This window comes from Microbacterium sp. Z6_144 (genome assembly GCF_057197625.1).
This window is the reverse complement of sequence record NZ_JBXVPT010000001.1, coordinates 1514072-1570512: the sequence shown is the minus strand read 5'-3', so window position 1 is coordinate 1570512 and position 56441 is coordinate 1514072. Positions and strand designations below refer to the sequence as shown.

The window sequence follows — 56441 nt, the reverse complement described above, 5'->3', positions numbered from 1 at the left end:
GCCACGCGCTGCACGGGCTGTTCGCCCGGGTCACGTATCCGCACTTCGGAGGAACCGCCGTATTCCGGGATTTCGTCGAGTTCCCCAGTCAGGTGAACGAGATGTGGATCTTCGAGCCGGAGATCCTCGCCAACTACGCCCGGCATGCGGACTCGGGCGAGCCGCTGCCCGCCGACGTGGTGGAACGCCTGCACGCGTCGGAGGCGTTCAATCAGGGCTTCGCGACGAGCGAGTACCTCGCCGCGTCCTGGATCGACCAGGCGTGGCACGCACTGTCGGCGCGAGATGCGTCCGCAGACGTCGATGTGAGCACCTTCGAGCAGGCGGCGTTGGCCGACATCGGCCTGGACAACCCGGTCGTTCCACCGCGGTACGCCTCCTCGTATTTCCAGCACGTGTTCTCCGGCGGATACAGCGCCGGGTACTACTCGTACATCTGGAGCGAGGTGCTCGACGCCGACACCGTCGAGTGGTTCCGGGAGAACGGCGGTCTCCGCCGCGAGAACGGCGATCGCTTCCGCGCGCGGTTGCTCGGCGTCGGTGGCTCCAAGGACCCACTCGAGGCGTACCGCGATTTCCGCGGGCGGGATGCGGAGATCGAGCCGCTCCTGGAACGACGCGGGCTGACCGACTGACGCGGGTGGCGCCTACCGTAGCGTGCGGGCAGGCGCCTCCGGAGAGTCGTGTTCACACGGTAGGAGCAGCCGCCGACATCGCGGCGCGAAGGTCAGGCGGTCTTGCGCTTCTGGTGCAGCACGAGCGTGGGGGTCGCGCCTTCCTCGACGGAGGCCTGCGTGATGATCACCTTCGCCACGTCGTCGGCGGAGGGGATGTCGAACATGATCGGCCCGAGCACGTCTTCGAGGATCGCGCGGAGCCCGCGGGCTCCGGTCTTGCGCCCGACGGCGAGGTCGGCGATGGCGCGGAGCGCATCCTGCTCGAATTCGAGCTGCACGCCGTCGATCTCGAACATCCGCTGGTACTGCTTGACCAGCGCGTTCTTGGGACCGGTGAGGATCTCCATGAGCGCGTCCTGGTCGAGGGGGTGTACCGACGCCACGACGGGAAGGCGCCCGATGAACTCGGGGATGAGGCCGAACTTGTGCAGGTCTTCCGGCAGCACCTCTCCGAAGAGGTTCTGGTCGCCGTCCTTGTCGTAGAGCGGCGCACCGAAACCGACGCCGTGCTTGCCGACCCGCGAGGAGATGATGTCCTCCAGGCCCGCGAAAGCGCCGGCCACGATGAACAGCACGTTCGTCGTGTCGATCTGGATGAACTCCTGATGAGGATGCTTGCGGCCACCCTGGGGCGGCACCGAGGCGACCGTGCCCTCGAGGATCTTCAGCAGCGCCTGCTGCACGCCCTCGCCCGAGACATCGCGGGTGATGGAGGGGTTCTCCGCCTTGCGGGCGATCTTGTCGACCTCGTCGATGTAGATGATGCCCGTCTCGGCACGCTTGGTGTCGAAATCCGCGGCCTGGAGGAGCTTGAGGAGGATGTTCTCGACGTCCTCGCCGACGTAGCCTGCCTCGGTGAGCGCCGTCGCGTCGGCGACCGCGAAGGGGACGTTCAGGCGCTTGGCCAGCGTCTGGGCCAGGTAGGTCTTGCCGCACCCTGTCGGGCCGAGCAGGAGGATGTTGCTCTTGGCGATGTCGACGTCCTCGGCGCGCTGTTCCGCGGACTGCAGGGTGCCGTGCGCACGGATGCGCTTGTAGTGGTTGTAGACCGCGACTGACAGGGCGCGCTTGGCGGCATCCTGCCCGACCACGTACTCCTCCAGGAAGGAGAAGATCTCGCGAGGCTTGGGAAGGTCGAACTCCGAGACGACACCGGCGGAGGACTCCGCCATCCGCTCCTCGATGATCTCGTTGCACAGCTCGACGCACTCGTCGCAGATGTAGACGCCGGGTCCGGCGATCAACTGCTGGACCTGCTTCTGGCTCTTTCCGCAGAAGGAGCACTTGAACAGGTCGGCGCTCTCACCGATGCGTGCCATCCGGCTCTCCTCTACAGGGCGGTCGTTCAGGGTGGTTCGAGCCTAACCGCTGCAGCGGACATCGGAGCGTATTGGGACGGCCCGTATCAGCGCACCGTGCGCGGGAACGCCGAAGCCCCCGTCGACGTACGACGGGGGCTTCGGATCGGGTCAGCGGGTGAGGGCTGCCGGGGTGCGCTTGCGGGTCGTGAGGACCTGGTCGACCAGTCCGTACGTGACGGCCTCCTCCGAGGAGAGGATCTTGTCACGGTCGATGTCCTTGTTGACCTCTTCCTGCGTGCGGTTGGAGTGCTTCGCGAGCGTCTCCTCCAGCCAGGTGCGCATGCGCATGATCTCCTGCGCCTGGATCTCGATGTCCGAGGCCTGGCCGTGGCCGGCCTCGCCCATCGCAGGCTGGTGGATCAGGATGCGGGCGTTCGGAAGCGCCAGGCGCTTGCCCGGCGCGCCGGCAGCCAGCAGCACCGCGGCCGCGGAAGCGGCCTGGCCGAGCACGACGGTCTGGATCTGCGGCGAGACGTACTGCATCGTGTCGTAGATCGCGGTCATCGCGGTGAAGGATCCGCCCGGCGAGTTGATGTACATGATGATGTCGCGGTCGGGGTCCTGGCTCTCCAGAACCAGGAGCTGCGCCATCACGTCGTCCGCGGATGCATCGTCGACCTGGACACCCAGGAAGATGACGCGGTCCTCGAACAGCTTGTTGTACGGGTCCTGACGCTTGTAGCCGTAGGCCGTACGCTCCTCGAACTGCGGGAGGACGTACCGGCTGCCGGGCGACTGCAGCGCCTGCGGGTTCACGCCGCCGAAAGTGGGGGTCTGCATATCGGGAATGTCCTTACTCTCTCGACGCGGGTCTCAGGCAGCCGGTCCGCTGTCGGCGGTACCGCCGCCACCGATGACGTCGGTCGCGGATTCGCGGATGTGGTCGACGAAGCCGTACTCCAGCGCCTGCTGGGCGCTGAACCAGCGGTCACGGTCGCCGTCGGCGTTGATCTGCTCGACCGGCTTGCCGGTCTGAGCTGCGGTGATCTCGGCGAGCCGCCTCTTCATGTCGAGGATGAGCTGCGCCTGGGTCTGGATGTCGCTGGCGGTGCCGCCGAAGCCGCCGTGCGGCTGGTGGAGCAGGACGCGGGCGTTCGGCGTGATGTACCGCTTGCCCTTGGTGCCGCTGGTCAGCAGCAGCTGCCCCATCGAGGCGGCCATGCCGATGCCGACGGTCACGATGTCGTTCGGGACGAACTGCATCGTGTCGTAGATGGCCATGCCGGCGGTGATGGAGCCGCCCGGCGAGTTGATGTAGAGGTAGATGTCCTTCTCGGAGTCTTCGGCAGCCAGCAGAAGGATCTTGGCGCAGATCTCGTTCGCGTTGTCGTCGCGCACTTCTGAGCCGAGCCAGATGATGCGGTCTCTCAGCAGCCGGTCGAAGACGCTTGTTGCGACCAGGGGTTCGGGCATGTGTGCTCCTGTTTCCGTTCGATCTGGCTTCGAATCTACCGGCGCCATTTGACCCCGGTACGCGTGTTCGCCGTGGGCAGATCAGCCGTGCCCCCAGCGCCGTGAATGGCGGATGCCCCGGCCCCGCGTGTGCGCGGAGACCGGGGCATCCGGAAAGGGGTCTTACTCGGCGGCGTCGGCCTTCTTCTTCGCCGGGGCGCGCTTCTTCTTGGCCGGCTTCTCCTCGGCCTCGATCACCTCGTCGGCCTCGGCGGCCGCATCCGCGATCTCCTGGGCCTCCTCGACGACCTCGTCCTCGGGGTCCGACTCGGTCTCCTCGACGGCCACGAAGCCGCTGAGGTCCACCGGGTTGCCGTTGGTGTCGACGACGTTCACCCGGCCGAGCGCCACGGCGAGGGCCTTGTTGCGCGCGACCTCGCCCATGATCGCGGGCAGCTGGTTGCCCTGCTGCAGCGCGTCGACGAACTCCTGCGGCGCCATGCCGTACTGCGCGGCCGACTGGATGAGGTACTGGGTCATCTCGTCCTGGGAGACCTGCACGTTCGCCTCTTCGGCGACCTTGTCCAGCAGCATCTGCGTGCGGAACTGCTTCTCGCTGGCCTCGGCCACCTCGGCGCGGTGCACGTCGTCTTCGAGCCGGTTCTCGTTCTCGAGGTGGGTGCGCACCTCGTCTTCGATCAGCTGCGGCGGCACGGGGATCTCCACCTGCGCGAGGAGCTCGTCCACGAGCTTGTCGCGCGCGGCCGAACCCTGCGTGAAGGTGGACTGCTGGCCGACGCGGTCCTTGAGGCTCTCGCGGAGTTCCGCGATCGTGTCGAACTCGCTCGCGACCTGCGCGAAGTCGTCGTCGGCCTCGGGGAGCTCGCGCTCCTTCACGGCGGTGACGACGAGGGCGACCTCGGCCTCTTCGCCGGCGTGGTCGCCACCGACGAGCTTCGAACGGAACGTGGTCTCCTCGCCGGCGGTCAGCGACTCGATGGCCTCGTCGATGCCCTCGAGCAGCTCGCCGGAGCCGACTTCGTACGACACGCCTTCGGCGCGGTCGATCTCGGCGCCGTCGATCGTGGCGACGAGGTTCAGTTCGACGAAGTCACCCGTAGCGGCGGGGCGGTCGACGGTCACCAGCGTGCCGAAGCGGCCGCGCAGGCGGTCGAGCTCCTCGTCGATCGCGGCCTCGTCCACCTCCACCGCATCCACAGTGACCGTGATGCCCTCGTAGGCGGGCAGGTCGAACTCGGGGCGCACGTCCACCTCGACGTCGACGATGAGGTCGCCGGAGTAGTCCTTCAGCTCCGGCAGCTCGACGATCTCGGCGTTGGGACGGCCGATCACCCGCAGGTTCTGGGCCTCGACGGCCTCGCGGTAGAACTTGTCCAGTCCCTCGTTGACGGCGTGCTCCATGACCGCGCCGCGACCGATGCGCTGGTCGATGATCGGAGCCGGCACCTTTCCCTTGCGGAAGCCGGGGATCTGCACGTCCTGCGCGATGTGCTCGTACGCGTGCGCGATGCTGGGCTTGAGCTCGTCGGGTGAGACCGTGATGTGCAGCTTCACCCGCGTCGGGCTGAGCTTCTCGACGGTGCTGTTGACCATGCCTTTTCGTTCTCCTCGTGCTGGTCCGCGCGCAGAAGCGGCGGTCATAGGTCTGGGTCGTGGGGTATCTCGTCGGGGCGACAGGATTTGAACCTGCGGCCTCCCGCTCCCAAAGCGGGCGCTCTACCAAGCTGAGCTACGCCCCGGGCGGTGCGCACGTGCGCGCACGACGAACATCCCCCCGAAGTCTAGTCGATCCGGCCGTGGCGGGTCTGTGCACCCCGGGCTTGACAGCGCCCTCCGGCTGCCGCACCACCCCGGCATCCGATTCATCCGTGCGCGGCAGGCGCCGCGGGTCGGAGGGTGGTCTCGCGTTCCGTTAGACTCGGGATGCTGCGGCGTGAGCCGTTGCGGGGATGTAGCTCAATGGTAGAGCCTCAGTCTTCCAAACTGATGGTGCGGGTTCGATTCCCGTCATCCCCTCCACATCTCGCGTGCGCCGCCACACGGCGCGCCGCATCCCCCTACGGTGGCGGTCGGTATCGTCCCATCGGATGATGTGCCGCCGAGCGCCCGCGCCCTAGCGTCAGAGCATGGACGTCTTCGCGCTGTTCCACCCCTCCGCGCACGATGCGCGGCTGGACTGGCAGAGCCGGCAGCAGCTCCCGGCACCCGTCCCCTCGCCGGGCGAGGGTGAGCGGCCCGGCGAGATCCGGGACGGACGCATCGTCATCGAGGTCCCCCTCGCAGCTGACGCCGATCGGCCAGTCCGCCACGGCGGATGACGTCGGAGGATCGCACCAAGGTCGGAGGATTTCCGGCTGATGCTCCGACGACGGTCAGAACCTCCGGCCTCTGTCAGGCCCGGTCGAGTACTCCTACACGGCGGCTGAGGCGAGCCCCGCTTAGCGCTGCCCCGGCGCGTCCCGCTCCCGCCGGAGGATCGGACGAAGGTCGGAGGATCTCCGGCTGATGCTCCGACGAAGGTCAGAACCTCCGACCTCCGTCAATCCCGCTCGAGCACGGCGACGAAGCTCTCCGGCAGGACGACGTTCTCCGGTGCGCCGGCGAAGAAGCCCGCGACCTGATCGGGCGTGTAGCCGGCGATGCCGCATCCGACCTCCGTCACGAGGAACCGCAACTCCGGATGCTGCCGGGCGACGTCGAGGAACCTCGCGGCCTGCTCCTCGAAGACCCGCAGGCCCGACATCGTGTCGATGCCGTACGACTGACCCTGCAGCCCTTCGGACTGGCCCCAGATCGCACCGAAGCGGTCGTACGCGAAGCGTGCCGCTCCCCCGCCGTGGGCGCCGGGCGCGTTCGAACCGAAGACGAAGACCTCGCCGGGCTGCAGCGAATCGATGCGCATGGCGCGAGGTTACGGCGCGCTCGATGCGGCGTCCACCGCGGCGGCATGGGTGCGCACGTGGCCGCGGTAGATGTCGGCGTTCGCCCGGAGGCGCGCCCGCTCCTGCGCCGTCAGCTCACGCCGTACTTTGGCGGGCACACCGGCCACGAGGGAGCCGTCGGGGATGACCGCGCCCTCGAGCACGACCGCTCCGCCGGCGATGAGGCAGCCGGCCCCGATGACGGCGCCGGAGAGGATGACGCTTCCCATGCCGATGAGCGAACCGTCCCCGATCGTGCAGCCGTGCACCACGGCGTTGTGTCCCACGGAGACGTTCTCGCCGATTCGCACCGGGTAGTCCGCATCCACGTGTACCGACACGTTGTCCTGCAGGTTGCTCCCGGCGCCGACGGTGATCGGCGCGCTGTCGGCCCGCAGCACGGCGTTGTACCAGACGCTCGCCTCACCGGCGAGCGTCACGTCGCCGATCACGCGCGCGCCGGGGGCGACGAAGGCGGAAGCATCCACCGCGGGGGCGGCGCCGGGGAGGGCGAGAACGGTGGCGTCGGCGGCGATCGTCATGGTGCGAGCCTAGCGAGGCGACGCGAGCGCGCCCGCGACGGCCCCCGTGATCCAGGGAGCCAGGGTGTCGGCGAACGTCACGGTCAGGTGGTCCTGATCCCGGTACACGTTCGCGCCGCCCACGACCGGTGAGCACGAGTCGTCGGTGCAGTAGACATCGGTGAAGTCCAGCAGCGTGACCCCGTCGGCCCCCTCCGCCGCCGCACGGAGCGGGTCATCGGCCACCAGGACGTCCTCGCGCGGGGCGTCGCACGTGGCGGCGTCCCGCGTGCGCAGGCACTTGTTCGGGTCGGTCTCCCACACGGGGTTGTCCACCACCGTGATCACCGGGATGCCCCGGTCGGTCATGGTGGCCCACGCCTCGCGGTACCCGGCCACGGCCGCCTCGTACGACGAGTCGTACCCGGCAGAGGAATACGGCGTCGTGGCGAGGGCCGCGGTGAAGACGGCGTCCACGTCGGCGCGCTCCAACTCGGCTCCGACCTCGTCCCGCCACTGGGTGCAGGCCTGCCCGAACGCACCGGGCGTCGCCAGCGGCGTGGTGTTCCACGGGCAGGCACCCTTGAAGAACGTCGTCAGGCGCCACCCCTCGCGCTCGGCGATGCGCTGGAAGGTCGGCAGCAGCTGGTACGCGTGGCTGTCGCCGACGAGCGCGACGGTGGGAGCATCCGGTGCGTCCGAACCGAACTCGCACGACACGGCCTCCGCGTTGTTCAGCTGCACGAAGCACTGCTCGTCCGCGGGGCGGTCCACACCCGCGAAGCCGGTGGAGGGCAGGATCGTGTCCTCCCAGTCGGTCGCCGCGCACTGCGGCTCCAGCACCGCGGCGGCCCCGAAGCAGGCGGGCGGGTCGTCGCGCAGTTGCTCGAGCGCCTGCACGCCGTCACGGTACGCCGGCGCGTTCACCGCCCACGCCGTCCCCGCCACGGCCCCCACCAGCACCATCGCGGCCAGCGACGACCACAGCGTCACCCGCGCCGGGCGCGATGTCAGCGCACGCCACGACCGGGCCGGATCCTCCACGAACCTCTTGGTCAGCCAGGCGAGCACGAAACACAGCACGAGCAGCGCGACGCGATGATAGATCGTCAGGCCCCAGAACGGCACCGACGGGGCGATGACGATCAGCGGCCAGTGCCACAGGTACAGCGAGTACGAGATGTTGCCGACGAACTGCGCGGGCCGCAGCGACAGGATGCGCGTCGGGTACCACCAGCGCCGGGTGGCGGAGGCGGCGATGATCGCGGCGGCCCCGAGGGTGGGAAGCGCCGCGGCGTAGCCGGGGAACGGGGTCTGACCGTCGAAGCGGAACGCCACGAACAGCAGCACGAGGATGCCGCCCCAGCCGAGAACGAAGCTGATCACCGGATGCTCCACCCGCAGCAGCGGGACGAGGGCGAGCATGGCGCCCACACCGAACTGCCACATCCGACCGAAGGTGACGAAGTAGGCCGGCGCCGGGTCGGTGAGGGTGAACACGACGCAGAACACGAAGGAGGCGAGGGAGACCGCTCCGAGGACGACGAGCACCGTGCGGGCCGTGCGTCCGCGGAACCACTTCACCGCCATCCATGCGGCCAGCAGCATCAGCAGCGGCCACATCACATAGAACTGCTCCTCCAGCGACAGCGACCAGTAGTGCTGCACGGTGGTGGGTTCGCCCCCGTGGCCGAGGTAATCGGCCGAGGTGAATGCGAGGAACCAGTTCTCCACGTAGAACGTCGACGCGAGGATCTCCTGCACCTCGTTCGGGAGCGCGGACGTCGGCGTCAGGTACGGCGACAGCGCAGCGATCGCGCAGAAGAGGAGGACGAGGAGCGAGGCCGGGAGCAGGCGCCGCGCCCGGCGCGCCCAGAACTGACCGAGCCGGACCGTGCCGGTGGCGGTGAGCTCGCGCATGAGGTGGCCGGTGATGAGGAAGCCGGAGATGACGAAGAAGATGTCCACGCCCACGTACCCGCCCGGGAGGCGCCCGGGCCAGAAGTGGTAGAGCACCACGAACAGCACCGCGATGGCGCGCAGCCCCTGCACGTGCGGCAGGAAGCGGGCCGGTTCGGCGTGCTCGGGCGACCGGTCGGCGGGCAACCGGCGGCGCACCTCGGCGGGTTCGCCGAGATTCTGGGGCACGGGAACAGGATCGGCGGAGGGCACCTCTCGACGGTAGTCGACCCGGCGCACGGTGCCGGGATTTCCGCGCGTTCACGCGGGTGTAAGCCGAGCCTTGGCTTGCTTGCGGAATGTCGGGCGCTGAGTAGCGTTGACGCCAGTGGGCCCGCCCTGGGGCTCCGAGGAGGACATATGAGCAACGTAGAGACCCCGACCGCCACCACCGCCGACACCACGATGGCCGCCGCGACCGCGCAGTTCCTCTCCCCCGTCGTGCTCGGCCTCGAAGCCCTCGTCGTCAACGGCAAGCAGGCGCACTGGCACGTGCGCGGATCCAACTTCGTCGGCGTGCACGAGCTGCTGGACACGATCGTCGCGCACGCTCAGGAGTGGGCCGACCTCGCCGCCGAGCGCATCGTCGCCCTCGGCCTTCCCGTGGACTCGCGGCTGCAGACCGTCGCGGCCAAGGCTAAGGAGACCGCTGTGCCGGCGGGCTTCGCCCCGTCCGACGTCATCATCCGCGCCGTCATCTCCGACATCGACGCCGTGCTGGTCGAGCTGCAGGCGGCGATCGACGGACTGGACGAGTTCGACCTGTCGACGCAGGACGTCGCGATCGAGATCAAGCGGGGCCTCGACAAGGACCGCTGGTTCCTGTTCGCGCACCTCGCCGCGTAACGCCTTCCGTACGAAGCCCCCGGTCGCACCGGGGGCTTCGTCGTCTCACGCGCTGTGCGTGACGCGCCCGGCCAGGAGCGTCGCCCGCACCCGCATCGCCCGCATCCCCGACTCATCCACCGTCCGCGGGTCGCCCTCGCACAGGGCGAGGTCGGCGAGACCGCCCGGTTCCACGCGCGCGCCGCGGGTGGAACCGCCCGCCGTGGATGCGGCCAGCGCGGTGTCCACGTCGATCCCCTCGTACAGCTGCCACGGGTCGCGGCCCCCTCGCGTGCGGAAGACGGCCCCCGCGATCGCCGCCCACGGGTCCAGCGGCGATACCGGCGCGTCCGACCCGAATCGCAGATTGGCACCGGCGTCGGCGAGCGAGCGCAGCGGGTACGGCTGGGCCGTCTGATCCGCCCACAGCGTGTCGGTCAGATCGCGATCATCCAGGGCGTGCTCGGGCTGCACGCTCGCCGCGACCCCCAGGCGCGCGAACCGCGGGATGTCCGCACGCGCGACGAGCTGCGCGTGCTCGATCGAACCGGTCGCGCCGGTGAGTGCGAACGCGTCCAGCGCGGAGGTGTTGGCGACATCGCCGATCGCGTGGACGGCGCAGGCGAGGCCGGCGCCGGTCGCGCGGGTCATCAGTTCCCGCAGCGCCTCCGCGCCCACCGTCAGGGTGCCGTGATCGCCGTCCGGGTACGCGTGGGAGCACGCCGCTGTGCGGGTGCCGAGCGATCCGTCCGTGATCACCTTCAGGCCCCCGACGCGCACCAGCCCGGAGGTACTCCCCGGCACCGGGTCGCCGGTGCGCAGTCCCTCCGCGACGGCCGCGTCGAGGTGCTCGGGATAGATCCCGTACGAGACCCGGAGGCGGTCGAATCCCGCGGCGACCCGACGTACCCACGCCGCGTGGTTCCAGGCCATGTCCAGGTCGACGATCCCGACGACACCGCGCGCGGCGGCTTCCTGGGCGATCGCGGCGACGTGGCGGTCGGAGGTCGCAGCATCCACGGCGTTCAATCGCCGGCAGATCTCGAAGGCGTCCTCCTCGCGGAGCATGCCCGCGGCATCGGCCGGCAGACCCTCACGGCGGAGGGCGGCGGAGTTCAGCCACACGCTGTGCACGTCCGCGTTGATCAGGTAGGTCGGGACGTCGCCGGTGGGCGCATCGAGCACCTCCAGGGTCGGGGCATCCGGCCAGAACGCGTCGCGGAAGCCCGTGCCGACGCGGCGACCCCCCGTCTGCGGCGCCGCCCCCATGACCGCTGCCGCTTCGGCTGCCGAGCCGGTCTCCCTCAGCGGCACGCGCACCGCCACCATCGCGGCCTGGAGCACGTGGACGTGATGGTCCCACAGTCCGGGAACGAGCCACCCGCCCTCCCCCTCGATGACGGCACCGACCGACGGCAGAGCGCCGGTGGGCGCGATGTCGCGGATGCGACCGCCGGCGAGGAAGACATCGACCGGTTCGTCGTCCACGAGCATTTCGCGTCCGGCGCCGGCCACACGCACGCCACGGAGCGTGCCGATCTGCTCGCCGATCATGCGCCGACACGCCCGGCAACGGTGGGGTCATCCGTCATCACGGAGCTCGGGTTCTGCCGCATGCCCCCAGCCTATTTGCGCGCTCGCCGCCCCACGGTCAGCGCGCACCCGCCCCGAGAAACGACATTCCGGATGAGACACGACGCGCGGCGGTGCGTCTCATCCGGAGCGTCGTTTCTCGCCGAGGTTCAGGCCTGGCAGCTCGGGCACCAGTACAGGTTTCGGCCCGCGGCCTCCTCGACCACGATCGCGGTGCCGCAGATCCGGCAGGGCAGCCCGGCGCGGTGATAGACCCAGTGCCGGTCGTCGCGGCTCGCCATGGCGCGTCGGTACGCGTCGGGGTCGAGGTCGTCCATCGTCATCATCTGACCGGTCTCCACACCGATCGTCAGCAGCCGCACCCAGTCGCGCCAGAGTCCCCGCACGACCTCCTCCGGCACGTCGCGTCCGGGGATGTGCGGGTTCTGCCGGGCGCGGAAGAGCAGTTCAGCCCGGTACACGTTGCCGATGCCGCTGACCACCGACTGATCCATCAGCAGGAGCCCGATCGGGGTCGCCTTGCGGCGGACGGCGGAGACGAACCGCTCCTCACCTGCGGCGGCGCCGTCCACCAGCGGATCCGGGCCGAGCTTGGCGATCGACGCGGCGACCTCGTCGGGCGTCTGCAGGGCGCACGCCGTGGGGCCGCGGAGGTCGGCGCACGTCACGTCGGTGAGCAATCGCAGACGCACCTGGCCGACCACGGGAGGCGGCCACTCGGTCTCCTCCTGCATGCCGGTGGTCTGCTCGGACATGCGGATGCGGCCGCGCGCCTTGCGCGGGGCTCCGATGGAGGACAGCGAGTTCTCCCCGGCGCTGTCGAGGATCGGCGCAGCATCCGCCACGGAGGCCTCGTCGAGGTCGGTGCCGCGCTGGTTGGTCTGGCCCATCCGGCCGTTGGCCGATGCGATCGTGGGGTCGACGAGGATCTCGCCGGCGAAGTCCCACGCGCCGTACAGGCCGAGGTGCACGCGCAGCCACAGGTCGCCCTCGAACTCGAGGAACATCTGCTTTCCCACCGCACGGGCGGCGAGGGCGACGCGTCCGTCGAGCAGCGACGCGCCCTCGGCGAACCGCCCCTGGGGGCTGGATGCCGCCACCGGGCGCCCGACGAAATTGCGGTCGAACTGGCGAGCGATGCGGTGGACGGAATGCCCTTCGGGCATCAGCCTGCACCCGGTCGAACCAGCAGAGCGTCGAAGATCCTGAGGCAGGCCATCAGCCTGCACCCGGTCGAACCAGCAGAGCGTCGAAGATCCTGAGGCAGGCCATCAGCCTGCCTCAGGATCGAAGCTGTCACCATCCGCGAGCACGTCGGGGCCCCCGACGGTCGCGCGCGGGTCGGGAGCGAGCGCCCCGTCCAGCTCGAACGCGGCGATCTGTGCGATGCGCCGCATGTGCCGTTCTTCGTTGGAGAAGGGCGTGGCGATGAAGCGATCGATGAATGTGGCGGCCTCGTCGAAGGTGTGCTGACGGGCGCCGATCGCGATCACGTTCGCGTCGTTGTGCTCGCGGGCCAGTTCCGCCGTCGCGATGCTCCACACCAGGGCTGCGCGCACTCCGCGCACCTTGTTCGCGGCGATCTGCTCGCCGTTTCCCGATCCGCCGAAGACGACGCCCAGCGTTTCGATACCGTCCTCCTGATCGCGCACGACCGCCTGCGCCGCCCGGATGCAGAACGCCGGATAGTCATCGACGGCGTCGTACTCGACCGGCCCGTGGTCGATGATCTCGTGCCCCTGCGAAGCGAGGTGGTGCTGCAGGTGCGTGGAGAAATCCAGACCCGCGTGGTCGGTGGCGATGTGGATGCGCATGCCAGTCATCCTAAGGAGCGACGCCGGCGGCAGCGGGCTTGAACCCCGCCCGCACGTTCTCGCAGCATCCCGGCCGGCAGACGTCGAACCACGGCCCCAAAGAGGTCGCGTGCGGGCGGTCGGCGGCGGGCGTGCCGCGAAGCCGCTCCTGGATGAGGTCGACGAGCCCGGACACGTACGCCGGTTCCACCCCCGGCGTCGGGGTGCGGACCGCACGCAGACCGGCCTCGGCAGCGGCCTCCATCGCCTCGGTGTCGAGATCCCACAGCACTTCCATGTGGTCGCTGACGAAGCCGAGCGGCACGATCGCCACCGCGCTCACGCCCTGCTGGGGAAGCCCGGCGATGACGTCGTTGACATCGGGCTCCAGCCAGGGCTGGCTCGGCGGGCCCGAGCGTGATTGGTAGACGAGCTCCCACGAGACATCCGCGGTCGTCTCGGCGACCTCTGTCATCACCAGTTCCGCGACCGCGCGATGCTGCGCGGCGTACGCGCCGCCCTCGCCGAAGTCCACGTCCCGCGGCCCCGAACGCTGGGCGTCGGCGAGCGGGATGGAGTGCGTGGAGAACAGCACCCGTATGGCCTCGGGGGGCACTCCCTCGGCGAGGAACCCCGCCACCGCCGTGCGCACACCCTCGACGAAGGTGGCGACGAAGCCGGGGTGGTCGAAGAACTGCCGCACCTTGTCGATCGTGACCGTCTCGCCCAGGCCCGTGGATTCGAGCACTCGGGCGAAGTCCTCGCGGTACTGCCGGCAGCTGGAGAAGGAGCTGTACGCGCTGGTGGCGATGGCCAGGAGCGTCGTGTCACCGGCGGCCGAGGCATCCTGCACCGCCTCCTCGAGATACGGACCCCAGTTGCGGTTGCCCCAGTACACCGGCAGGTCGAGGCCGCGTCGGGCGATCTCGGCCTCCAGCGCGGCCTTCAGCGCACGGTTCTGCGCGTTGATGGGGCTGACACCGTCGAAGTGGCGATAGTGGTGGGCCACTTCCTCGAGCCGTTCGTCGGGGATACCGCGTCCACGGGTGACATTGCGCAAGAACGGGATGACGTCATCCTGCCCCTCCGGTCCCCCGAAGCCGGCGAGAAGGATCGCGTCATAGGACACGGGCTCCTCGACCCAGGGCAGCCCACTGCGCGCCGCAGGGCTGGCGTACGGAACCTCGGCGGGTTCAAGGGGCGGTGGGGGGGCTTCGTGGGACACCCTCCCATCCTCTCACCGTCCACCGGGCCCTCGTCGGTCGCGCACGTCGACGCTAGGCTGGGGCGGTTGCCACCGGCGTCAGCAGCGCTGTTCGCGACATCCCGCCCTGACACCCCTGGGAGCTAGCACGTGCCTGGAGAGAACCTCACCCGCCTCGAAGCGCAGGAACGCCGCGCCGTCGTCGACACGCACTCGTACGAGGTCGCCCTCGATCTGACCCGCGGCGCCGAGACGTTCGGTTCGCGAACGGTCATCCGATTCGGCGCCGCCGAGGGTGCCGACACCTTCGTCGACCTCATCGCGCGCGAGGTGCACCGGATCACCCTCAACGGCCGGACGGTGGAGACCAGTGCGTTCGCCGACTCGCGCATCGCGCTCAGCGGCCTCCAGGCGGAGAACGAGCTCGTCATCGAAGCCGAGTGCCTGTACACCAACACCGGCGAGGGCCTCCACCGCTTCGTCGACCCCGTCGACGGGGAGGTGTACCTGTACTCGCAGTTCGAGGTGCCCGATTCGCGCCGCATGTACGCGGTGTTCGAGCAGCCCGACCTCAAGGCGACGTTCCAGTTCACCGTCACGGCACCCGAGCCGTGGTCGGTCGTCTCGAACTCCCCTACCCCCGATCCCCAGCGCCACGGCGACGGCACGGCCACCTGGGTGTTCGAGCCCACCCCGCGCATCTCCTCGTACATCACGGCGCTGATCGCGGGACCATACGAATCCACGTTCTCCGAGTTGACGAGCGCCTCCGGCCGCGTCATCCCCCTCGGCGTGTACGCACGCAAGAGCCTCTGGCAGTACCTCGACGCCGACTACGTCTTCGAGAAGACGCGACAGGGGTTCGCGTACTACGAGGAGAAGTTCGACTATCCCTACCCGTTCGCCAAGTACGACCAGCTGTTCGTCCCGGAGTTCAACGCCGGGGCGATGGAGAACGCCGGCGCGGTGACCTTCACCGAGTCCTACGTCTTCCGCAGCAAGGTCACCGACGCGATCCGCGAGCGGCGCGTGGTCACGATCCTGCACGAGCTCGCGCACATGTGGTTCGGCGACCTCGTGACGATGAAGTGGTGGAACGGTCTGTGGCTGAACGAGTCGTTCGCCGAGTGGGCGTCGACCATCGCCACGGCCGAGGCCACCGAGTGGACCGAGGCGTGGACGACCTTCAACGCCATGGAGAAGACGTGGGCGTACCGGCAGGACCAGCTGCCGTCGACGCACCCCGTCGTCGCCGAGATCAACGACCTCGAGGATGTCCAGGTCAACTTCGACGGCATCACCTACGCCAAGGGCGGCTCGGTCCTCAAGCAGCTGGCCGCATGGGTGGGGATCGAGCAGTTCTTCGCCGGGGTCGCGGCCTACTTCGCTAAGCACGAGTGGTCCAACACAGAGCTCGATGATCTGCTGACCGAACTCGAGCGCACCAGCGGACGCGAGCTGGGCGGCTGGTCGAAGAAGTGGCTCGAGACCGCCGGCGTGAACACGCTGTCGCCGCTGATCGACGAAGCCTCCGACGGGACGATCTCCCGGTTCGCGATCGTGCAGACCGCGCCCGCCGATTACCCGACCATCCGCCCGCACCGCCTGGGGGTCGGGTTCTACGCCCTCACCGACGGCGCGCTCGAGCAGGTGCACTACCTCGAGCTCGATGTCGACGGCGATCGCACCGACGTGCCGGAGCTGAAGGGTCAGAAGCGCCCGGATCTGGTGCTCCTGAACGACCGCGACCTCGCGTACGCCAAGATCCGCCTCGACGACCGGTCGCTGCGCACGGCGATCGCGCACCTCAAGGACATCAGCGACCCGCTCTCCCGCTCCCTCGTGTGGGGTGCGGCATGGGACCAGACCCGCGATGCGGAAGCCTCCGCCAGCGACTACGTCGACCTGGTGCTGAGCAACATCGGGTCGGAGACCGAATCGACCACGGTTCGGACGACCCTCGCGCAGCTCCAGCTCGCCGCCAACGCCTACGTCAGCCCCGAGACACGGGATGCCACGCGCGAACGGGTCGCCGACAGCCTGTGGTCACTCGCACAGGGAGCCGAGCCGGGAAGCGACAGCCAGCTGCAGTTCGTCACGGCGTTCGCCTCCGCCGCATCCACCGCCGAGCAGTGGGGTCGCGTCCGCGCCCTCCGCGACGGCGAGACGGTGCTCGCGGGGCTCGAGGTCGACACCGACCTGTCGTGGCAGCTCCTGGTCTCCCTGGCCGCGGGCGGCCTGGTGGATGTCGGAGACATCGACGTCGCCCTGGCCGCCGACAACACCGCCAAGGGCGGGGAGTTCGCCGCGCAGGCGAAGGCCGCCCTCCCGGGAGCCGACGCCAAGCGTGCGGCGTGGGAATCCCTCGTCACCACCGACGACGCGCCCAACACGATCGTGCGCGCGGCTGCCGCCGGCTTCGTACACCCCGCGACGGTGGACGCGCTCGCGGATTTCGTGAAGCCCTACTTCGACATGCTGCTGCCGGTGTGGGAGTCGCGCTCGTACCAGATCGCGCAGTACCTCATCGTGGGCCTCTACCCTGCGCCGCTGGCCGATGTGGCCTTGCGCGACGCGACGCGGGCGTGGCTGTCCGAGCACCCGGATGCACCGCCAGCGCTCCGCCGCCTCGTGCACGAGAACCTCGCCGGGGTCGAGCGTGCGCTGTCGGTGCAGGACCGGGACGCGGAGTAGCGCATGGGATGCCTCGGCGCTCAGCCGTCGTCGAGGCATCCGTCGTTAGCATGGCTGAGATGTCTGTTTCCTTCGCCGTGCCCTCGCTCCCGGACATGACCGATCCCGCCATGTGGACGGAAGTCGGTGAGGAGGCGGTCCGTCTCGGCTTCCGGGCCCTCAACGTGATCGTCGTGATCGTCGTGAGCGGTCTGATCGCGTGGGGACTGCGCTTCGTCATCCACCGCGTCGTCAGCCGGATCGTCAACGGGGCGAAGGGCAGGGCGAACGTCGACGACACCCAAGCCCTCGACCGCTCGCCGCTCGCCGCGGTCCGGTTGGTGCAGCGCACGCGGACGCTGGGAACGATCCTGCAGAACATCGTCAACGTCGCGATCGTCATCGTGGCGCTCGTGCTCATCGCCGGGATCATCGCCCCGGATGTGCTGGCGTCGTTGACGCTGCTCACCGCCGCCATCGGCGCGGGCCTGGGCTTCGGCGCGCAGAACATCGTGAAGGATGTCCTGAACGGGATCTTCATCGTCGCCGAAGACCAGATCGGCATCGGCGACGTCGTCGACCTGGGGCTGGCCACGGGCGTGGTCGAATACGTCAGCGTGCGGATCACGCACGTGCGCGACGTCAACGGCACCCTCTGGTACGTCCGCAACGGCGAGATCACCCGCATCGGCAACATGTCGCAGGGGTGGTCGCGCGTCATCATCGACCTCACCGTGCCCGCCGATGCCGACGTCTCCCAGGTGGAGGCCGCCATGCTCGAGGCCGGGCAGTCGCTCACCAAAGACTCGAAGTGGCGCACCCGCGTCATCGAGCAGCCCGAGGTGTGGGGCCTCGAGTCGATCAGCGGCGACGCTCTCGTCATCCGCATCGTCCTGAAGACCCGCTCGAACGCCAAGGACGACGTCGCCCGTGAACTGCGGATGCGGCTCAAGCATGCGATGGAGGAGCTCGGTCTGAAGCTTCCGCAGCTGAACTCCATCGTGCTCACGGGGCTGGAGGGCGCGCAGCGGGTGCGCGGTGCGAACCCGCCGCGGACGAAGCCGACCGCGGTTCCCGTGCCCGAGCGTCCGGTGTGGAAACCGCGCCGCAAGCGCGAGGCGGGGGCATCCGAAGACGGTGCTCCGGTCGGTTCTCCCTCCGCGCCCGGCCCCAAGACACCGCCCGCCAACCGGTCGCCGAAGAAGAAGTCGACCGACAAGCCCGAGGAGCCAGCCGGATGAGCGAGCCGCTCGCGTTCTACGACGAGATCGGCGGGGAGCCGGTCTTCCGTCGCCTGGTGGAGATCTTCTATCGCGAGGTGGCCCGCGACGATGTGCTCAAACCCATGTACCCCGAGGAAGACCTCGCGCCGGCGCAGGAGCGGTTGACGCTGTTCTTGATGCAGTACTGGGGCGGCCCGACCACCTACAGCGAGGCACGCGGGCACCCGCGGCTGCGGATGCGGCACATGCCCTACACCGTCGATGCGGACGCGCGCGACCGGTGGCTCCGCTGCATGCGCACCGCGGTGGACGAGCTGGCCCTTCCCCCGCTGCACGAGGCCACCCTGTGGGACTACCTCTCCCGGGCGGCGTCTGCGATGGTGAACTCGGTCGACGCCGCCGCTGTGCAGGGCGGACGACCGGCGATTCCGCTGGCGGGGGACGACCGCCGCTGACCGCACGACGACGAGGGAGTCGCCTTGAGCAGCCGAACACACCACACCGACGTTCTGATCATCGGGTGGGGCCTGGCCGGACTCGTCGCCGCCCGTGAGGCACTGCTGGCAGGCAAACGCGTCACCTTCGTCGACCAGGAGCCCCGGACGAACCTGGGCGGGCAGGCGTGGTGGTCCTTCGGCGGGCTCTTCTTCGTCGACTCGCCCGAGCAGCGCCGCATGGGGATCTCCGACTCGATCGAGCTGGCCCGTCAGGACTGGTTCGGAACGGCGGGTTTCGACCGACCCGAGGACGCCCGTCCGCGCGAATGGGCCGAGGCCTACCTCGCGTTCGCGGCCGGTGAGAAGCGCGAGTGGATGAAGGAGCTCGGCGTCGGGTTCTTCCCGATCGTCGGGTGGGCCGAGCGCGGCGGGTACACCGCCACGGGGCCGGGCAACTCGGTTCCGCGCTTCCATGTCACGTGGGGCACCGGGCCAGGGGTCGTGGCACCGTTCCAGGCCGCGGTCGAGGAGGCAGAGCGCGAGGGCCGCGCGGTGATCCTCCCCCGTCATCGGGTAACCGAGCTGGTCACGTCCGACGGCATCGTCACGGGAGTCGCCGGCGACATCCTCGCCCCCAGCGGATCGCCCCGTGGCGCGGCATCCTCTCGTGAGGTCATCGGCACGTTCCAGGTCGCCGCGGGAGCGACCATCCTCGCCAGCGGCGGAATCGGCGGCAATCACGACATGGTGCGCGCGCAGTGGCCGACCAGGCTCGGCACCCCGCCCGCCACCATGGTGGCCGGCGTGCCCGCCTACGTCGACGGCTCGATGCTCCCGATCGCCGCGTCCGCCGGCGGACGGCTGATCAACGGCGACCGCATGTGGCACTACGTGGAGGGAATCCGCAACTGGGATCCGGTGTGGGCCGATCACGGCATCCGCATCCTGCCCGGCCCGTCGTCGGTGTGGCTGGATGCCACGGGGTCGCGCCTGCCCTCGCCCCTGTTCCCCGGCTTCGACACGCTCGGAACGCTCGCGCACCTGCGCGCCACCGGACACGACCACTCCTGGTTCGTGCTGTCCTCGCGCATCGTGGAGAAGGAGTTCACCCTCTCCGGGAGCGAGCAGAACCCCGACCTCACCGGGAAGGACGTCGGGCTGCTCCTGCGCTCGCGGCTCGGCAAGGGGGCGAGCGGTCCGGTGCAGGCGTTCCTCGATCACGGGGAGGACTTCGTCGTGCGGGACGACCTGGATGCGCTCATCGCCGGTATGCAGGAACTCCCGGGCGGTGACACCCTCGACCCGGGACGCGTGCGGACCGAGCTGGAGGCGCGCGACCGCGAGATGGCGAACGACTTCACGAAGGATGCGCAGATCGCGATGCTGAGGTCGGCCCGGGCGTTCCGCGGCGACCGGATCATCCGCACGGCGGCACCCCACCGCATCCTCGACCCCGGCGCCGGGCCGCTCATCGCGGTGAAGCTCCACGTCCTCACGCGGAAGTCGCTCGGCGGCTTGGAGACCGACCTGGCCGCGCGCGTCCTCACCGCGGGCGGTTCACCCGTGCCCGGCCTGTACGCGGCCGGGGAGGCGAGCGGCTTCGGCGGCGGCGGAATGCACGGCTACCGGGCGCTCGAGGGCACGTTCCTCGGCGGGTGCCTCTTCTCCGGCCGTGCGGCCGGCCGCGCCGCCGCTGCTGCTGTCGCGTAGCCCTGCAGCCGCGCGCCTGCGGCGCCGTTCACGCCTGACGGGCTTGGGGCGGGTTACGCGGGGCCGGTACGCCGCACGGCTGTCAGTCCGGAGCGGACGGGGCCGCGGACGAGGACATGCCCGCGGGTCAGCGTGAGCCGCGTCCAGGGGCCGGCCGTGCGGAGGACGGCCTGCTCCTCCCCCGCGATGAACCCCAGCGCGAAGGCCGCGAACGCCACCCCGAGCGGGAGGTCCGACAGAGCCTCGTCGCGCGGGCCCCACACCTGAGCGCGGACGGCGCGGACGACGTCCTCCCCGGCGTCGGTGGGAACACGGTCGGCGACCGCCGCCATCCCCCACTGCGCACGGGCGGCCAGCACCGACGCCGTCAGCTCGCCGGCAGGCTCCCACCCGCTGCGGGGCGGTGAGACTCCCGCCCAGGCGGCGGACACCGCCGTCTCGGGCAGGGCGATGGCGGCAGCGTCGTCCAGCGCCGGGGCGAGGGCCTCGGCGGTCACGATGAGATCGCAGACGAGGTCGGGATCGACCGCCATCGCGCGCATCCCGAGCACCGTCGGGGTGGCATCCAGCAGCCCGCGGGGCGCGAGCGGGGCGGAGGTGACCACCAGCGTCCCGCCGGTCGCGCGCAGCCGCACCGCACCGTCGCCGAGGGGAGCGGCTCGCGACGCGAACGTCAGCAGGTCGGCCGCCGCGTGGGCATCGGGGAAGACGAGGCGCGCGGACACCCGCCCTAAACTAGCAAGGGCGGGTGCGCAAACCCCCAGTCTGGAGGACGAGTGTCGGACGCGGTCGATCCGGTGGGAGCGCTGCTTCACGTGCTGGATCTGAAGGATGCCGGCGCCCGGACCACGGAGGACATCTTCACCGGACCATCGCACACGATGCCCAATGGGCGGGTCTACGGCGGACAGGTGCTCTCGCAGTCGGTGGTGGCCGCGGCACGGACGCTCCCGGCCGACCGGATGATCCACTCGATGCACGGCTACTTCCTCCGCCCCGGAGACGTGAACTCCGCGATCACGTTCTCCGTCGATCGCATCCACGACGGCCGGTCCTTCTCCACGCGCCGCACGCAGGCGTTTCAGGCAGGGGTGCCGATCTTCTCCATGATCGCCTCGTTCCAGGACGACGATCCCGGCGTGGACCACCAGGAGCCGATGCCGGACGTACCGGCACCGGAAGACCTCCCCGATCCCGCGCTCGGGCCCGAGGCGCAGCATCCGATGACGAAGCACGTGTTCGCCCAGCGGCCGGTCGACCTGCGGCACATCCCGTCGCCGATCTACTTCGAGGTCGACGGTGATGCCGCCCCTCGGCAGGCCGTGTGGATGAGAGCGCGCCGGCGCCTCCCGGATGACCGCCTCCTGCACCGCGCCGCCCTCGGCTACCTCAGCGACCTCACCATCCAGGAGCCGATCCTCCGCGCTCACGGGGTCGCGTGGTCCCACCCCGGGCTGAAGGTCGCGAGCCTCGACCACGCGATGTGGTGGCACCGCGACGCGCGAGTGGATGAGTGGCTCCTGTACGTGCAGGAGTCCCCCAGCGCGCGCGGCGGGCGGGGCCTTGCCACCGGACGGATCTATACGCGCGACGGCGTGCTGGCGGCGAGCGTGGCGCAGGAGATCATGGTGCGGGTCCCTCAGGACTGACCGCGGCGCCGGTAGTCGATCGGGTCGCCCAGGAACGGCGTCCAGGCCGCGCGCTCCTCGTCGCTCCAGCGGATCGGACGACCGGTGGCGGTGTCCACGATCACGACGACGGCGGTCGCCCGCGCATAGAGCACCGGCGGATCGACCCCCAGCGGGCTGTACACCTCGAAGCACACGTCGGCGCTCGACCCCCCGATGCGGCCGATCCACAGCTGCACATCCAGCGGCCGTTGCCCGTACGGAACGGGCCGGTAGTACTCGATCTCCTGGCGGGCGATGAGCGTCGCGCGCGGTCCGCCGTTCTCGAGGACGTCCATGTCGAACACGGCGGTGGGCAGCGCCGCATCGGTGCCGTCGCCCCGCCAGAACGCGCGCAACCGGGCTTCTTCGAGCACCTTGAGCATCGACGTGTTGTTGACGTGCCCGAGCGCATCCAGGTCGCCCCACCGCAGGTGGATGGGGACGTGAAGCCTCGGCCCGTCAGTCACGCGTGAGCTTGCGGTACGTCGAGCGGTGCGGGTTGGCCGCATCCGGTCCGAGGCGCTCGATCTTGTTCGCCTCGTAGGACTCGAAGTTGCCCTCGAACCAGTACCACTTGTCGGGGGCGTCCTCGGTGCCCTCGTACGCCAGGATGTGCGTCGCGATGCGGTCGAGGAACCACCGGTCGTGAGTGATCACCACGGCGCATCCGGGGAACTCCAGCAGCGCGTTCTCCAGGCTCGACAGCGTCTCGACGTCCAGGTCGTTGGTCGGCTCGTCCAGGAGCAGCAGGTTGCCGCCCTCCTTGAGGGTGAGCGCGAGGTTCAACCGGTTGCGCTCACCACCGGAGAGTACCCCTGCCTTCTTCTGCTGGTCGGGCCCCTTGAAGCCGAACTTCGACACGTACGCCCGCGAGGGGATCTCGATCTTGCCGACCGTGATGATGTCCAGGCCGTCGGAGACCACCTCCCACAGCGACTTGTTCGGGTCGATGTTCGATCGCGTCTGGTCGACGTAGCTGATCTTCACCGTCTCGCCGATCTTCAGGTCGCCGCCGTCGAGCGGCTCGAGGCCGACGATCGTCTTGAACAGCGTCGTCTTGCCGACACCGTTCGGACCGATGACGCCGACGATCCCGTTCGGCGGAAGGCTGAAGCTCAGGCCGTCGATGAGCGAGCGGCCGTCGAAACCCTTCTTGAGGTTCTTCGCCTCGATGACGACGCTGCCCAGGCGCGGCCCCGGGGGGATCTGGATCTCCTCGAAGTCGAGCTTGCGCGTGCGATCGGCCTCCGCGGCCATCTCCTCGTACCGCGCCAGGCGCGCTTTCGACTTGGTCTGCCGGCCCTTCGCGCTGCTGCGAACCCATTCGAGTTCGTCCTTCAGGCGCTTCGCGAGCTTGGCGTCCTTCTTCCCCTGGACGTCCAGGCGCTCGGCCTTCTTCTCCAGGTACGTCGAGTAGTTGCCCTCGTACCCGATCAGGCGGCCGCGGTCGACCTCGGCGATCCACTGGGCGACGTGGTCGAGGAAGTACCGGTCGTGCGTGACGGCGATGACCGCACCCTTGTAGGCCTGGAGGTGCTGCTCGAGCCACTGCACGCTCTCGGCGTCGAGGTGGTTGGTCGGCTCGTCCAGGAGCAGCAGATCCGGCTTCTGCAGCAGCAGCTTCGCCAGCGCGACGCGACGCTTCTCACCACCGGAGAGCGGGGCGACGGCGGCATCGCCCGGAGGGGTGCGCAGCGCGTCCATCGCCTGCTCCAGCTGCGAGTCGAGGTCCCAGCCGTCGGCGGCGTCGATCTCCTCCTGGAGCGTGCCCATCTCGGCCAGCAGCGTGTCGAAGTCGGCGTCGGGATCGGCCATGAGGCCGGAGATCTCGTTGAAGCGGTCGAGCTTGGGCTTGATCGCGACGCCGTCCTGGATGTTCTCCAGCACGGTCTTGGACTCGTCGAGCACGGGCTCCTGCATGAGGATTCCGACGGAGTACCCCGGACTGAGCTTCGCCTCCCCGTTGGACGGCACGTCCATCCCGGCCATGATCTTGAGGATCGTCGACTTGCCGGCCCCGTTCGGGCCCACCATGCCGATCTTCGCGCCGGGGAGGAACGCCATCGTGACGTCGTCCAGGATCAGCTTGTCGCCCACGGCCTTACGGGCGCGCACCATCGAGTAGATATATTCCGCCATAACCTGTCCAGTCTACGGTCCGGCGGCCCGGGGCCGTCGCGTCACCAGTCGATCGGGCGGGTGTTACCCACGAGACACCCGCCGGACTGCAACCCCGGCATGACCGCGGTGACCGGTTCGCCGGTGGCCGGCCCGACCTGCCCGATGAGGCATTCCTCGCCCCACCGCACCGAGAACTGGATGCTCTCGGCCGCATTGCCCACCGTCGTCTGGTCGGGGGTCACCTGCATGGCCGCCTTGTCGAAGCCGGCGGCGGTGAGCGCATCGACGTACGCGCGTCCGGCCACCTGCTCGGGCCCCGACCACACCGAGCGCACGATGTCCGTGAAGTAGGGCAGGTTGTCCGCGGCCGTGCCCTCGGGGGCCAGCATGGGCCCCGTCGGGGTGGGCGCCGCCGCCGAAACCACCGGATCGGGTGACGCCGTGGGCGTGGGCGCCGGCTCGGGCGCGCACCCGCTCACGACCCCGACGGCGATCACCGCTGACAGGAGCGCGAAGACACGCCGGTGCATGAGCGTTCGGGCCACGCCACGAGTCTAGGCGGGCTTCAGAACGGAGTGTCGTCCCCGCCCCCACCCGGCCGGGACGCCCCCGCCTCCGCCCCCACGAGGGACGGCGGCGCGGCGGGGATGGCCCAGCCGCTCTCGTCCGTGGCTCCCGTGGTGGCCCGCTCGCCGGGGTGGTCCGAGGCCTGCGACGGGGTTTCGGACGCCGAGCCGTCGGTTTTCCGATAGGCCGTGGTCCCCCACAACAGGTCGTGCCCGATCGCGTCCGCATCGATCTCTGCACTGGTGCCGCGTCTCGTGCCGTTGTCCCAGTCGCGGAGCCGCAGCCGACCGGTGACCACGACGCGGTCGCCGCGGTGCAGCGACGCATACGCATGCTCGCCCAGCCCGCGGAAAGCCGACACCGTGAAGAAATTCGTGTACTGCTCGACCCACTTCTCCGACGCGCGGTCGTACCGGCGATGGGGCGACGCGACGCGGAACGAGGTGACGCGCACCCCCTCCGAGACGGTCCGCTGCTCGGGCTCGGTGGCGATGTTGCCGGTGACGGTGATGATTTCGGTCATGTCGCATCCTCTCTTCGGATGCTCCGGTGACCGCGTGCCCGTCGGACACCGGAGCTGCGACCATCGTCTCGGCATCCCGCCGTGCGAACCCGCGCGAAGCGCACTCCTGGGGACACCGCCTCCCGGAGCGTCGCTGTGGAGGAGGATCAGACGTCGACGAGATAGTCCGCGAAGCGCGCACGCACCTTGTTGACCTTGGGGAGCGCCACGGCGAGGCAGTACCCCTGCGTGGGGTTCTTGGCGAAGAAGTCCTGGTGGGCATCCTCGGCCGGGAAGAACGCGCCGAGCGGCTCGATCGTCGTGACGATGCCCCCGTCCCACCACGACGTGGCCCGATCGCGTGCCGCCTCGAACAGCGCCCGCTGCTCGTCATCCGCGGGGAACATGGCGCTGCGGTACTGCGTGCCGATGTCGTTGCCCTGACGGTTCAGCTGACGCGGGTCGTGCATGGTGAAGAAGGCGTCCAGGATGACCTCGGCCGAGATCTCCTCGGGGTCGAAGGTCACCGCGACCGCTTCGGCATGCCCGGTGCGCCCGGAGCACACCTCCTCGTAGGTCGGGGCGTCGGTGACTCCCCCGGTGTAGCCCGAGACCACCGCCGTCACGCCGCGAAGCGCGCGGTACGCCGCATCCAGGCACCAGAAGCACCCGCCTGCCAGCACGAACGTGACCATTCATCCTCCTCGACCTCGCGCATCCAGGCTACGCGCGCAACCCGCACCGCGGTGGATGTCGGAGGGGGTGCTTAGCGTGGAAGCATGATCTGGACCGACACGCCCGAGCTGCAGGCGCCCTCCTGGGCGCGCCTGAGCCGCGTCGCGCGCGGCCGATGGAGGGTGACCGACCGCTCCGGCCGGGTGGTCGGTCACGTCCACTCCGTCATGACCGAGAGCGGGTGGCGATATGCCGCCGAACGCTTCTCCCCCGCGTCGCGCAGCTTCCGCCGTCTCGGTGAGTTCTGGACCCCCGACGAGGCCCTGGACTGCCTGCGTTACCAGCGGTGAGCGGGCGCTACACGACGGCGTCGAGGTGTTCGACCCGGCTGAGCGGCGAACCGGCCAGCACATCGCGCCAGGTCTCGGCCAGGATGCTCGCCGCCCGCACCAGTTCGTCGGCGGGGCCGGTGAAGGGGATGCGGAGGTGGCGGTCGTGTCCGCCCTCCACGGCGAAGCGCGAGCCCGCCGACAGATAGAGCCCGCGCGAGCGCGCCGCGAGTACCAGCGGCGAGCTGAGGGGCGCGTCCAGCTCGACCCACAGCGCCAGCCCACCGCCGACACGGGGCACACGCCACTCCGGCAGGAGGTCGGCCAGAGCCGCCGACAGGGCATCGCGACCGGCGCGGAGGTGATCGGCCCGCTGCGCGATCACCTCGTCCATGCGCGGGAGGACGGCCGTCGCCACCGCCTGCTCGAAATCGGGGGTGCCCAGATCGTGCATCGGACGTGCGGCTGCGAGACGTCGGATCGTGTCGGCCTGGGCCCTGACCCACCCCACGCGCAGCCCACCCCACACGGTCTTGCCCAAGGATCCGATGCGGATCACGCCCGCGTCACCCGCATAGGGATCGGAGCGGTCGACGTCGATGGCGAGGTCGGCGGTGGTCTCGTCGATGACCACGAGGGTGCCCGACCGCTCGGCGGCAGCGCGGAAGGTCTCGACCTCGGCCGGCGTCATCGTCCGCCCGGTGGGGTTCTGAAACGCCGGCATCAGATACGCGAGGACGGGAAGGGTGCGCGCGAACGCCTGCATCGCGCGGTCGAGGTCCCATCCCCCGTCGGTGGTCACCGGCACCCCCACCATGCGCGCACCGGCGCGGCGGAAGGCATCGGCGGCGTGAGGATAGGTCGGTGTCTCGATGAGCACGCGGTCGGCGCGTCCCAGCAGCACCGAGGCCAGCAGGTGGATCGCGCTCTGCGCACCGGCGGTGATGAGGATCTCGTCGACCCGCGTGGGGATGCCCCGCACCCGATAACGCTCGGCGACCGCGTCGCGCAGGGCGAGATGGCCGACGATGTCGTAGCCGCGCCGGGCGACGAGGGTCGTGGCGGTGGCGGCTACCTCGGCGAAGACACCGGCCAGGCCCGGCCACGCCGGCGGGGACGCCTGCTGCAGGTCGATGGCGTCGTCGACCCCCGGCCGGATTCCGGGATCGCGGCGCGCCAGGGGAAGCGTCACGCTGCCCGAACCGCGGAGGCTCCGGATGTGGCGGGTGTCGCGCAGGCTGCGGTAGGCCGCGGCGACCGTCGTGCGGCTGACGCCCAGCGCCGTGGCAAGCTCCCGCTCCGCCGGCAGGGCGGTGTGCGCGGCGAGCCGGTTGTCGAGGCAGAGGAGGCGGACGGCGTCGGCGAGGGCTTCGTAGACCGGTTCACTGCTGCGCCACCCACCGAGGGCCGCGGCGAGGGCGCGAGCGGAGATCCGAGAGTCCATGGAGGCCACGGTAGCGGAATTGGACTCTGGCGAAAGGACCAATCCCCCGCTGAGATGGATGCATGCCACGCCGCGTCCTGCAACTGCTCGTCGGCCTGGTGCTGTACGGGTTCGGGTGCGCACTGACCGTCGCCGCCGGGCTCGGCGTCGACCCGTGGACGGTGCTGGCCGAGGGGCTGTCACGGCGCACCGGCATGGGGGTGGGCTGGGTGACGAACCTGCTCGGCGCCGCGGTGCTCCTGGCGTGGATCCCGCTCCGCCAGCGCCCCGGCGTCGGCACGCTCGCGAACATCGCGCTCGTGGGAACCAGCATCCAGGCCACCCTCGCCGTCGTGGGGCAACCGGAAAGCGTCCTCGCACGAGTCTCGATGCTGGGGCTGGGCGTGCTGTCGGTGGCCGTCGCGTCGGGGCTGTACCTCGGCGCCCACTTCGGGCCCGGCCCCCGCGACGGCCTCATGACGGGGCTGCACGCGCGCCTCGGGGCACCCATCTGGCTGTGCCGGCTCAGCGTCGAGGGCACCGTCCTGGTGCTCGGCTGGTGGCTCGGCGGCACCGTGGGCATCGGCACCGTCGTGTTCGCCCTGTGCATCGGACCTCTCGTGCACGTCGCGCTGCCGCTCTTCGACGTTCCCGCGGATCGCCGGGGCGTGGCGCTCGTCCCCGCGCCGCCTGTCGGGGGACGCTGACGACGCCGAATGCGGGGGGCTCAGTGCTCGCGGTACTCGGGCGGCTCGGCGCCGGGCTTGAGGTGCGACTGCAGCGCGCGCTTGGCGATGTCCATCGAGGGATATGTCCCCAGCGGCGTCGCGGCTCCCGCCATCTGAACCGTGTAGCCCGCGGCGTCCTTCTGGATCTTGCCGACCGCCCCGGCCGGTCCGTAGGCCACCCAGAGTCGGCGCGTGGTCGTTTCCGTCATCGTCGCTTCCTTCCTGGTGCGCTTTGACCGTACGCCGCATCCGCAGGGGGCACCAGTGCACCCGCGCCCACGCATCGGTAACCTGGGAGCCGACCCCCAGTAGCTCAGTGGATAGAGCAGCGGCCTTCTAATCCGTTTGTCGCACGTTCGAATCGTGCCTGGGGGACGCGTGCACGGCCCGGCTCGCCCACCGTCGTTAGGATGGTCGGCATGGTGGGAGCTTCCGAGAACGACCGCCTCGTGTGGATCGACTGCGAGATGACGGGACTCGACCTCGCCGTCGACGAACTCGTCGAGATCGCCGTCGTGGTGACCGACTTCGAACTCACGGTGCTCGACGCCGGGTTCCAGATCGTCATCAAGCCAGACGAGTCCGCGCTGGCGAACATGAGCGAGTTCGTCACGAACATGCATCGGTCCTCGGGCCTGCTGGAGGAGATCCCCTCTGGCGTCTCCCTGGCGGATGCGGAGTTCCAGGCGCTGGAGTACATCCAGCGCTTCGTTCCCCTCGAGGGGAAGGCGCCGCTGGCCGGCAACACGATCGGCACCGACCGCATGTTCCTCGCGAAGTACATGCCCCGCGTGGATCGATGGTTGCACTACCGCAACGTCGATGTCTCCAGCGTCAAGGAGCTCTCCCGCCGGTGGTTCCCGCGTGCCTACATCCACGCACCGGCCAAGAACGGCGGCCACCGCGCCCTCGCCGACATCCACGAGTCGATCCGAGAACTCGCGTATTACCGCTCCGCGGTCTTCGTTCCGGAACCCGGACCGACGAGCGACGGCGCGCGCGCCGCGGCGGCAGCAGCGGTGTCGGCGTACCCCTTCTCGGTATGAGAGAATATTCTGGTTGTTCCGCAGCCGCGGAGCGCATGGTGGGTATAGCTCAGTTGGTAGAGCGCGGCCTTGTGGTGGCCGATGTCGCGGGTTCGAGCCCCGTTACTCACCCCAATACGTCCCGCGAGGGGCGATGACCGAGTTCGATCCCGCAACCATGGATGCCGAACGGTTCGAGCAGCTCGTCGTCGACGAGCTCGATCTGCTGCCGGACGACATGGTCGGGGGGCTCGACAACGTCGTCTTCGTCGTGGAGGACCGCCCGGAGGACGGCTCCCTCGACCTCCTGGGCCTGTACGACGGCTGGTCGCTGACCGAGCGCGACCGGTACGGCAGCGCAGGGGAATTGCCCGACCGCATCATCCTCTATCGCGAGTCGCACCTGGCGGTGTGCGACACCCTCGAGGAACTGCGCGACGAGGTGCACACCACGCTCGTCCACGAGATCGCTCACTTCTACGGCATCGACGACGAGAGACTGCACGAACTGGGGTGGGCATGAGCGGCACGCTGCTCGACGAAGACGTGCGGCTGGACCGCGCGGCCGAGGCCGACCGTCCGTGGCAGACCGTCGTATGGAACGACCCCGTCAATCTCATGAGTTACGTGGTCCACGTCTTCCGTGAGTACTTCGGGTACTCCGTGGCCGAAGCGACGCGGCTGATGCGGGCGGTTCATCACGAGGGACATGCCGTGGTGTCCGAGGGACCTCGGGAGCAGATGGAACTGCACACCTCCGCAATGCACGACTACGGCCTGTGGGCCACCGTGCGGAAGGCACCCGAATGACCGGGGGGCGCCTGCTGGTGCTCGAGCTGACGGTCATCGAGGTGGCCCACCTCGCGGCGATCACCGGCCAGTTCCTCCAACTCGTCGACGACCCCGAGGCCACCGCATCCCCCGACCCGGCCGTGGCTCGGCTGACACCCGACGCCTACCCCGACGACCAGGAGGCGTCGGGAGACTTCCGGCGGCTCACCACGGGCGACCTGCTCGACCGCCGTGCGCGCGACGCTCGCACGGTGCTCGGCACGCTGGCACAGCACGGACCCGTTCCCGCCGTCGACGACCTGGACGAACGCACGGCCCTGCGGGTGCTCGCGGTGACGCTCGACGGAGACGAGACGCAGGCCTGGCTGCGCACGCTCGCGGCGGTCCGGCTCGTGATGGCCTCCCGGCTGGGGATCGAGAGTGAGGACGACGACCCGGGCGATGACCCCCGCGCCGTGCTCTACGACTGGCTCGGGCAGCGCCTGGAGGCGCTCGTGGCCGCCGTCGACAACGGCTGAGCAGCCTCCTGCCGGTAGGCTCGACGGTTATGGCCACCGGTGCGACAGTCCACAGCTTCGCCGTACAACTGGCCGACGTCGACCGCGGGATCTACGAGGATGTCGCGCTGCGGGTGGCGCGCCATCCGTCCGAGACCGCCCCGTTTCTCCTGACGCGCGTGCTGGCGTACTGCCTCGAGTTCGAAGAGGGAATCGCCTTCAGCGAAGGGATTTCCACCACCGACGAACCGGCCGTCCTGGTCCGCGATGCGACCGGACGCCTCACCGCCTGGATCGAGGTGGGAGCACCGGATGCTGCGCGCCTGCACTACGGGAGCAAGCTCGCCGACCGCACGAAGGTCTACACCCACCGCGATCCCGCGAAGGTGGCCGCTGCGTGGGCTGGCAAGCGCATCCACGATGCCGGCACGATCACCCTCCACAGCTTCGACCCCGGCTTCATCGACGCCGCCGCGGCGCTGCTGGAACGACGGAACGCCCTGACCGTGTCGGTCACCGAGCACCGCCTGTACGTGGAGATGAACGGCACGACGCTCGAATCGGCCGTCCACGACCACGCGGTGCAGTAGCGCCACCCCGCGCGATAGGCCCTCAGGGCAGGGCGACCGTGACCGTCGCCTGCGCCACCGGGTCATCGGCGGCGAGGTGCGCATCCTCTTGGGCCGCCCACCGCCCCCAGTAGGGCCGATACCCGTCGCCATCGCGTTCCAGCGCCCGGGAGCGGCGGGAGTGCTCCGGGGCGTCGAGCCACACCCGCACGTCGCCCAGGAGCGCGGTGCGGGGGGTCAGGAGCCCGGAACCTTCCACGATCAAGGGCAGCGAGGGGTCCACCGCGTGGGCCTCGGCGCGTTCGGACCCGTCCCAGTCCCAGCGCTGCCAGACACCGACCAATCCTCGGGCGTGCGGGACGAGCACGGAGGTGCGCGCGTATTCGACGCCCTCGGCCAGCCCGTCCCACCCGGGGTACAGGCTGTCCAGGGCGACCAGCTGCACCCTCCCCCGCTGCGGCCAGCGGGCGACCAGAGTCCGGGCGAACGATGTCTTGCCCGCTCCGCTGCGCCCGTCGATGAGCACCACGGGGTTGGCGGCCGCGACGGCACGAACCTGTTCCACCACCGCGTCGACGGCGGCGGCGAGGGCCTGGGCGAACGGGTCGGGCCTACTTCTTGAGGGCTCGGATGACACGGCTCAGGGCGCGGCCGGTGACCCACACGAAGGGGATCGCGACGGCGAGGAACGCGACGACGTTCGGTTCGAAGCGCAGGTCGTCACCGCGGCGGATGTACGCGCCCACAGGGACGGAGTAGCCGCCGCCACCACCGCCGCCGTTGCCGGCCTCATCCTCGCCGCCACCGAACCCGGTCCACGTGAGGGCCACGGGCACGAGCCGCACGCCGTCGACGTCCTGCTGCTCTCCGTAGGCGGCGGTGACGCCGAATTGTGCAGCCTGCGAGCCGAGGTCCAGTGCGATGTTGGGCATGGCTCCACCGTACCGTCCGCGACTCCACCTGCCCAGGGTCAGTCGCCCGCGGGGGGAAGCGGATGCGACGGTAACGAGCCGCCGTCGCGCCGTGGGCCCAGGAGCGCTGCGCGGGTCACGGCCCCCCGCCCGAAGCGCGCGGCGGCTCCGTCGAGCGCATCCTCCACGGCACGCCATTCCTCGTCGTCGTCCCACAGGCCGAGGGGCCCCGCGGCGGAGCGCAGCTTCTCTCCGCGCACGCCCACCAGCCGCACGGGAAGCGGCCGCGCGATGCCGTCGAACAGCTCGATGGCCGCTTCCCCGATGCGCTGCCCCACCGCGGTGGGCTCGGCGAGCGTGCGGGATCGGCTCAGGGTCGTGAAGTCGGAGAAGCGCACCTTGAGCGCCACCGTCGCCGTCTCCACCCCCTGGCGGCGCAGTCGCGCGCCCACCCGATCGGCGAGCCGGCGCAGCTCCACGTGCAGCACGCGGGTGTCGGAGATGTCGTCGGCGAAGGTCTCCTCGTGGCCGATGCTCTTCTCCACGTGCTCGGTGTGGACCTCACGGGTGTCGATGCCATGAGCCAGCTGCCACACGCGCTCGCCCATCGCCGGCCCGAGTGCGCGGTCGAGCATCGGGCGCGGGGAGGCGAGCACATCGGCGACGGTGCGGATACCCCGCGCCTCGAGCGCCTCGGCAGCCTTCGGTCCCACCCCCCACAGCGCGCGCACCGGGCGGGCGGCGAGGAAGCTCAGGGTGTCGGCGGCGGCGACGATGAGCACGCCGTCGGGTTTGCTGATCGTCGAGGCCATCTTCGCCACGTGCTTGGTGGATGCCCCGCCCACACTGCAGGTGAGGCCGGTCTCGTCGAGCACACGCTCACGCAGCATCCGGGCGATCTGACGCGGGCTCCCCCACAGTCGGCGCGCGCCGCGCACGTCGAGGAACGCCTCGTCGATCGACAGGGGCTCCACGAGCGGCGTGAAGTCGCGGAAGATCGCCATCACGCGGCGGGAGAGCTCGGTGTACCGGTCGAAGTGGGGCATGACGACAATGGCGCTGGGACACAGCCGGAGCGCCTGCGACACCGGCATCGCCGAGCGCACCCCGAAGCGACGGGCTTCGTACGATGCGCTGGAGACCACGCCCCGCCCCTCCGGTGCTCCGACGATGATCGGCTTCCCGCGGAGGGAGGGGTCATCGAGCACCTCGACCGACGCGTAGAAGGCGTCCATGTCGACGTGCAGAATGCCCGCGCCGGTGTCGTCGGCGCCGTCGGCGGAGACGATCCGCCCCGTGCCGTCACCGCGTCCCATGCATCCATTCTCCCCGCCGCCGCCGACACTCGGCGACGCACCGGCGCAGGAAGAACGCCCGGATCAGGGCCGGAGGACTCCGGCTACTCCTGAGCGGGCGTTTCTTCTGACGCGGGCTACTGCGCGGCGCGCTCGAGGACGAGTTCGCGCACGCGCGCGGCGTCGGCCTGGCCCCGCATGGCCTTCATGACCGCGCCGATCACGGCGCCGGCCGCCTGAACCTTCCCGTCGCGGATCTTCGCCAGCACGTCGGGCTGGGCCGCCAGGGCCTGGTCGATGGCGGCCAGGAGCGCGCCGTCGTCGGACACGACCGCCAGGCCGCGCGCATCCACGACCTCCTGCGGGGTGCCCTCCCCGGCGATGACGCCTTCGAGCACCTGGCGGGCGAGCTTGTCGGTCAGCGTGCCCGCGTCGACGAGCATCTGGAGGGCGGCGACGTTCTCCGGCGAGACGAGGTCGGTCGCCTCACGGTTCTGGGCGTTCGCGATGCGGCTGATCTCACTCATCCACCACTTGCGCGCCGCGGCGGGCGACGCGCCGGCAGCCACCGTGGCACCGACCTCCGCGAGCAGGCCCGCGTTGACGACGCCCTGGAAGTCGATGTCGGCGAAGCCCCACTCGCCCTGCAACCGGCGGCGGCGGGCGGCCGGCGGCTCGGGCAGGGCCGCGCGGAGTTCTTCGATGAGCTCCTCGGAAGGAGCGACGGGGAGCAGGTCGGGCTCGGGGAAGTACCGGTAGTCATCGGCGTCCGACTTGGGCCGGCCGGGCGACGTGGTGCCGGTGTCCTCGTGCCAGTGACGGGTCTCCTGGATGATCGTGCCGCCGGCGGCGAGGATCGCCGCCTGGCGCTGGATCTCGTACCGCACCGCGCGCTCGACCGATCGCATCGAGTTGACGTTCTTCGTCTCCGTGCGCGTGCCGAGCTTCTCCTGGCCGCGCGGACGCAGGGAGACGTTCGCGTCGCAGCGCAGGTTGCCCCTCTCCAGCCGGGCCTCGGAGATGCCGAGGGACAGGACGATGTCGCGGATCGTCTGCACGTAGGCCTTGGCGATCTCGGGTGCGCGATGCTCGGCGCCGAAGATCGGCTTGGTGACGATCTCCACGAGCGGCACACCGGCACGGTTGTAGTCCACGAGGGAGTACTCCGCGCCCTGGATCCGACCGGTCGAGCCGCCGACGTGGGTCAGCTTGCCGGCATCCTCCTCCATGTGGGCGCGCTCGATCGGCACGGTCACGAGGGTGCCGTCGGGCAGCTCCACCTCGACGGAGCCCTCGAAGGCGATGGGTTCGTCGTACTGCGAGATCTGGTAGTTCTTGCCGAGGTCGGGATAGAAGTAGTTCTTCCGAGCGAAGCGGCTGGAGGGAGCGATCGAGCACCCCAGCGCGAGCCCGAGCGAGATCGAGAACCGCACCGCCTGCTCGTTGACCACCGGCAGCGCACCGGGGAGCCCCATGTCCACCGGTGCGACGAGGGTGTTGGGAGCAGCGTCGTGGTTGTCGGAGTGGGCGGGGTTCGGCGCTCCGGAGAACATCTTCGTGCGCGTGTTCAATTCGACGTGCACCTCGAAGCCGAGCACGGGCTCGAACCGCTCCAGTGCCTCATCGAAGCCCATCAGCGTGTCTTTCGCCATCAGCGGCTCCCTCCGTTCGGTCCCTGAGCTGGTGGAAGGGCAGGTGCGCGGTCCAGCAGCGGACCGCCCCACTCCTTCACGAGCAGCGTCTCCAGAGCGGCGCCCACGCGGTACAGGCGGGCATCCTCCCGCGCCGGAGCGAGGAATTGGATGCCGACGGGCAGCCCGTCCTCCGCAGCCAGGCCGGAGGGGATCGAGATCCCCGGCACGCCGGCGAGGTTCGCCGGGATCGTCGTGACGTCGTTGAGGTACATCTGCAGCGGGTCATCGATCTTCTCGCCGAAGCGGAAGGCCGTCGTCGGGGCCGAGGGCGTCGCGATGACGTCCACCTGCGCGAAGGCGGCGTCGAAGTCGCCCTGGATGAGGGTGCGCACCTTCTGGGCGCTGCCGTAGTACGCGTCGTAGTATCCGGCCGACAGCGCGTAGGTGCCCAGGATGATGCGGCGTTTGACCTCGTCGCCGAAGCCCGCGTCGCGGGTGGCGGCCATGACCTCCTCCACGGTGGCAGTGGCGTGCGGGGTGACCCGCATCCCGAACCGCACCGAGTCGAACTTCGCCAGGTTGCTGGAGGCCTCCGCCGGGAGGATCAGGTAGTACGCGGCGACTCCGTACTCGAAGTGCGGCGCGCTGACCTCGACGATCTCGGCGCCCTGGGCCTCCATCGCCGCGAGCGCATCGCGGAACGACGACGCCACGCCCGCCTGGAAGCCGCTGTCGGGGAGTTCGCGGATGACACCGACCTTCAGTCCCTTCAGGACCTCCCCGGTGGCGCCGTCGCGCGCGGCGTCGGCGAACGACGGCCACGAGTCGGTGAGCGAGGTCGCATCGTGCGGATCGTGTCCGGCGATGACGTCGTGCAGGAGCCCCGCGTCCAGCACCGTGCGCGTGACCGGCCCGACCTGGTCCAGGCTCGAGGCCAGCGCGATGGCGCCGTAGCGGCTGACACCGCCGTAGGTCGGCTTCATCCCGACCGTTCCGGTGACGTGCGCGGGTTGGCGGATGGAGCCGCCCGTGTCGGAGCCGAGGGCCAGCGGCGCCTCGAACGCGGCCACCGCCGCCGCCGATCCGCCGCCGGAGCCGCCGGGGATCCGGTCGCGGTCCCACGGGTTGCGCGTCGGGCCGTAGGCGGAGTGCTCGGTGGAGGACCCCATGGCGAACTCGTCCATGTTCGTCTTGCCCACCGGCACGAGGCCGGCCGCGCGAGAGCGCGCGACGACCGTCGCATCGTACGGCGAGAGGTACCCCTCGAGGATCTTCGACCCGCTCGTGGAGGGCATGTCGGTCGTGACCAGCACGTCCTTGATGGCCAGCGGCACGCCGGCGATCGGGCCGAGCTCCTCGCCGGCTGCGCGACGGCGGTCGATGTCGGCGGCGACGTCGAGGGCTCGGGCGTTGACGTGCAGGAAGGCGTGCAGGTCGCCGTCGACGGCGGCGATCCGGTCGAGGTGCGCCTGTGTGGCCTCCACGCTGGAGACCTCCCCGGAGGACAGGCGCGCGGCGAGGTCGGACGCGCTCAGGCGCGTGAGGTCGTCGGTCACTGCTCCTCCCCCAGGATCGCGGTCACGCGGAAGCGGTTATCCGCCGCATCCGGGGCGTTCTGCAGCACCTCGTCCAGGCTCAGCACGTCGCTCGGCACGTCGGTGCGGAACACGTTCTGCAGCGGGATCGGGTGACTGGTCGCGACGACGTCGGGGGTGGCGACCTCCGACACCTTCGCGATGTTGTCGACGATCACGTCGAGCTGACCGGTGAGGCGCTCGACCTCCTCGTCGCTGAGCTGGATCCGGGCGAGCACACCGAGGTGGCGCACGAGATCGGGGGTGATTTCAGACACGCTCCCAGTCTAGGTTCTGGCCGCGATCGCTCCGATGCACGCTCGGCGCCCCCGCGCGCCCGGAGGGGGATCCCCGCGGACGAAATAGGGTGGCGGGATGACGATGACCTACGATCCGCCGCGGCCCTGGATTCGCAGCTACGCGGAGGGTGTGCCCGCGGACCTCGACCCGGTCTCCGGATCACTCGGCGACATCGTGACAGCATCCGCGCGCGGCTACCCGGATGCCCCGGCCCTGGAGTTCTTCGGGCGCACCACCTCCTACCGCGAGCTCGAGGACCAGATCGCCCGCGCCGCGGCAGGCCTGCGCGCTCGGGGCGTGCGCGCGGGCGACCCCGTCGCCATCGTGCTGCCCAACTGCCCGCAGCACATCGTGGCGTTCTACGCCGTGCTGCGCCTGGGCGGCGTGGTCGTGGAGCACAACCCGCTCTACACCCCTCGTGAGCTGCGCAAGCAGTTCGAGGATCACGGTGCCAAGCACGCGATCGTGTGGAGCAAGGTGGTCGGCACTGTTCAGCAGTTCCCCGACGACCTGCGCGTGGACACCCTCGTGTCCATCGACGTGACGCGTGCCATGCCGTTTCGCACGCGCGCCGCGCTGCGTCTGCCCATCGCACGGGCCCGCGAATCGCGTGCTGCTCTCCACGCCAAGGTCTCCGGGACCACGACGTGGGAGGACCTGCTGCACGCGGAGCCGCTCCCGGCGAGCTACCCGCAGCCGGCGACCGACGACCTCGCGATCATCCAGTACACCAGCGGCACCACGGGCACACCCAAGGGCGCCGCACTGACCCACCGCAACCTGCTCGCCAATGCCGCCCAGGTGCGGGCATGGGTGCCGTTGATCCGCCGCGGCGAGGGATGCGTGGTGTACGCGGTGCTGCCCATGTTCCACGCGTACGGCCTGACCCTGTGCCTGACGTTCGCGATGTCGATGGGCGCGCGACTGGTGCTGTTCCCGCGTTTCGATCCCGATCTCGTGCTCGCCGTGACCAAGAAGCATCCGGCGACGTTCCTGCCGCTGGTCCCTCCGATCGCCGAGCGCCTCCTGACCGCATCGCGGGAGAAGGGTATTCCGATCGCCGGCACCGGGATCGCCATCTCGGGCGCAATGGCTCTCCCGCATGAGCTCGTGGTGCCGTTCGAGGATGCGTCGGGCGGCTACCTCGTCGAGGGGTATGGCCTCAGCGAGTGCTCGCCGGTGCTCATGGCCAATCCCGTCGCGGACAACCGCAAGCCGGGAACCGTCGGGCTCCCGATTCCGGGCACCGAGTGCCGTGTGGTGGACCCGGAGGACCCGCGGGTGGACGTTGCGCCGGGCGAACGGGGCGAACTCCTGGTGCGCGGGCCGCAGGTGTTCAGCGGCTACTACGGCAAACCCGAGGAGAGCGAGGAGGTCTTCGTCGACGGGTGGTTCCGCACCGGCGACATCGTCACGATCGACGACGAGGGTTTCGTCCGCATCGTCGACCGCATCAAGGAGCTGATCATCACGGGCGGATTCAACGTCGCCCCCACCGAGGTCGAGTCGGCCCTGCGGCAGCACCCCCACGTGGCGGACGTCGCCGTCGTCGGGTTGCCCAGCGACCACTCCGGGGAAGAGGTGGTCGCCGCGGTCGTCGCCGACGGCGAGGGCGAGATCGACGTGGAGGCCATCCGCACGTTCGCGCGCAGCATCCTCACGGCCTACAAGGTGCCTCGGCGGATCTTCGTCGTGGACGAACTACCGCGTTCGATGATCGGCAAGGTGCTGCGCCGCCAGGTGCGGGAGAGGCTCCTCGCTCTCACCTCCGGTCGCTGACGCCGGCCGCTCGGACACGTCCGGCCCGTCGTGCTCCCGGCCGGTCCCTGAGCCTGTCGAAGGGGCCGGCCGGAACTCTAGAGCGGCAACGTCGGACGCTTCGACAAGCTCAGCGACCCACTCCCTCCCCCGCTACACCCCGGCCGGTCCCTGAGCCTGTCGAAGGGCCCGGCCAGTCCCCCGAAACGCCGAGGCCGGTCCCTGAGCCGTCGAAGGGTCCGGCCCGTCAGCCCGCGTCCGGTGCGATCGCGTCGAGCGCTGCGGGACCTTCCGTCACGAGGACGTGGAACTGAGCGGCGTCGATGATGCGCAGGCCCAGTTCCTCGGCCTTGCCGAGCTTCGACCCCGCTCCCGGTCCCGCGGCGACGAAGTCGGTCTTCTTCGAGACGCTGGATGCCGCCTTGCCGCCGGCGCGGAGGATCGCCTCCTGGGCGCCCTCGCGCGTATACCCCTCGAGCGAGCCGGTGGCGACCACCGTGACCCCGTCGAGGACCCCGCCGCCCTCGGCCGCCGCTCCGGGCCCGGGGTGGCCGGGCGTCGTCAGTTGCGCGCCCGCCGCAGTCCAGCGCTCGACGATCTCCCGGTGCCAGTCCACCGCGAACCAGTCGGTCACCGCATCCGCGATGATGCCGCCCACGCCGTCCACGGCGGCGAGCTCGTCCCGCGAGGCTGCGCGGATGGCATCGACCGACCCGAACCACTGTGCGAGGGCGCGCGCAGCGACCGGGCCGACGTGACGGATGTTCAGCGCCACGAGGAAGCGCCACAGCTCCTTGGTCTTGGCCTTCTCCAGCTCCTCCAGGAGCGTCACCGCCTGCGCCGACGGCTGCGGTCCGGTCGCGCCGGTTTTCTTCTCCGCGGCACTGGGATTGCGCCGGAACGGCGCCCGCCGCACGGGATCGCCGGTCTTCTCATCCACACGCGGCTCGCCCGTTTCGGTGTCGCGGACGATCACCTCGATCGGCACGAGCTGGTCGAGCGTGAGGTCGAACAGCCCGGCCTCGGTCTCCAGCGGGGGCTCCTCGGGCACGCTCGGCTGGGTCAGGGCGGCCGCGGTCACCTCGCCGAGCGCCTCGATGTCGAGCGCGCCGCGCGAGCCGATGTGCTCCACCCGTCCGCGCACCTGAGCGGGGCACGCCCGCGTGTTGGGGCAGCGCAGGTCGATGTCGCCCGCTTTCGCCGGGCTCAACGGGTAGCCGCATTCCGGGCACTCGGTGGGCATGACGAAGGCGCGTTCGCTGCCGTCACGCAGTTCCACGACGGGGCCGAGCACCTCGGGGATGACATCACCGGCTTTTCGCAGCACCACGGTGTCGCCGATGAGCACTCCCTTGGCCTTGACGACGTCCTGGTTGTGCAGCGTGGCCTGGCGCACGACGCTGCCGGCGACCCGGGCGGGGGCCATCACGGCGAACGGCGTCGCGCGGCCGGTGCGCCCCACGGACACCACGATGTCCAGGAGCTTCGTGTTGACCTGCTCCGGCGGGTACTTGTACGCGATCGCCCAGCGCGGCGCGCGACTGGTGGCGCCCAGCTCGTCATGCAGCGCCAGCTCGTCGACCTTCACCACCACGCCGTCGATCTCATGCTCGACGGCGTGGCGGTGCTCGCCGTATTCGGTGACGAATTCCAGCACGCCGTCGATGTCATCGGAGGTGCGGAAATAGGGGCTCGTCGGCAGTCCCCACTCCGCCAGCAGGCCGTACACCTCGCTCTGCGACGACACCGGGGGCGCCGGCCACGCCCCGATGCCGTGCACGAACAGCCGCAGCGACTGCAGGCGAGCCCTCCCGGCCTCCAGTTCCAGTCCGCTTTTCTTCTCCAGCTGCTGCCGGAGTCCGCCGCTGGCGGCATTGCGCGGGTTCGCGAAGGCGGGGAACCGTCGAGCGGCGCTGCGGGTCGCCTTCTCCTCGTCGCCGCCGCGGGCGAGGGAGTCCGCCAAGACCCGTTCACGCAGGCGAGCCTGAAGAGCGTTGAGTTCGTCGAAGGCCGCTACCGGGATGAACACCTCCCCGCGCACCTCCACGAGCGGCGGGTGGCCCGTACCGGAGAGGCGCTGCGGGATCCCTGCCACCTGCAGCGCGTTTCCGGTGACGTCCTCGCCCACGCGCCCGTCCCCGCGGGTGGCGGCGGAGGTGAGGACGCCGTTCTCGTAGCGCAGGCTGATCGCGAGTCCGTCGATCTTGAGCTCGGTGAGCCAGCGGATCGGCCGGCCCGCGGAGGCCGCGGTCTTCACGCACCAGTCACGCAGTTCGTCGGAGCTGAAGACGTTGTCCAGGCTCAGCATCCGCTCGGCATGCTCGATCGGCGCGAACATCGTGCTCTCGGCGGCGCCCACCGACTGCGTGGGGCTGTCCTGCCCCTGGAGTTCGGGATAGAGCCGCTCGATCTGCTCGAGCCGCCGCATCCACTCGTCATAAGTGGCGTCGTCGACGATCTCCGCATCACGCCCGTAGTAGGCATCGCGCGCGTCGACGATGCGCGTGGTGAGCTCTGCCGCCTGCGCGCGCGCCTCGTCGAGGGTCAGGTCGGGGAGTTGGTCACCGTTCGCCACCCGGCCAGTCTAGGGAGGGCCACCGACGCCACCCCGCCCTTGCGCATGTCTCACTTCCGGCACCACATGTCTCACTATTCGCCGGAATCGGGCCCGCACACTGCAATTGGTGAGACATGGATGGCGCGGGCCGGCACCGCCGGGCGGACGAACGCGGGCGGCAGGGGAACCGCGCCGGCGGGGGCACGGGCTCAGGCGGGAACCGGTACCGCAGAAACCGTGCGGTCGATCGTGAACTGACCGATCACGCGGGTGCCGTCATACAGCACCGCGGTCTGCCCGGGTGCCACGCCATCGAACGGCTCGTCGGGCGTCACCGCCAGGGTGCCGTCGGCCCACACCGCCCGTGCGGGCACGGGATCGGCGTGCGCCCGGATCTGCACGTGGCACGCGAAGGCGCCTTCGCGGGGCGCGCGGCCCGCCCACGTGTACCGGCTGCCGGAGATCTCCGCGGTGGCCAGGGCCTCCTTCGGCCCCACGACGACCGTGTTGCTCACCGGGCGCACTTCGAGCACGAAGCGGGGCTTGCCGTCGGGAGCGGGCGTGCCCAGCTGCAGTCCGCGGCGCTGCCCCACGGTGTACGCGGCGGCGCCCTCGTGAGAGCCGACCACGGCGCCGGTGCGGTCGACGATGGCGCCCTGTTCGGCGCCCACCTTCTCGGCGAGCCACCCCCGCGTGTCGCCGTCGGGGATGAAGCAGATGTCGTGACTGTCGGGCTTCTGCGCGACCGTCAGGCCGCGCGCCTCGGCCTCGGCACGCACGAGGGCCTTGGACGGCGTGTCCCCGAGGGGGAAGTAGGTGTGCGCGAGCTGCTCGGCGGTGAGGACGCCGAGGACGTAGGACTGGTCCTTCGCCGCATCCGATGCCCGATGCAGCTCGCGGCCGTCGGGCCCGTCGACCAGAGCGGCATAGTGCCCGGTACAGACCGCATCGAAACCGAGCTCGAGCGCCCGCTCCAGGAGCGCGGCGAACTTGATGTGCTCGTTGCACCGCATGCAGGGGTTGGGTGTGCGACCCGCGCGGTACTCGGCGATGAAATCGTCGATCACGTCTTCGCGGAAGCGCTCGGAGAAGTCCCACACGTAGAACGGGATGCCGAGGCGATCGGCCGCGCGGCGCGCATCCATCGCGTCCTCGATCGTGCAGCATCCGCGGCTGCCGGCACGAAGGGTCCCCCCGGCGCGGGAGAGGGCCAGGTGCACGCCGACGACGTCGTGTCCCGCCTCCACGGCCCTCGCGGCCGCGACGGCGGAGTCGACGCCACCACTCATCGCCGCCAGGATCCGCATGCCTCCCAGTCTACGAGCGGCACCTCTGTACGGGCGCCGGGTGCGCCGCCAGCTCCCGGCGTGCCCGGCGGCGGCCGGATCATCTCGGCCGCTGCCGTTCAAAACTCAGGAGATTCGGCGCTGTACCGGCCCGTCCGGCCCGTCCCCTCGGCGTGTCTCCTGAATTTTGAACGTGTCCGGCGGGGCGTCAGCGGCCAGGGGCCAGGGGCCAGCGGCGAGCGCGGGCGGCGGCCAGGGATCAGCGGCGAGCGCGGGCGGCGGCCGATGCGGCGCGCGCGTACGCGTCCGGAAGGGCCGCGAGGAACGCCGCGACATCGTCGTCGGTGGAGGTGCGCCCCAGCGTCAGGCGGAGCACCGAGCGCGCCTCTCGGTCGGTGCGTCCGAGGGCCAGCACGACGTGCGACGGTTCGGCGACGCCGGCCTGGCACGCCGATCCCGTCGAGACGGCGATCCCGGCCTGATCCAGGAGGAACAGCAGCGTCTCCCCCGCCGCATCCGGAAACAGCACGTGCGCGTTGCCGGGCAACCGGTCCACCGGATCTCCCAGCACCTCGGCGCCGGGCACGCGTTCCCGGATGCCCCGGAGGAGCGTGTCGCGCAGGGCCGACAGACGCGCGGCCTCCGCCTCCCGCTCCGCTTCGGCCAGTTCGGCCGCCACGGCGAACGCAACGGCTCCGGCCACATCCTGGGTTCCCGCCCGGAGGCCCCGCTGCTGGCCGCCGCCGTGCACGAGCGGCCCCAGTCGCACCGAACGCGACGCCACGAGCGCCCCCACACCGACCGGTCCGCCGACCTTGTGCGCCGACAAGCTCAGCGCCACCAGCCCCGCACCGTCCGCGGCGTTTCCCCGCCACGCCGCGAAATCGATGGGCACATGACCGAACGCCGAGACGGCGTCCAGGTGCAGGGGCACGCCCGCGTCGGCGGATGCGGCGGCCAGCGCCGCGGCATCCTGGACGGTGCCGACTTCGTTGTTGGCGACCAGAGCGGTGGCGAAGGCCGCATCCCGTGCGGCGGCGCCGAAGGCGTCGGGGCGGATCCGGCCCACCGCATCCAGCGCGACCCGTGAGAGCACCGCGCCCTCGTGTCCGACCAGCCACGCGATCGCGTCCAGGGTGGCGTGGTGCTCACCGTCGGGGAGGACCACGGTGCCCGGGCGGTCGCCGCGTCCCCACCACAGGCCCTTGACGGCCGTGTTGATCGATTCGGTACCGCCGGAGGTGAAGACCACCTCCACCGCGTCGCTGCCGATCACCGCCGCCAGGCGCTCGCGGGCCTCCTCGAGCAGGCGGCGGGCGGCCTGACCGCCGCCGTGGATCGAGGACGCGTTGCCGCCGACGGATGCGGCCGCGAGCCACGCGTCGCGCGCCTCATCCCGAAGCGGCGTCGTCGCGGCATGGTCCAGATAGACCGACATCGCCACCTCCCGCCGTAACGCGCCCGACCCACGGCGTAACTACTGTAGAACGCATGGAGCGGCTCGACCCCCCTGCGCGACGACCCGCTCCGGTGGGCGTGGAGAGCGCCGCCTTGGACGACCTCGGGGTCAGGCAGGGTCCCGACGGCGGAACCCTGCGCGTGTGGTCGGCCCATGCCGACGCGATCGAACTCGTGATCTTCGACGACACCGACCTGGACTGGGCGGTGGCCGCCCTCCCGCTGTCCGACGTCGGCGGTGGCGTGTGGACGGTGACGACGGAGCTCCTCCGCCCGGGAGCCCGGTACGCGGTGCGCGCCGACGGCCCGGTGGGCGCGGGCCAGCTGTTCAACCGCGAATCCCTCCTCCTGGATCCCTACGCGCGCGGCATCGTGACCGGCGGCTACGGCGACCACCGGGGCGTCGTGGTCGACGGGTCCTTCGATTGGGGAGGCGTGACGAAACCGGGCGTGCCGCTGGATCGCACCGTCATCTACGAAGGCCACGTGAAGGGCCTCACCAAGAAGCACCCGGGCGTCCCGCCCGCCCTTCACGGGACGTACGCGGGGCTCGCGCACCCCGCGATGATCGACCATCTCCTCCGGTTGGGGATCACCAGCGTCGAGCTGCTCCCCGTCCACGCGTTCGTGACCGAGCCCCGCCTGCTCCACCTCGGGCTCGCCAACTACTGGGGGTACAACACCCTCAACTTCTTCACGCCCCACTCCGCGTATGCCACGTCCGAGAGCCAGCGCGGAGGACCCGAAGCCGTGCTCCGCGAATTCAAGGGGATGGTGCGCCTCCTCCACGAGGCGGGTCTGGAGGTCATCCTCGACGTGGTGTACAACCACACCTCGGAGGAGGGGGTCGGCGGTCCGCGGACGAGCCTGCGGGGACTGGACAACCGCTCCTACTACCGGCAGACCGACGACGGCACGTATGTGGATGTCACCGGATGCGGCAACGCCGTCAACACCGCGACCGATGCCGCCGCACGACTGGTGCTGGATTCGCTCCGCTACTGGGCGAACGACGTGCAGGTCGACGGGTTCCGCTTCGACCTCGCCGCCACGCTCGGACGCGACGCCGGACACGTGTTCACCCCCGACCATCCGCTCCTGCGCGCCATCATCGATGACCCGGCGCTGGCGGGAGTGAAGAAGATCGCCGAGCCGTGGGACGTCGGGTTGGGCGGCTGGCAGACGGGCAACTTCGGCACCGGATGGCACGAGTGGAACGACCGCTATCGCGACGACGTCCGCAACTTCTGGCTCAGCGACGTCGACTACGCCCGCCGCGCCGACACGTCCCCCGCGGGTATCGGCGGGTTGGCCACCCGCCTTGCCGGTTCCTCCACCACGTTCGGCACCGAGCGCGGTCCCCTCGCCGGCGTCAACTTCGTCACGGCCCATGACGGGTTCACGCTGCACGACCTGGTCTCCTACGACGTCAAGCACAACCTCGGCAACGGGGAACAAGGCCGCGACGGTGCGGACACGAACCGATCCTTCAACCACGGGATCGAAGGGCGCACCGACGACGAGCGGATCCTCGCCACGCGCCGGAGGGCCATGCGCAATCTCCTCGGAACGCTGCTGCTGTCGGCCGGCATCCCGATGCTCACCGCGGGGGACGAGGTCGGCCGCACCCAGCGCGGTAACAACAACGCGTACTGCCACGATTCGCCCCTGACCTGGCTGTCGTGGCAGCACGCGCCCTGGCAGGACGATCTCTTCGCGCACACGCAGCGCCTCCTTCAGCTCCGCCGCGACAACCCGGCCCTGCGCCCGATACGGTTCGCCGGTGTGGGCGAGCGGACCCCCTCGGCTTCAGTCATGGAGTGGTTCGACGAGAGCGGCGAGACCATGTCGCTCGAGCGATGGACGAACCCCGCTCACCGGACGCTGCAGTACGTCGCCGCATCCACCCCGGAGCACGAGGCGCCCAACCGCATCCTGCTCGCCGTCCACGGGATCGAGGCGCCTGTGGACGTGACCCTCCCGCAGCTCGCCGGCGCGGAGCGGTTCGTCTCGCTCTGGTCCAGCGCGGACGAACGCCCGCATACGGACGCGAACGCGTACGCACCAGGCGACGTCGTGACCATGCCGGGCACATCGATGCACCTGTTCCGCGTCCACTGATCGCACCACCGGTCGCTTGTCAACCGTCCGCGGTGCTCCCGCGTCGGCCGCGACGCCCGCGGTAAGTTCGACACGTGGCTCCTCAGACGCGATCCCCGATTCCCCGTCCGTGGCGCAGCGGCAGTGCCATCCCGGAGCGCCCGGCGGTCTCCACCGCCTCGCTCACCGTGACACCGCGCCTCCCGATCGTCGCCCCCCGGCCGTCCGTGCCCGGCGGCCGGTACCGGCCATCGGCCTACGTCGAGGAGGCGGTGCCGTTCACCGTCACGGCGTTCCGGGAGGGGCACGATCTCATCGGCGTCCACGTCCGGCTCTTCTCCCCCTCCGGCGATGAGTCGCTGCACCGTGTGTCGGCGCTGGACAACGGCCTCGACCAGTGGTCGACGCTCATCGTGCCCCTCGAGCAGGGCATCTGGCGCTTCCGGTTCGAGACCTTCTCGGATGACTTCGCCACCTGGCAGCACGCCGCCGAAGTGAAGATCGCCGCCGGCGTCGACCCCGCGCTCATGCGGGAGACCGGTGCGCTGCTGTTCGATCGCGCCGTCGCGGACAGGAACCGACCGCGCGCGGAGCGTATCGCGCTCCAGAGCGCGGCAGCGGCCCTCCGCGACCCTGCGATCACCGACGAGGCGGCCCTGGGCATCGTCGGCGACCCCACGATCGCCGGGTACTTCGCCGAGCGACCGCTGGCGACCCTCGGGTCGGTCGGCGACGACCTGGAGCTGCTCGTGGAGCGGCAGCGAGCCGGCGTCGGCTCGTGGTACGAATTCTTCCCCCGCTCCGAGGGCGCCCGCACGCTGAACGACGGCACGATCGAATCCGGGACGTTCGGTACGGCAGCCGGTCGGCTACCGGGCGTCGCGCAGATGGGTTTCGACGTGCTCTACCTGCCGCCGATCCATCCGATCGGCACGACCAACCGCAAGGGCCGCAACAACACCCTCGACCCACGGCCGGAGGATCCGGGTTCCCCGTGGGCGATCGGATCGTCCGCGGGCGGTCACGACGCCGTGCACCCCGACCTCGGGACGCTCGCGGATTTCCGCGCGTTCGTCCGGGCGGCCCGTGCCGAAGGCCTCGAGGTCGCACTCGACCTGGCACTGCAGGCCTCGCCCGATCATCCGTGGGTGACGGCGCACCCGGAGTGGTTCACGACCCTCCCCGACGGTTCGATCGCGTACGCGGAGAACCCCCCGAAGAAGTACCAGGACATCTATCCGATCAACTTCGACAACGACCCCGAGGGGATCCGCGCCGAAGTGCTCCGGATCGTCCGCCACTGGATCGCCCAGGGCGTGGAGATCTTCCGGGTGGACAACCCGCACACCAAGCCCTTGCAGTTCTGGGAGTGGCTGATCGCCACGGTCAATGCGGAGCATCCCGATGTCGTCTTCCTCGCGGAGGCGTTCACCCGTCCGGCGCCCCTGCAGGGCCTGGGGATGGCCGGCTTCCAGCAGAGCTACACCTACTTCACGTGGCGGAACACCAAGGAGGAGCTGGCGGAATTCTTCACCTCCCTCGCCACCGAGACGGACGACTTCCTCCGGCCGAACCTCTTCGTGAACACCCCCGACATCCTCACCGAGTACCTCCAGTTCGGCGGCCACGCCGCCTACAAGGTGCGCGCGGCCCTCGCCGCCACCGCGGCCCCCACATACGGCGTCTATGCCGGGTACGAACTGTTCGAGAACGTCGCCCGCCCGGGGTCCGAGGAGAACATCGACAACGAGAAGTACGAGTACAAGCTCCGCGATTGGGAGGGCGCCGAGGAGCGCGGGGAATCGCTCGCGCCCTACCTCCGGATGCTCAACAGCGCCCGCCGCGCGCATCCCGCGCTCGCGCAGCTGCGGAACCTGTCGGTGCACTGGAGCGACGACGACGCCATCCTCGTCTACTCCAAGCACCTGGATGCCGCGCTGTCCCCGACCGGGGTCTCGGACACGATCCTCGTCGTCGCCAACGTCGACCCGCACTCCGTGCGCCACACGACGATCCACCTCGACACCACCGTCTGGGGCATCGCGCCCGGCACCCCGTACGAGGTCGAGGACCTCGTCACCGGTGCCGTCTGGACCTGGACCGATCACAACTACGTGCGCCTGGATGCCTTCACCGAACCGGTGCACATCCTGCACGTGAAGGAGCTCCGATGACCGGTGTGACCACTCCCGATGCCGGCCTCCTGGACGCCGTCGCCGCCGGAACCCACCACGACCCGCACGCCGTTCTCGGCGTCCAGACCGCCGACGACGGGACGTGGCTGATCCGCACCCGCCGGCCGCTGGCCACCACCGTCGTCGCGAACCTCGCCGGCGGCACCGAGGTGCGCTTCGAGCACCTCCGCGCGGGCATCTGGGAGGCCGCCCTCCCCCGCCACCCGCGCGCCTACACGGTGACGGCGACCTACGAAGACGGCTCCGAGTACACCGTCGACGACCCGTACCGGCACCTTCCCGTGATCGGTGAGATGGATCTGCACCTCATCGGCGAGGGCCGTCACGAAGAGCTGTGGCGCGTGCTCGGTGCGCACGTGCGCACGATCGACGGCTCCCGTGGTGTGGCGTTCACCGTGTGGGCCCCCGATGCGCGCGCGGTCCGCGTGATCGGCGACATGAACGGCTGGGACGGCACCGGCCACGCCATGCGCTCCATGGGCGGAAGCGGCGTGTGGGAGCTGTTCGTCCCGGGGATCGGCGCCGGCGAGACGTACAAGTTCGAGATCCTCACCCGCCGCGGCGGATGGATCCAGAAGGCCGACCCGATGGCCCGGTACGCCGAGAAGCCTCCGGCCACCGCATCCGTCGTCGCGCACTCCACCTACGTGTGGGAGGACGACGCGTGGATGGCCAAGCGTGCGCGCACCACACCGCTGTCCTCCCCGATGTCGATCTACGAGATCCACCTCGGCTCCTGGCGTCCGGGGCTGTCGTACCGCGACGCGGCCGATCCGCTCATCGAGTACGTCACGGCGCAGGCCTTCACGCACGTGGAGTTCCTCCCCCTCTCCGAGCATCCGTTCGGGGGCTCCTGGGGCTATCAGGTCACCGGCTACTACGCGCCGACGAGTCGGTTCGGCGAGGCGGACGACCTCCGCTACCTCATCGACCGCCTCCACCAGGCGGGCATCGGCGTGATCATGGACTGGGTTCCGGGGCACTTCCCCAAGGATGCCTTCGCCCTGGCCCGCTTCGACGGCGAACCTCTCTACGAGCACCCCGACCCGCGGCGCGGCGAGCACAAGGACTGGGGCACGCTGATCTTCGACTACGGGCGCAACGAGGTGCGCAACTTCCTCGTGGCCAATGCCCTGTACTGGCTGGAGGAGTTCCATGTCGACGGCCTCCGCGTGGACGCCGTCGCCTCGATGCTGTACCTGGACTACTCCCGCAACGACGGCGAGTGGGCTCCGAACCAGTACGGCGGGCGGGAGAACCTCGAGGCGATCCGGTTCCTGCAGGAGGTCAACGGCACCGCGTACAAGCGCTACCCCGGTATCGCGATCATCGCCGAGGAGTCCACGAGCTTCCCCGGTGTCACCGCATCCACCGATCACGCGGGTCTCGGCTTCGGGCTGAAGTGGAACATGGGCTGGATGAACGACTCGCTCCAGTACATGGCGCGCGACCCGCTCTACCGCGCGCACCACGAGGGCGAGCTGGCGTTCTCGTTCGTCTACGCGTTCAGCGAGAACTTCGTCCTGCCGATCAGTCACGACGAGGTCGTGCACGGCAAGGGGAGCCTGTTCGGACGGATGCCCGGCGACCACGCCCAGAAGCTCGCCAACATGCGCGCGTTCCTGGCGTACATGTGGGGCCACCCCGGTAAGCAGCTGCTGTTCATGGGTCAGGAGTTCGGACAGATGTCCGAGTGGGCCGAGGGGCGCGGGCTGGACTGGTGGATGCTGGAGCAGCCGTCGCACGCGCAGTTGCACGACTTCGTCGGGGCGATGAACCGCGTCTACGTCGAGCAGGCGGCACTGTGGTCGCGGGACTCGGACGGGGCGGCGTTCACCCGGCTGGGTGGGCCCTCGTGGAACACGAATGTGCTCGCCTTCGCCCGGCGCGACTGGCACGGGAACACGGTCGCAGTGGTGTGCAACTTCTCCGGCGAGCCCATCACCGGATACGAATTGACGCTGACCGAGGGGGGCGTGTGGCGTGAGATCCTCAACACCGACGCCTCCGAGTACGGCGGCTCGGGGATCGGAAACCTCGGACTCGTCCGCGCCGAGGAGGACGGCCGTGCGGTGCTGACGCTCCCGCCACTGGGCGTGCTGTGGCTGCACCACCGCAAAGACGCCGCCCGCCTCCCTGCCACCGGCAAGGGCTGATCGCCTTCGCGAGAACACCTCGGGCCGACGAGAACACCGCGCAGTGCGGGATTCTCGCCGGCCCGAGGTGTTGGTGCCGGGTGGCCCGTGTCAGAAGAGCAGCGAGGCGAGCCTGCTGCGGGCGCGGATGACGCGCGGGTCGGCGTCTCCGACGAGACCGAAGAGGTCGAGCAGCCGTTCGCGCACCGGGGGCCGCGCGTCCCCCGAAAGGGCGGCGAACAGGTCGAGGAGGCGGTCGAACGCGTCCTCGACGTGGCCGCCCGCGAGGTCCAGGTCGGCGACGACGAACTGCGCCTCCACATCTGTGGGATCCGCGCCGGCCGCATCGCGGGCCGCCTGCAGGTCGGCGCCCTGAATGCGGTCGAGCAGCCGTACCTGGCCGAGCCCGGCCCGGGCATCCTCGTCGCGGGGGTTCTCCGCCAGCGCCTGCTCGTAGGCGGCGATGGCGCGGGCGTAGTCGCCGCTCTCGATCGCCTCGAACGCCTCTGCGTGCAGCGGCGGAAGCGGCGCCTCAGCGGGATCGGCGGGAGCATCGGCGCCGTCCGTGTCGGCGACGGTGACCGTGCCGCTCACGCCGTTCTGCGCCGCAACCTGGAGGAGCTGCGCGAACACCTCGCGGACCTGCTGCTCGGGGACGGCGCCGGTGAACAGCGGCACCGGCTGGCCGCCGACGAGCGCGACCACCATCGGGATCGACTGGGCGCGGAATCCCTGGGCCAGCTGCGGGTTCGCATCGACGTCGACCTTGGCCAGGACGAGGCGTCCGCCGAGCTCGGTCACGACCTTCTCCAGGATGGGGCTGAGCTGCTTGCACGGCCCGCACCACTCCGCCCACAGGTCGACCACCACCGGGACGGTGCGGGAGAGCTCGAGCACCTGCCCGAAGGTCTCGTCGGTGACGTCCATGACCAGCGACGGCACGGTTCCCCCGCCGGGGGCGGGGGCGGCCGAACCCGTGGTCGCGGGCGCGGCGGGCGCCTGCGGACGGTTTCGGAGTGTGGACAGGTCGACGGCGCCACGCAGGACGGAGCCGGGCTGAGGAGTGCTCACTCGATCACCTTCGCTTCCAGGATGTTGGATCGGTAGCCCAGGAGGCGGATCGGTTCGTTCGTCCCCTCCAGCGGCACGTAGAAGAACAGCTGGTCGCTGTAGGTCGTGCGGAACCCGGTGGCCGATTGCTCGACACCGGTGAGCGCCCGGACGGCGGGGTTCTCCGGCAACCGGATGACCGCGTCGGGGTTGGTCGGCTTGACCTCGTCGCTCTCGTGGACGTCGACGGCGACGATGGCGCCTCCGTCCTGGGTCGTGAGCGCGAGCGGCGCCGTGACCCCGGGGGCCGAGGTGAACTCCAGTGTCGACGTCTCCGCACCGGTCTGGTTCAGCAGGTCGAGACGCTCCTGCTGGTTCTGGCGGATGCTGGCCAGAAGCAGGTCGCCGGTCATGTCGAAGTCGCCCCAATATGGGCTGTTCTCGGCGTTGTTGATGATGTCGGAGTAGGCACCGGCGATCTCGTCGGGACGCAGCCGCAGGAAGGGCGAGTCCGGCGGAGCCAGGACCGTGCCGACGTACTCCGCCGGCAGCTCGGGAAGCGTTGTCGCGGCCTCGAGGCTGGCGATGAAGCGCGCCTTGTAGTCCGACCACGGATCGGCCTGTGTCATGACCATGATCGTAGGGGCCACCGTCGAATCGTCGGGGTTTTCCACCACGGTCATGAACGAGCGCGGCCACCCGTCGAAGGCCTGCGGCAGAACGATCTCGACCGGGCTGTCCGGAATCGGCGCCAGCGCCGTCTGCTCAGGCAGCTGGCCGCGCAGGGTGTAGTTGGTCTGCCGCTCGGTGAGGGCCGGACCCTCCAGCCGCGCGGCGGCGAGCTCCGGGTCCACCGCGGCATCCGCCTCGGCGACGGTGCTGGAGATCCGCGTGAGGATGCGCTCGGCCTGCGTCTCGGTCACCGCGGGCGACTGCTGGCCCTCCGGGACGATCACCGATGCCGTCGGTGACGGGGTGGGCGAGGGGGCGAGGTCGGGCCACGCGTCGGCGGAGCAGCCGGCGAACAGCAGCGCCGACACCGCCACCGCGGGGATCACCGTGAACGAGCGACGTCCTGGCAGGGCGCGCCGTCGTCCGGCGCTGATCACACCCTTGTCGGCGCCCTCCACGGCCACGTCGATCGGCTCCGTGACGGGCATGGGGAGGCCCTTGCGACGCGGCCCGCGGGAACGCCGCGCATGACGGATGCCGAGGAGGTAGAGGATGACGCCGATCACCAGCACGACGCTGCCGCCCACGATGAGCGGACCCGCCCAGGGCGTGCTCCGCTCGACCGGCCACGTCAGCGTGACCTGGGAGGGGGCCGGCGCGGTGCCGTCCGAGGCGAGGAGGACGCTCATGGTCTCGGGGAGCTGCAAGGGCGTGGAGAGCCGTCGCTCCTGCTGGAATTCGTCGAGCCAGAGGTCCGAACCCACGGGGGTGCGTGTTTCCGTCGCTTCGGTGGCGGCATCCGCCGGCTCGGCGGCAGTGGCATCGGCGGCAGCGACATCGGCGTCGGCGTCGGTGGGAGCGGCCGTCGCCGCAGGGTCGACCGCCTCCGGCTCGACGACCTCACTGTCCAACTCGCCGTCGGTGCCGACCGTGACGTGGTTGTACGGCACATCCGACAGCCACGCCTGCACATCAGCGGTGCGGCCGTACGCGGCGAAGACGGTGCCGTCACCCTCCGCCGTCAGCGTCTGCGACCCGGGGAGGATGTTGAGCACCGCCCCATCCACCAGGGTGTATGCCTCATCCCCGGCGGTGGGGAGAGCGGCACTCCCCGCCTCCGGAGCCTCGAAGACCGTGCGCGAGGCGATGCCCGCGCCGATCATGAGCGCGGCAAGGATGAACGCCACGACAGCCCACACGAAACGCACGAAATCCAAACCTTCCCGATGGCGGCCCGTCGGGTCGGGCCACGCATACGACATTTCAGACTAGCGGGAACGACCTGAAAGTTGCCCAGGAGGGAGTCCCTCCCGTGATTGGAGGCGCGGCATGCGTATTCTGACGGAAGAGATTGCGGCTGTCGGCCGCCCCCGGACAGGAGAGCCGTGAAGATCCACAACCCGTTCCGCGTCGCACTGGTCGCGACGCTCGGCGTCGGCGTCGGTCTTCTGCTGATCAGCAGCGTCCAGACGCTGTCGACGATCCTGCTCTATGTGGGGACGGCGCTGTTCCTCTCCCTCGGCCTGGATCCGGTGATCTCGTGGCTCGAGCGACGCAAGCTCCGCCGTTGGGCCGCTGTGCTGATCACGATCCTCGGTGTGCTGGGGATCTTCGCCGGCATCATCCTCACGATCGTTCCGGTGATCGTGGACCAGATCGCCCAGCTGGTGGAACGGATCGAGGAGACGACGCGGACCATCGACTGGGAGGACGCCCTGCCCGCCGCGCGGGAATGGGCCCAGTCCGTCTTCCCCGCGCTCGACATCGACGTCGTCTGGGGATATATCGAGGACTGGTGGGGGTCGCTGGACTTCGGCGAGATCTCCACCAACATCGGCAGCGGCATCTTCGCCGTCGGCGGGGCCGTGGTCGTCGGGTTGGGCGGAGCGTTCATCGTGCTCATCCTGACGATCTACTTCACCGCATCCACGCCGTCGCTGAAGGCCGCCGTCTACCAGCTCGTCCCCGCGTCCAAGCGGGCGCGATTCATCGATCTCGCCGAGCAGATCACCGACTCGGTCGGCTACTACGTGATCGGTCAGGCAAGCCTCGGCGTCATCAACGGCGTGCTCAGCGCGATCCTGCTGACGATCATCGGTGCGCCCTTCCCGGCGGTGCTGGCCGTCATCGCGTTCTTCTTCTCACTCATCCCGCTCGTGGGCACGCTCACCGGGTCCACGCTGATCGTCCTGACCTGTCTCGGACTGAGCTCCCCCACGACCGCCCTCATCGCCGCGATCTACTACCTCATCTACATGCAGATCGAGGCCTACGTGATCGCGCCGCGCATCATGAACCGTGCGGTGGCCATCCCCGGCGCCGTCGTCGTGATCGCAGCCCTGGCCGGCGGCTCGCTGCTGGGTCTTCTGGGAGCGCTCGTGGCCATCCCCGTGGCCGCGAGCATCCTGATCATCTACCGCCAGGTGGTCATCCCGCGGCAGAACGAGCGGTGACCCTCACGCGGACGAAGGCGGGCCGTCCCACGTGGTCGGCAACGGCAGCGCCGCGGGATTGACCACCCCGACGATCTCCGACAGCACGCGGCGGGTCTGGCTCTCCCCCACCCACAGGTGCTTGCCGTCCTCGACCGGGATGAGCCGGGCCTGGGGTACCGGTCCGAAGCGCTGGGCCGCCTCGGCGGGACGCAGGTAGTCGTCGAACTCGGGGACGACCACCACGAATCCTCGCGCGTCACCCGCCCATGCAGCCACCTCCTCCTCGGTCGTCCGGTGCAGCGGCGGCGACAGCAGGATCACGCCCTCCACATCGTGCTCGAGGCCGTACTTGAGCGCCAGCTCCGTGCCGAAGGACCATCCGAGCAGCCACGGATGCGGCAGGCCGCGGTCGGCGGCGAACCGCACGGCTGCGGCCACGTCGTGGCGCTCGGCCTCCCCGTCGTCGAAGGCGCCCTCGCTCGTCCCCCGCGGGGAGCTCGTGCCGCGGGTGTTGAAGCGGAGCACGGCCAGGTCGGCGAGAGCGGGCAACCGCGATGCCGCCTTCCGCAGGATGTGCGAGTCCATGAACCCCCCCGCGGTGGGAAGCGGGTGCAGCGTGACGAGGGTGGCGACGGGGTCGTTGCGCTCCGGCATCGCCAGCTCTCCGACCAGCGTCAGCCCGTCGTCGGTGTGCAGTTCGACCTCTTCCCGCCGCGCGGGGAGCTCGACGGGTCCGCGGATTTCCATGTCAGCCGATCCTCCAGCAATACGTGTGCCAATGCCGACGCGCGGCCAGGTCGGCGGCGTCCCCGAGAACCCCGTCGGCTCGCCACACGACCACGTGTGCCACTCCGGGTTCGACGGTCTTGCCGCATCCGGGGCACAGGTACGGCTTCTGCGCCGAACCGGCCGGCACCGGTTGCACGAACCACTCCGCGCCACGACGGGTCTCCGTGCGCTTCCACCCCGCCATCAGGCGCGCCAGCGAGTCGTCGCCGGACGGGTCGGGTCGCCGTCGATTCGCGCGCGGCACGGGTCAGTACCAGCCGCGGCTCTGCGAGCTCGCCCACGCGCCGCACGGGTCGCCGTAGCGCCCGCTGATGTAGCCCAGCCCCCACGTGACCTGCGTGGCCGGGTTGGTCTCCCAATCGGCTCCAGCACTGGCCATCTTGCTGCCGGGAAGGGACTGCGGGATTCCGTATGCGCCGCTGGAGGAGTTGTACGCGTTCACGCGCCAGCCCGACTCCTTCTGCCAGAGCGCCCGCAGACAGGCGAACTGGTCGTCCCCCCAGCCGCGGGCGCGCACCAGGTCGTACGCGATCGCCTGCGCGGTCCCCGGGTCGGGCGCCACGAAGGGCGGGGCCCACCCGGCGCCGGAGGTGGCCGGGGCCGAGGTGGTGCGCGCAGCCGGCGTGGGCGTCGGCGTCGGCTTGGGGGTGACGTAGACGGAGTAGCTGCTGCGCTCGAGCGCGGCCGGCGTGATGCCGCCGGCCGGAAGCGCATAGTTCTGGATGTCGGCCAGAGCGCTCTCGTAGAGGGACACGCGGCCGGGGTCCACCTCGGCCAGGGCAGCACCGGTGGGAACCACGGAGGCGGCGACGAACGCGAGAGCGGAGAGCCCGGCGAACACCGCGAGCACCCCGCGGCGACGCGACCACCGGGGCGTCTGCCGCGGCGGAGTGGCGGGCGGGATCACGTCGACCGCGGCGCCCTGCGCCCTGCGGACAAGCGGTCCGGAGCTGGCGCGCGTCATCTCGGTGCCGGAGGTCACAATGCGCCTGATTCTACCCGTCGACCGCCGCGCGTGTCATGCGCCGGACGACGACGGATCGCCCACGGATCCCCCGTGGAGCGGTCATGCGACCGCGAGCAT

The 56441-nt window shown here is 70.2% G+C and carries 54 protein-coding genes and 4 tRNA genes (2 of these 58 running past the window's edge); 23 read left to right on the top strand and 35 right to left on the bottom strand.

Going from position 1 to position 56441, the window contains the following annotated elements:
* Nucleotides 1-635: the end of a M3 family metallopeptidase gene (locus tag AC2DGY_RS07710; RefSeq protein WP_484509107.1), read on the top strand. It extends 1417 nt beyond the left edge of the window; the window shows 635 of its 2052 coding nt (coding positions 1418-2052); the start codon falls outside the window, past its left edge; its stop codon occupies nt 633-635.
* 92 nt (nt 636-727) lie between these two features.
* Here the strand turns inward: AC2DGY_RS07710 and clpX are convergent, their stop codons facing one another.
* The 5 genes from clpX to AC2DGY_RS07685 all read right to left on the bottom strand — a co-directional run bounded on the left by clpX (nt 728) and on the right by AC2DGY_RS07685 (nt 5190).
* Complete coding sequence (gene clpX, locus AC2DGY_RS07705) at nt 728-1996, bottom strand: ATP-dependent Clp protease ATP-binding subunit ClpX (RefSeq protein ID WP_484509106.1); 1269 nt, start codon at nt 1994-1996, stop codon at nt 728-730.
* A gap of 150 nt (nt 1997-2146) precedes the next feature.
* Nucleotides 2147-2818: an ATP-dependent Clp protease proteolytic subunit gene (locus tag AC2DGY_RS07700; protein ID WP_484509105.1), complete on the bottom strand. Its 672-nt coding sequence runs from the start codon at nt 2816-2818 to the stop codon at nt 2147-2149.
* 33 nt (nt 2819-2851) lie between these two features.
* Nucleotides 2852-3499 (bottom strand): ATP-dependent Clp protease proteolytic subunit, encoded by a 648-nt coding sequence (locus tag AC2DGY_RS07695; RefSeq protein ID WP_484509104.1) that lies wholly within the window; start codon nt 3497-3499, stop codon nt 2852-2854.
* A gap of 114 nt (nt 3500-3613) precedes the next feature.
* Nucleotides 3614-5044 (bottom strand): trigger factor, encoded by a 1431-nt coding sequence (tig, locus tag AC2DGY_RS07690; protein WP_484509103.1) that lies wholly within the window; start codon nt 5042-5044, stop codon nt 3614-3616.
* 72 nt (nt 5045-5116) lie between these two features.
* Nucleotides 5117-5190: transfer RNA gene (locus AC2DGY_RS07685), tRNA-Pro, on the bottom strand.
* Between the two features lie 206 nt (nt 5191-5396).
* Here AC2DGY_RS07685 and AC2DGY_RS07680 point away from each other — a divergent pair.
* Nucleotides 5397-5470, top strand: a tRNA-Gly gene (locus tag AC2DGY_RS07680).
* 107 nt (nt 5471-5577) lie between these two features.
* Complete coding sequence (locus AC2DGY_RS07675) at nt 5578-5769, top strand: hypothetical protein (protein ID WP_484509102.1); 192 nt, start codon at nt 5578-5580, stop codon at nt 5767-5769.
* Between the two features lie 221 nt (nt 5770-5990).
* Here the strand turns inward: AC2DGY_RS07675 and AC2DGY_RS07670 are convergent, their stop codons facing one another.
* From AC2DGY_RS07670 to AC2DGY_RS07660, 3 genes are read right to left on the bottom strand one after another with little or no spacing between them, the layout of a single operon-like run.
* Nucleotides 5991-6353, bottom strand: a complete 363-nt coding sequence (locus AC2DGY_RS07670) for an A1S_2505 family phage non-structural protein (protein WP_484509101.1) — start codon at nt 6351-6353, stop codon at nt 5991-5993.
* A 9-nt stretch (nt 6354-6362) separates the two neighbouring features.
* A complete protein-coding gene (locus AC2DGY_RS07665) occupies nt 6363-6914 on the bottom strand; it encodes a gamma carbonic anhydrase family protein (protein WP_484509100.1) in 552 nt (183 codons plus the stop codon).
* Between the two features lie 9 nt (nt 6915-6923).
* Nucleotides 6924-9041 carry an acyltransferase family protein gene (locus tag AC2DGY_RS07660; RefSeq protein ID WP_484509099.1) on the bottom strand — a complete coding sequence of 706 codons (2118 nt, stop codon included), beginning with the start codon at nt 9039-9041 and terminating at the stop codon, nt 6924-6926.
* 171 nt (nt 9042-9212) lie between these two features.
* On the opposite strand from AC2DGY_RS07660, the gene AC2DGY_RS07655 reads away from it, so the two are divergent.
* Nucleotides 9213-9698 (top strand): Dps family protein, encoded by a 486-nt coding sequence (locus tag AC2DGY_RS07655; protein WP_484509098.1) that lies wholly within the window; start codon nt 9213-9215, stop codon nt 9696-9698.
* Between the two features lie 45 nt (nt 9699-9743).
* Here the strand turns inward: AC2DGY_RS07655 and AC2DGY_RS07650 are convergent, their stop codons facing one another.
* The 4 genes from AC2DGY_RS07650 to AC2DGY_RS07635 all read right to left on the bottom strand — a co-directional run bounded on the left by AC2DGY_RS07650 (nt 9744) and on the right by AC2DGY_RS07635 (nt 14288).
* Entirely contained in the window at nt 9744-11231 is a 1488-nt protein-coding gene (locus AC2DGY_RS07650; RefSeq protein WP_484509097.1) for an amidohydrolase, read from the bottom strand.
* Between the two features lie 188 nt (nt 11232-11419).
* Complete coding sequence (locus AC2DGY_RS07645) at nt 11420-12436, bottom strand: Fpg/Nei family DNA glycosylase (RefSeq protein WP_484509096.1); 1017 nt, start codon at nt 12434-12436, stop codon at nt 11420-11422.
* 105 nt (nt 12437-12541) lie between these two features.
* On the bottom strand, nt 12542-13084 hold the full coding sequence (locus AC2DGY_RS07640) for a ribose-5-phosphate isomerase (protein WP_484509095.1): 543 nt from the start codon (nt 13082-13084) through the stop codon (nt 12542-12544).
* 10 nt (nt 13085-13094) lie between these two features.
* The gene (locus AC2DGY_RS07635) at nt 13095-14288 is read right to left on the bottom strand and encodes a ferrochelatase (protein WP_484509094.1); all 1194 of its coding nucleotides are present in this window, start codon (nt 14286-14288) and stop codon (nt 13095-13097) included.
* Between the two features lie 129 nt (nt 14289-14417).
* On the opposite strand from AC2DGY_RS07635, the gene pepN reads away from it, so the two are divergent.
* From pepN to AC2DGY_RS07615, 4 genes are read left to right on the top strand one after another with little or no spacing between them, the layout of a single operon-like run.
* Complete coding sequence (gene pepN, locus AC2DGY_RS07630; protein WP_484509093.1) at nt 14418-16961, top strand: aminopeptidase N; 2544 nt, start codon at nt 14418-14420, stop codon at nt 16959-16961.
* A gap of 59 nt (nt 16962-17020) precedes the next feature.
* Entirely contained in the window at nt 17021-18181 is a 1161-nt protein-coding gene (locus AC2DGY_RS07625) for a mechanosensitive ion channel family protein (RefSeq protein WP_484509092.1), read from the top strand.
* Nucleotides 18178-18618: a globin gene (locus AC2DGY_RS07620; RefSeq protein ID WP_484509091.1), complete on the top strand. Its 441-nt coding sequence runs from the start codon at nt 18178-18180 to the stop codon at nt 18616-18618. The genes AC2DGY_RS07625 and AC2DGY_RS07620 overlap by 4 nt, the downstream gene beginning before the upstream one ends.
* A 24-nt stretch (nt 18619-18642) precedes the next feature.
* Nucleotides 18643-20310, top strand: a complete 1668-nt coding sequence (locus tag AC2DGY_RS07615) for an FAD-binding dehydrogenase (RefSeq protein ID WP_484509090.1) — start codon at nt 18643-18645, stop codon at nt 20308-20310.
* A 53-nt stretch (nt 20311-20363) separates the two neighbouring features.
* Here the strand turns inward: AC2DGY_RS07615 and AC2DGY_RS07610 are convergent, their stop codons facing one another.
* A complete protein-coding gene (locus AC2DGY_RS07610) occupies nt 20364-21035 on the bottom strand; it encodes a DUF8185 domain-containing protein (RefSeq protein WP_484509089.1) in 672 nt (223 codons plus the stop codon).
* Nucleotides 21036-21086: 51 nt separating this feature from the next.
* On the opposite strand from AC2DGY_RS07610, the gene AC2DGY_RS07605 reads away from it, so the two are divergent.
* A complete protein-coding gene (locus tag AC2DGY_RS07605; protein ID WP_484509088.1) occupies nt 21087-21959 on the top strand; it encodes an acyl-CoA thioesterase in 873 nt (290 codons plus the stop codon).
* Here AC2DGY_RS07605 and AC2DGY_RS07600 read toward each other — a convergent pair.
* From AC2DGY_RS07600 to msrA, 5 genes are all read right to left on the bottom strand, one after another.
* Nucleotides 21950-22489, bottom strand: a complete 540-nt coding sequence (locus AC2DGY_RS07600) for an acyl-CoA thioesterase (RefSeq protein WP_484509087.1) — start codon at nt 22487-22489, stop codon at nt 21950-21952. The genes AC2DGY_RS07605 and AC2DGY_RS07600 overlap by 10 nt on opposite strands.
* Nucleotides 22440-24119, bottom strand: coding sequence for an energy-dependent translational throttle protein EttA (gene ettA, locus AC2DGY_RS07595; protein WP_484509086.1), 1680 nt, complete (start codon nt 24117-24119; stop codon nt 22440-22442). The genes AC2DGY_RS07600 and ettA overlap by 50 nt, the downstream gene beginning before the upstream one ends.
* 41 nt (nt 24120-24160) lie before the next feature.
* Nucleotides 24161-24646 (bottom strand): DUF6993 domain-containing protein, encoded by a 486-nt coding sequence (locus tag AC2DGY_RS07590; RefSeq protein WP_484509085.1) that lies wholly within the window; start codon nt 24644-24646, stop codon nt 24161-24163.
* 20 nt (nt 24647-24666) lie between these two features.
* Nucleotides 24667-25191 (bottom strand): single-stranded DNA-binding protein, encoded by a 525-nt coding sequence (gene ssb, locus AC2DGY_RS07585; protein WP_484509084.1) that lies wholly within the window; start codon nt 25189-25191, stop codon nt 24667-24669.
* Between the two features lie 146 nt (nt 25192-25337).
* The gene (msrA, locus tag AC2DGY_RS07580; RefSeq protein WP_484509083.1) at nt 25338-25865 is read right to left on the bottom strand and encodes a peptide-methionine (S)-S-oxide reductase MsrA; all 528 of its coding nucleotides are present in this window, start codon (nt 25863-25865) and stop codon (nt 25338-25340) included.
* 84 nt (nt 25866-25949) lie between these two features.
* Here msrA and AC2DGY_RS07575 point away from each other — a divergent pair, with 84 nt between their 5' ends.
* Nucleotides 25950-26195, top strand: a complete 246-nt coding sequence (locus tag AC2DGY_RS07575) for a hypothetical protein (protein ID WP_484509082.1) — start codon at nt 25950-25952, stop codon at nt 26193-26195.
* 7 nt (nt 26196-26202) lie between these two features.
* Here AC2DGY_RS07575 and yczR read toward each other — a convergent pair whose 3' ends face one another.
* Entirely contained in the window at nt 26203-27618 is a 1416-nt protein-coding gene (yczR, locus tag AC2DGY_RS07570; protein ID WP_484509081.1) for a MocR-like transcription factor YczR, read from the bottom strand.
* A gap of 62 nt (nt 27619-27680) precedes the next feature.
* Here yczR and yczE point away from each other — a divergent pair, with 62 nt between their 5' ends.
* Nucleotides 27681-28304: a membrane protein YczE gene (gene yczE / locus AC2DGY_RS07565; protein WP_484509080.1), complete on the top strand. Its 624-nt coding sequence runs from the start codon at nt 27681-27683 to the stop codon at nt 28302-28304.
* A gap of 20 nt (nt 28305-28324) precedes the next feature.
* Here yczE and AC2DGY_RS07560 read toward each other — a convergent pair whose 3' ends face one another.
* Nucleotides 28325-28534 carry a methyltransferase gene (locus AC2DGY_RS07560; protein WP_484509079.1) on the bottom strand — a complete coding sequence of 70 codons (210 nt, stop codon included), beginning with the start codon at nt 28532-28534 and terminating at the stop codon, nt 28325-28327.
* Between the two features lie 93 nt (nt 28535-28627).
* Here AC2DGY_RS07560 and AC2DGY_RS07555 point away from each other — a divergent pair.
* The 7 genes from AC2DGY_RS07555 (at nt 28628) to AC2DGY_RS07525 (ending at nt 31229) form a co-directional block, all read left to right on the top strand.
* Nucleotides 28628-28700, top strand: a tRNA-Arg gene (locus AC2DGY_RS07555).
* 44 nt (nt 28701-28744) lie between these two features.
* Nucleotides 28745-29371, top strand: coding sequence for an oligoribonuclease (gene orn, locus AC2DGY_RS07550; RefSeq protein WP_484509078.1), 627 nt, complete (start codon nt 28745-28747; stop codon nt 29369-29371).
* 38 nt (nt 29372-29409) lie between these two features.
* Nucleotides 29410-29485 (top strand) — tRNA-His (locus AC2DGY_RS07545).
* Nucleotides 29486-29504: 19 nt separating this feature from the next.
* A complete protein-coding gene (locus AC2DGY_RS07540) occupies nt 29505-29873 on the top strand; it encodes a metallopeptidase family protein (protein ID WP_484509077.1) in 369 nt (122 codons plus the stop codon).
* Nucleotides 29870-30160, top strand: a complete 291-nt coding sequence (gene clpS, locus AC2DGY_RS07535; protein ID WP_484509076.1) for an ATP-dependent Clp protease adapter ClpS — start codon at nt 29870-29872, stop codon at nt 30158-30160. Before AC2DGY_RS07540 ends, clpS begins: the two co-directional genes overlap by 4 nt.
* A complete protein-coding gene (locus AC2DGY_RS07530) occupies nt 30157-30660 on the top strand; it encodes a DUF2017 family protein (protein WP_484509075.1) in 504 nt (167 codons plus the stop codon). Before clpS ends, AC2DGY_RS07530 begins: the two co-directional genes overlap by 4 nt.
* A gap of 29 nt (nt 30661-30689) precedes the next feature.
* Nucleotides 30690-31229 (top strand): YaeQ family protein, encoded by a 540-nt coding sequence (locus AC2DGY_RS07525; protein ID WP_484509074.1) that lies wholly within the window; start codon nt 30690-30692, stop codon nt 31227-31229.
* A gap of 22 nt (nt 31230-31251) precedes the next feature.
* Here the strand turns inward: AC2DGY_RS07525 and AC2DGY_RS07520 are convergent, their stop codons facing one another.
* The 6 genes from AC2DGY_RS07520 to gatC form a co-directional block, all read right to left on the bottom strand.
* Nucleotides 31252-31845 carry a sigma 54-interacting transcriptional regulator gene (locus AC2DGY_RS07520; RefSeq protein WP_484509073.1) on the bottom strand — a complete coding sequence of 198 codons (594 nt, stop codon included), beginning with the start codon at nt 31843-31845 and terminating at the stop codon, nt 31252-31254.
* The gene (locus tag AC2DGY_RS07515) at nt 31820-32140 is read right to left on the bottom strand and encodes a hypothetical protein (protein WP_484509072.1); all 321 of its coding nucleotides are present in this window, start codon (nt 32138-32140) and stop codon (nt 31820-31822) included. The genes AC2DGY_RS07520 and AC2DGY_RS07515 overlap by 26 nt, the downstream gene beginning before the upstream one ends.
* 38 nt (nt 32141-32178) lie before the next feature.
* Nucleotides 32179-33435, bottom strand: a complete 1257-nt coding sequence (locus AC2DGY_RS07510; RefSeq protein ID WP_484509071.1) for a DNA polymerase IV — start codon at nt 33433-33435, stop codon at nt 32179-32181.
* A gap of 116 nt (nt 33436-33551) precedes the next feature.
* Nucleotides 33552-35066: an Asp-tRNA(Asn)/Glu-tRNA(Gln) amidotransferase subunit GatB gene (gene gatB / locus AC2DGY_RS07505; RefSeq protein ID WP_484509070.1), complete on the bottom strand. Its 1515-nt coding sequence runs from the start codon at nt 35064-35066 to the stop codon at nt 33552-33554.
* Nucleotides 35066-36604: an Asp-tRNA(Asn)/Glu-tRNA(Gln) amidotransferase subunit GatA gene (gene gatA / locus AC2DGY_RS07500; RefSeq protein WP_484509069.1), complete on the bottom strand. Its 1539-nt coding sequence runs from the start codon at nt 36602-36604 to the stop codon at nt 35066-35068. Before gatA ends, gatB begins: the two co-directional genes overlap by 1 nt.
* Nucleotides 36601-36900 (bottom strand): Asp-tRNA(Asn)/Glu-tRNA(Gln) amidotransferase subunit GatC, encoded by a 300-nt coding sequence (gene gatC, locus AC2DGY_RS07495; RefSeq protein ID WP_484509068.1) that lies wholly within the window; start codon nt 36898-36900, stop codon nt 36601-36603. The genes gatA and gatC overlap by 4 nt, the downstream gene beginning before the upstream one ends.
* A 103-nt stretch (nt 36901-37003) precedes the next feature.
* On the opposite strand from gatC, the gene AC2DGY_RS07490 reads away from it, so the two are divergent.
* Entirely contained in the window at nt 37004-38701 is a 1698-nt protein-coding gene (locus AC2DGY_RS07490; RefSeq protein WP_484509987.1) for a long-chain-fatty-acid--CoA ligase, read from the top strand.
* A 226-nt stretch (nt 38702-38927) separates the two neighbouring features.
* On the opposite strand, the gene ligA is transcribed toward AC2DGY_RS07490, so the two are convergent.
* The 3 genes from ligA to AC2DGY_RS07475 form a co-directional block, all read right to left on the bottom strand.
* Nucleotides 38928-41255, bottom strand: a complete 2328-nt coding sequence (gene ligA / locus AC2DGY_RS07485) for an NAD-dependent DNA ligase LigA (RefSeq protein ID WP_484509067.1) — start codon at nt 41253-41255, stop codon at nt 38928-38930.
* 191 nt (nt 41256-41446) lie between these two features.
* On the bottom strand, nt 41447-42544 hold the full coding sequence (mnmA, locus tag AC2DGY_RS07480; RefSeq protein WP_484509066.1) for a tRNA 2-thiouridine(34) synthase MnmA: 1098 nt from the start codon (nt 42542-42544) through the stop codon (nt 41447-41449).
* A 238-nt stretch (nt 42545-42782) separates the two neighbouring features.
* Nucleotides 42783-43961, bottom strand: a complete 1179-nt coding sequence (locus tag AC2DGY_RS07475) for a cysteine desulfurase family protein (protein ID WP_484509065.1) — start codon at nt 43959-43961, stop codon at nt 42783-42785.
* Between the two features lie 53 nt (nt 43962-44014).
* On the opposite strand from AC2DGY_RS07475, the gene glgX reads away from it, so the two are divergent.
* The 3 genes from glgX to glgB all read left to right on the top strand — a co-directional run bounded on the left by glgX (nt 44015) and on the right by glgB (nt 50432).
* Complete coding sequence (gene glgX / locus AC2DGY_RS07470; protein ID WP_484509064.1) at nt 44015-46102, top strand: glycogen debranching protein GlgX; 2088 nt, start codon at nt 44015-44017, stop codon at nt 46100-46102.
* A 74-nt stretch (nt 46103-46176) separates the two neighbouring features.
* Nucleotides 46177-48255: a maltotransferase domain-containing protein gene (locus AC2DGY_RS07465; RefSeq protein WP_484509063.1), complete on the top strand. Its 2079-nt coding sequence runs from the start codon at nt 46177-46179 to the stop codon at nt 48253-48255.
* On the top strand, nt 48252-50432 hold the full coding sequence (gene glgB / locus AC2DGY_RS07460; protein WP_484509062.1) for a 1,4-alpha-glucan branching protein GlgB: 2181 nt from the start codon (nt 48252-48254) through the stop codon (nt 50430-50432). Before AC2DGY_RS07465 ends, glgB begins: the two co-directional genes overlap by 4 nt.
* A 90-nt stretch (nt 50433-50522) precedes the next feature.
* Here the strand turns inward: glgB and AC2DGY_RS07455 are convergent, their stop codons facing one another.
* Both AC2DGY_RS07455 and AC2DGY_RS07450 read right to left on the bottom strand, forming a co-directional pair.
* Nucleotides 50523-51482, bottom strand: a complete 960-nt coding sequence (locus tag AC2DGY_RS07455; RefSeq protein WP_484509061.1) for a tetratricopeptide repeat protein — start codon at nt 51480-51482, stop codon at nt 50523-50525.
* Nucleotides 51479-53341 (bottom strand): DUF8094 domain-containing protein, encoded by a 1863-nt coding sequence (locus AC2DGY_RS07450; protein WP_484509060.1) that lies wholly within the window; start codon nt 53339-53341, stop codon nt 51479-51481. Before AC2DGY_RS07450 ends, AC2DGY_RS07455 begins: the two co-directional genes overlap by 4 nt.
* Before the next feature lie 177 nt (nt 53342-53518).
* Here AC2DGY_RS07450 and AC2DGY_RS07445 point away from each other — a divergent pair, with 177 nt between their 5' ends.
* Nucleotides 53519-54586, top strand: a complete 1068-nt coding sequence (locus tag AC2DGY_RS07445) for an AI-2E family transporter (RefSeq protein WP_484509059.1) — start codon at nt 53519-53521, stop codon at nt 54584-54586.
* A 3-nt stretch (nt 54587-54589) separates the two neighbouring features.
* On the opposite strand, the gene AC2DGY_RS07440 is transcribed toward AC2DGY_RS07445, so the two are convergent.
* The 4 genes from AC2DGY_RS07440 to AC2DGY_RS07425 all read right to left on the bottom strand — a co-directional run.
* Nucleotides 54590-55315 carry an alpha/beta hydrolase gene (locus AC2DGY_RS07440; RefSeq protein WP_484509058.1) on the bottom strand — a complete coding sequence of 242 codons (726 nt, stop codon included), beginning with the start codon at nt 55313-55315 and terminating at the stop codon, nt 54590-54592.
* Between the two features lies 1 nt (nt 55316).
* Nucleotides 55317-55601, bottom strand: coding sequence for a hypothetical protein (locus AC2DGY_RS07435; RefSeq protein WP_484509057.1), 285 nt, complete (start codon nt 55599-55601; stop codon nt 55317-55319).
* 3 nt (nt 55602-55604) lie between these two features.
* The gene (locus tag AC2DGY_RS07430; protein ID WP_484509056.1) at nt 55605-56339 is read right to left on the bottom strand and encodes an aggregation-promoting factor C-terminal-like domain-containing protein; all 735 of its coding nucleotides are present in this window, start codon (nt 56337-56339) and stop codon (nt 55605-55607) included.
* Between the two features lie 84 nt (nt 56340-56423).
* Nucleotides 56424-56441, bottom strand: partial view of a DivIVA domain-containing protein gene (locus AC2DGY_RS07425; protein WP_484509055.1) — the 3' portion only. Its footprint extends 609 nt past the window's final position; 18 of the gene's 627 nt are visible here — the last part of the coding sequence; its start codon lies off the right edge, out of view — the gene reads right to left on this strand; it ends in the stop codon at nt 56424-56426.

Excerpts from the sequence above, each read along its gene's own strand:
- clpX (WP_484509106.1), bottom strand. The coding sequence starts at position 1,996 with ATGGCACGCATCGGTGAGAGCGCCGACCTGTTCAAGTGCTCCTTCTGC.
- AC2DGY_RS07700 (WP_484509105.1), bottom strand. The coding sequence starts at position 2,818 with ATGCAGACCCCCACTTTCGGCGGCGTGAACCCGCAGGCGCTGCAGTCG.
- AC2DGY_RS07695 (WP_484509104.1), bottom strand. The coding sequence starts at position 3,499 with ATGGCGCCGGTAGATTCGAAGCCAGATCGAACGGAAACAGGAGCACAC.
- tig (WP_484509103.1), bottom strand. The coding sequence starts at position 5,044 with ATGGTCAACAGCACCGTCGAGAAGCTCAGCCCGACGCGGGTGAAGCTG.
- AC2DGY_RS07675 (WP_484509102.1), top strand. The coding sequence starts at position 5,578 with ATGGACGTCTTCGCGCTGTTCCACCCCTCCGCGCACGATGCGCGGCTG.
- AC2DGY_RS07670 (WP_484509101.1), bottom strand. The coding sequence starts at position 6,353 with ATGCGCATCGATTCGCTGCAGCCCGGCGAGGTCTTCGTCTTCGGTTCG.
- AC2DGY_RS07665 (WP_484509100.1), bottom strand. The coding sequence starts at position 6,914 with ATGACGATCGCCGCCGACGCCACCGTTCTCGCCCTCCCCGGCGCCGCC.
- AC2DGY_RS07655 (WP_484509098.1), top strand. The coding sequence starts at position 9,213 with ATGAGCAACGTAGAGACCCCGACCGCCACCACCGCCGACACCACGATG.
- AC2DGY_RS07650 (WP_484509097.1), bottom strand. The coding sequence starts at position 11,231 with ATGATCGGCGAGCAGATCGGCACGCTCCGTGGCGTGCGTGTGGCCGGC.
- AC2DGY_RS07645 (WP_484509096.1), bottom strand. The coding sequence starts at position 12,436 with ATGCCCGAAGGGCATTCCGTCCACCGCATCGCTCGCCAGTTCGACCGC.
- AC2DGY_RS07640 (WP_484509095.1), bottom strand. The coding sequence starts at position 13,084 with ATGCGCATCCACATCGCCACCGACCACGCGGGTCTGGATTTCTCCACG.
- AC2DGY_RS07625 (WP_484509092.1), top strand. The coding sequence starts at position 17,021 with ATGTCTGTTTCCTTCGCCGTGCCCTCGCTCCCGGACATGACCGATCCC.
- AC2DGY_RS07620 (WP_484509091.1), top strand. The coding sequence starts at position 18,178 with ATGAGCGAGCCGCTCGCGTTCTACGACGAGATCGGCGGGGAGCCGGTC.
- AC2DGY_RS07600 (WP_484509087.1), bottom strand. The coding sequence starts at position 22,489 with ATGCGGCCAACCCGCACCGCTCGACGTACCGCAAGCTCACGCGTGACT.
- ettA (WP_484509086.1), bottom strand. The coding sequence starts at position 24,119 with ATGGCGGAATATATCTACTCGATGGTGCGCGCCCGTAAGGCCGTGGGC.
- ssb (WP_484509084.1), bottom strand. The coding sequence starts at position 25,191 with ATGACCGAAATCATCACCGTCACCGGCAACATCGCCACCGAGCCCGAG.
- msrA (WP_484509083.1), bottom strand. The coding sequence starts at position 25,865 with ATGGTCACGTTCGTGCTGGCAGGCGGGTGCTTCTGGTGCCTGGATGCG.
- AC2DGY_RS07575 (WP_484509082.1), top strand. The coding sequence starts at position 25,950 with ATGATCTGGACCGACACGCCCGAGCTGCAGGCGCCCTCCTGGGCGCGC.
- yczR (WP_484509081.1), bottom strand. The coding sequence starts at position 27,618 with ATGGACTCTCGGATCTCCGCTCGCGCCCTCGCCGCGGCCCTCGGTGGG.
- yczE (WP_484509080.1), top strand. The coding sequence starts at position 27,681 with ATGCCACGCCGCGTCCTGCAACTGCTCGTCGGCCTGGTGCTGTACGGG.
- AC2DGY_RS07560 (WP_484509079.1), bottom strand. The coding sequence starts at position 28,534 with ATGACGGAAACGACCACGCGCCGACTCTGGGTGGCCTACGGACCGGCC.
- orn (WP_484509078.1), top strand. The coding sequence starts at position 28,745 with ATGGTGGGAGCTTCCGAGAACGACCGCCTCGTGTGGATCGACTGCGAG.
- AC2DGY_RS07540 (WP_484509077.1), top strand. The coding sequence starts at position 29,505 with ATGACCGAGTTCGATCCCGCAACCATGGATGCCGAACGGTTCGAGCAG.
- clpS (WP_484509076.1), top strand. The coding sequence starts at position 29,870 with ATGAGCGGCACGCTGCTCGACGAAGACGTGCGGCTGGACCGCGCGGCC.
- AC2DGY_RS07530 (WP_484509075.1), top strand. The coding sequence starts at position 30,157 with ATGACCGGGGGGCGCCTGCTGGTGCTCGAGCTGACGGTCATCGAGGTG.
- AC2DGY_RS07525 (WP_484509074.1), top strand. The coding sequence starts at position 30,690 with ATGGCCACCGGTGCGACAGTCCACAGCTTCGCCGTACAACTGGCCGAC.
- AC2DGY_RS07515 (WP_484509072.1), bottom strand. The coding sequence starts at position 32,140 with ATGCCCAACATCGCACTGGACCTCGGCTCGCAGGCTGCACAATTCGGC.
- AC2DGY_RS07510 (WP_484509071.1), bottom strand. The coding sequence starts at position 33,435 with ATGGGACGCGGTGACGGCACGGGGCGGATCGTCTCCGCCGACGGCGCC.
- gatB (WP_484509070.1), bottom strand. The coding sequence starts at position 35,066 with ATGGCGAAAGACACGCTGATGGGCTTCGATGAGGCACTGGAGCGGTTC.
- AC2DGY_RS07490 (WP_484509987.1), top strand. The coding sequence starts at position 37,004 with ATGACCTACGATCCGCCGCGGCCCTGGATTCGCAGCTACGCGGAGGGT.
- mnmA (WP_484509066.1), bottom strand. The coding sequence starts at position 42,544 with ATGCGGATCCTGGCGGCGATGAGTGGTGGCGTCGACTCCGCCGTCGCG.
- AC2DGY_RS07475 (WP_484509065.1), bottom strand. The coding sequence starts at position 43,961 with ATGTCGGTCTATCTGGACCATGCCGCGACGACGCCGCTTCGGGATGAG.
- glgX (WP_484509064.1), top strand. The coding sequence starts at position 44,015 with ATGGAGCGGCTCGACCCCCCTGCGCGACGACCCGCTCCGGTGGGCGTG.
- glgB (WP_484509062.1), top strand. The coding sequence starts at position 48,252 with ATGACCGGTGTGACCACTCCCGATGCCGGCCTCCTGGACGCCGTCGCC.
- AC2DGY_RS07440 (WP_484509058.1), bottom strand. The coding sequence starts at position 55,315 with ATGGAAATCCGCGGACCCGTCGAGCTCCCCGCGCGGCGGGAAGAGGTC.